Annotated in this window: 56 protein-coding genes (1 of these 56 only partly in view); 24 read left to right on the top strand and 32 right to left on the bottom strand. The window is 63.9% G+C overall.

Translation table 11 applies throughout. The features are described 5' to 3' along the window. Positions 1-276, top strand: a 276-nt coding sequence (locus tag AC04SF_RS32435) for a hypothetical protein (RefSeq protein WP_488481106.1), incomplete at its 5' end; no start/stop codon positions are given. A 106-nt stretch (positions 277-382) separates the two neighbouring features. Here the strand turns inward: AC04SF_RS32435 and AC04SF_RS32440 are convergent. After that, a complete protein-coding gene (locus tag AC04SF_RS32440) occupies positions 383-1,300 on the bottom strand; it encodes a LysR family transcriptional regulator (RefSeq protein ID WP_488481107.1) in 918 nt (305 codons plus the stop codon). Positions 1,301-1,441: 141 nt separating this feature from the next. Between AC04SF_RS32440 and AC04SF_RS32445 the strand changes: the two genes are divergently transcribed. Further along, positions 1,442-2,080 carry a DsbA family protein gene (locus AC04SF_RS32445; RefSeq protein ID WP_488481108.1) on the top strand — a complete coding sequence of 213 codons (639 nt, stop codon included), beginning with the start codon at positions 1,442-1,444 and terminating at the stop codon, positions 2,078-2,080. A 38-nt stretch (positions 2,081-2,118) separates the two neighbouring features. Continuing rightward, the gene (locus AC04SF_RS32450; protein WP_488481109.1) at positions 2,119-2,730 is read left to right on the top strand and encodes an NAD(P)-dependent oxidoreductase; all 612 of its coding nucleotides are present in this window, start codon (positions 2,119-2,121) and stop codon (positions 2,728-2,730) included. Here the strand turns inward: AC04SF_RS32450 and AC04SF_RS32455 are convergent, their stop codons facing one another. Next, a complete protein-coding gene (locus AC04SF_RS32455; RefSeq protein ID WP_488481110.1) occupies positions 2,731-3,534 on the bottom strand; it encodes a hypothetical protein in 804 nt (267 codons plus the stop codon). It lies immediately after the preceding gene. Between the two features lie 180 nt (positions 3,535-3,714). Here AC04SF_RS32455 and AC04SF_RS32460 point away from each other — a divergent pair, with 180 nt between their 5' ends. Continuing rightward, on the top strand, positions 3,715-4,497 hold the full coding sequence (locus AC04SF_RS32460; protein WP_488481111.1) for a DeoR/GlpR family DNA-binding transcription regulator: 783 nt from the start codon (positions 3,715-3,717) through the stop codon (positions 4,495-4,497). A gap of 50 nt (positions 4,498-4,547) precedes the next feature. Here AC04SF_RS32460 and AC04SF_RS32465 read toward each other — a convergent pair whose 3' ends face one another. Genes AC04SF_RS32465 through AC04SF_RS32500 form a run of 8 tightly spaced genes read right to left on the bottom strand, consistent with a single transcriptional unit; the run spans position 4,548 to position 13,316 of the window. Beyond that, positions 4,548-5,624, bottom strand: coding sequence for an ABC transporter ATP-binding protein (locus AC04SF_RS32465; RefSeq protein WP_488481112.1), 1,077 nt, complete (start codon positions 5,622-5,624; stop codon positions 4,548-4,550). Continuing rightward, on the bottom strand, positions 5,621-6,421 hold the full coding sequence (locus AC04SF_RS32470; protein WP_488481113.1) for an ABC transporter permease: 801 nt from the start codon (positions 6,419-6,421) through the stop codon (positions 5,621-5,623). The genes AC04SF_RS32465 and AC04SF_RS32470 overlap by 4 nt, the downstream gene beginning before the upstream one ends. 2 nt (positions 6,422-6,423) lie before the next feature. Further along, a complete protein-coding gene (locus AC04SF_RS32475; protein ID WP_488481114.1) occupies positions 6,424-7,284 on the bottom strand; it encodes an ABC transporter permease in 861 nt (286 codons plus the stop codon). A gap of 59 nt (positions 7,285-7,343) precedes the next feature. Beyond that, positions 7,344-8,348 carry an ABC transporter substrate-binding protein gene (locus AC04SF_RS32480; RefSeq protein WP_488481115.1) on the bottom strand — a complete coding sequence of 335 codons (1,005 nt, stop codon included), beginning with the start codon at positions 8,346-8,348 and terminating at the stop codon, positions 7,344-7,346. A gap of 59 nt (positions 8,349-8,407) precedes the next feature. Continuing rightward, on the bottom strand, positions 8,408-9,877 hold the full coding sequence (locus AC04SF_RS32485; RefSeq protein ID WP_488481116.1) for an aldehyde dehydrogenase: 1,470 nt from the start codon (positions 9,875-9,877) through the stop codon (positions 8,408-8,410). Between the two features lie 25 nt (positions 9,878-9,902). Continuing rightward, the gene (locus tag AC04SF_RS32490) at positions 9,903-10,940 is read right to left on the bottom strand and encodes an LLM class flavin-dependent oxidoreductase (protein ID WP_488481117.1); all 1,038 of its coding nucleotides are present in this window, start codon (positions 10,938-10,940) and stop codon (positions 9,903-9,905) included. Beyond that, positions 10,937-12,736 carry an alpha/beta fold hydrolase gene (locus AC04SF_RS32495; protein WP_488481118.1) on the bottom strand — a complete coding sequence of 600 codons (1,800 nt, stop codon included), beginning with the start codon at positions 12,734-12,736 and terminating at the stop codon, positions 10,937-10,939. The genes AC04SF_RS32490 and AC04SF_RS32495 overlap by 4 nt, the downstream gene beginning before the upstream one ends. Beyond that, positions 12,729-13,316, bottom strand: coding sequence for an amino acid synthesis family protein (locus AC04SF_RS32500; protein WP_488481119.1), 588 nt, complete (start codon positions 13,314-13,316; stop codon positions 12,729-12,731). Before AC04SF_RS32500 ends, AC04SF_RS32495 begins: the two co-directional genes overlap by 8 nt. Positions 13,317-13,450: 134 nt before the next feature. Between AC04SF_RS32500 and AC04SF_RS32505 the strand changes: the two genes are divergently transcribed. After that, entirely contained in the window at positions 13,451-14,125 is a 675-nt protein-coding gene (locus AC04SF_RS32505; protein ID WP_488481120.1) for a GntR family transcriptional regulator, read from the top strand. Between the two features lie 5 nt (positions 14,126-14,130). On the opposite strand, the gene AC04SF_RS32510 is transcribed toward AC04SF_RS32505, so the two are convergent. Together AC04SF_RS32510 and AC04SF_RS32515 are read right to left on the bottom strand one after the other, a co-directional pair. Next, positions 14,131-15,552 (bottom strand): ROK family protein, encoded by a 1,422-nt coding sequence (locus AC04SF_RS32510; RefSeq protein ID WP_488481121.1) that lies wholly within the window; start codon positions 15,550-15,552, stop codon positions 14,131-14,133. 85 nt (positions 15,553-15,637) lie between these two features. Continuing rightward, on the bottom strand, positions 15,638-16,546 hold the full coding sequence (locus AC04SF_RS32515; protein WP_488481122.1) for a tagatose-bisphosphate aldolase: 909 nt from the start codon (positions 16,544-16,546) through the stop codon (positions 15,638-15,640). A gap of 273 nt (positions 16,547-16,819) precedes the next feature. Between AC04SF_RS32515 and AC04SF_RS32520 the strand changes: the two genes are divergently transcribed. The 4 genes from AC04SF_RS32520 to AC04SF_RS32535 all read left to right on the top strand — a co-directional run bounded on the left by AC04SF_RS32520 (position 16,820) and on the right by AC04SF_RS32535 (position 21,014). Then, positions 16,820-17,719 carry a sugar-binding transcriptional regulator gene (locus AC04SF_RS32520; protein ID WP_488481123.1) on the top strand — a complete coding sequence of 300 codons (900 nt, stop codon included), beginning with the start codon at positions 16,820-16,822 and terminating at the stop codon, positions 17,717-17,719. 414 nt (positions 17,720-18,133) lie between these two features. Then, positions 18,134-19,111: an ABC transporter substrate-binding protein gene (locus AC04SF_RS32525; RefSeq protein WP_096457947.1), complete on the top strand. Its 978-nt coding sequence runs from the start codon at positions 18,134-18,136 to the stop codon at positions 19,109-19,111. A 93-nt stretch (positions 19,112-19,204) separates the two neighbouring features. Beyond that, on the top strand, positions 19,205-20,266 hold the full coding sequence (locus AC04SF_RS32530; RefSeq protein ID WP_488481124.1) for an ABC transporter permease subunit: 1,062 nt from the start codon (positions 19,205-19,207) through the stop codon (positions 20,264-20,266). Then, positions 20,259-21,014 carry an ATP-binding cassette domain-containing protein gene (locus AC04SF_RS32535; RefSeq protein WP_096450415.1) on the top strand — a complete coding sequence of 252 codons (756 nt, stop codon included), beginning with the start codon at positions 20,259-20,261 and terminating at the stop codon, positions 21,012-21,014. Before AC04SF_RS32530 ends, AC04SF_RS32535 begins: the two co-directional genes overlap by 8 nt. A gap of 21 nt (positions 21,015-21,035) precedes the next feature. On the opposite strand, the gene AC04SF_RS32540 is transcribed toward AC04SF_RS32535, so the two are convergent. The 5 genes from AC04SF_RS32540 to AC04SF_RS32560 all read right to left on the bottom strand — a co-directional run bounded on the left by AC04SF_RS32540 (position 21,036) and on the right by AC04SF_RS32560 (position 26,297). Continuing rightward, complete coding sequence (locus AC04SF_RS32540; RefSeq protein ID WP_488481125.1) at positions 21,036-21,824, bottom strand: ABC transporter ATP-binding protein; 789 nt, start codon at positions 21,822-21,824, stop codon at positions 21,036-21,038. Next, positions 21,821-22,618 (bottom strand): ABC transporter ATP-binding protein, encoded by a 798-nt coding sequence (locus AC04SF_RS32545; protein WP_488481126.1) that lies wholly within the window; start codon positions 22,616-22,618, stop codon positions 21,821-21,823. The genes AC04SF_RS32540 and AC04SF_RS32545 overlap by 4 nt, the downstream gene beginning before the upstream one ends. Then, positions 22,615-23,445 carry an ABC transporter permease gene (locus AC04SF_RS32550; protein ID WP_488481127.1) on the bottom strand — a complete coding sequence of 277 codons (831 nt, stop codon included), beginning with the start codon at positions 23,443-23,445 and terminating at the stop codon, positions 22,615-22,617. Before AC04SF_RS32550 ends, AC04SF_RS32545 begins: the two co-directional genes overlap by 4 nt. Continuing rightward, positions 23,442-24,428, bottom strand: a complete 987-nt coding sequence (locus AC04SF_RS32555) for an ABC transporter permease (protein WP_488481128.1) — start codon at positions 24,426-24,428, stop codon at positions 23,442-23,444. Before AC04SF_RS32555 ends, AC04SF_RS32550 begins: the two co-directional genes overlap by 4 nt. Before the next feature lie 258 nt (positions 24,429-24,686). Next, positions 24,687-26,297: an ABC transporter substrate-binding protein gene (locus AC04SF_RS32560; RefSeq protein WP_488481129.1), complete on the bottom strand. Its 1,611-nt coding sequence runs from the start codon at positions 26,295-26,297 to the stop codon at positions 24,687-24,689. A 369-nt stretch (positions 26,298-26,666) separates the two neighbouring features. On the opposite strand from AC04SF_RS32560, the gene AC04SF_RS32565 reads away from it, so the two are divergent. Together AC04SF_RS32565 and AC04SF_RS32570 are read left to right on the top strand one after the other, a co-directional pair. Next, positions 26,667-27,857 carry a M24 family metallopeptidase gene (locus tag AC04SF_RS32565; protein ID WP_488481130.1) on the top strand — a complete coding sequence of 397 codons (1,191 nt, stop codon included), beginning with the start codon at positions 26,667-26,669 and terminating at the stop codon, positions 27,855-27,857. A gap of 58 nt (positions 27,858-27,915) precedes the next feature. Next, entirely contained in the window at positions 27,916-28,596 is a 681-nt protein-coding gene (locus AC04SF_RS32570) for a hypothetical protein (RefSeq protein WP_488481131.1), read from the top strand. A 9-nt stretch (positions 28,597-28,605) separates the two neighbouring features. On the opposite strand, the gene AC04SF_RS32575 is transcribed toward AC04SF_RS32570, so the two are convergent. From AC04SF_RS32575 to AC04SF_RS32585, 3 genes are read right to left on the bottom strand one after another with little or no spacing between them, the layout of a single operon-like run. Next, positions 28,606-29,019, bottom strand: coding sequence for a cupin domain-containing protein (locus tag AC04SF_RS32575; RefSeq protein ID WP_488481132.1), 414 nt, complete (start codon positions 29,017-29,019; stop codon positions 28,606-28,608). Between the two features lie 4 nt (positions 29,020-29,023). After that, complete coding sequence (locus tag AC04SF_RS32580; protein ID WP_488481133.1) at positions 29,024-29,890, bottom strand: phosphoenolpyruvate hydrolase family protein; 867 nt, start codon at positions 29,888-29,890, stop codon at positions 29,024-29,026. A gap of 10 nt (positions 29,891-29,900) precedes the next feature. After that, positions 29,901-31,097, bottom strand: coding sequence for a Tm-1-like ATP-binding domain-containing protein (locus tag AC04SF_RS32585; RefSeq protein ID WP_488481134.1), 1,197 nt, complete (start codon positions 31,095-31,097; stop codon positions 29,901-29,903). Between the two features lie 51 nt (positions 31,098-31,148). Here AC04SF_RS32585 and AC04SF_RS32590 point away from each other — a divergent pair, with 51 nt between their 5' ends. The 7 genes from AC04SF_RS32590 (at position 31,149) to AC04SF_RS32620 (ending at position 37,861) form a co-directional block, all read left to right on the top strand. Beyond that, positions 31,149-31,844 (top strand): TetR/AcrR family transcriptional regulator, encoded by a 696-nt coding sequence (locus tag AC04SF_RS32590; protein ID WP_488481135.1) that lies wholly within the window; start codon positions 31,149-31,151, stop codon positions 31,842-31,844. A 358-nt stretch (positions 31,845-32,202) separates the two neighbouring features. Further along, positions 32,203-33,519, top strand: coding sequence for an ABC transporter substrate-binding protein (locus tag AC04SF_RS32595; RefSeq protein ID WP_488481136.1), 1,317 nt, complete (start codon positions 32,203-32,205; stop codon positions 33,517-33,519). Positions 33,520-33,588: 69 nt separating this feature from the next. Continuing rightward, positions 33,589-34,494 (top strand): carbohydrate ABC transporter permease, encoded by a 906-nt coding sequence (locus AC04SF_RS32600; RefSeq protein ID WP_143975824.1) that lies wholly within the window; start codon positions 33,589-33,591, stop codon positions 34,492-34,494. Position 34,495: 1 nt separating this feature from the next. Next, entirely contained in the window at positions 34,496-35,455 is a 960-nt protein-coding gene (locus tag AC04SF_RS32605; protein WP_013892904.1) for a carbohydrate ABC transporter permease, read from the top strand. Continuing rightward, positions 35,452-35,676, top strand: a complete 225-nt coding sequence (locus AC04SF_RS32610; protein WP_027043349.1) for a hypothetical protein — start codon at positions 35,452-35,454, stop codon at positions 35,674-35,676. Before AC04SF_RS32605 ends, AC04SF_RS32610 begins: the two co-directional genes overlap by 4 nt. Then, positions 35,673-36,776 carry an ABC transporter ATP-binding protein gene (locus AC04SF_RS32615; protein WP_488481137.1) on the top strand — a complete coding sequence of 368 codons (1,104 nt, stop codon included), beginning with the start codon at positions 35,673-35,675 and terminating at the stop codon, positions 36,774-36,776. The genes AC04SF_RS32610 and AC04SF_RS32615 overlap by 4 nt, the downstream gene beginning before the upstream one ends. After that, on the top strand, positions 36,776-37,861 hold the full coding sequence (locus AC04SF_RS32620) for an ABC transporter ATP-binding protein (protein ID WP_488481138.1): 1,086 nt from the start codon (positions 36,776-36,778) through the stop codon (positions 37,859-37,861). Before AC04SF_RS32615 ends, AC04SF_RS32620 begins: the two co-directional genes overlap by 1 nt. A gap of 48 nt (positions 37,862-37,909) precedes the next feature. Here AC04SF_RS32620 and AC04SF_RS32625 read toward each other — a convergent pair whose 3' ends face one another. Continuing rightward, positions 37,910-38,896, bottom strand: coding sequence for an AraC family transcriptional regulator (locus AC04SF_RS32625; RefSeq protein WP_488481139.1), 987 nt, complete (start codon positions 38,894-38,896; stop codon positions 37,910-37,912). A gap of 183 nt (positions 38,897-39,079) precedes the next feature. On the opposite strand from AC04SF_RS32625, the gene AC04SF_RS32630 reads away from it, so the two are divergent. After that, entirely contained in the window at positions 39,080-40,294 is a 1,215-nt protein-coding gene (locus AC04SF_RS32630; protein ID WP_488481140.1) for an MFS transporter, read from the top strand. Positions 40,295-40,330: 36 nt separating this feature from the next. On the opposite strand, the gene AC04SF_RS32635 is transcribed toward AC04SF_RS32630, so the two are convergent. Continuing rightward, on the bottom strand, positions 40,331-40,906 hold the full coding sequence (locus AC04SF_RS32635) for a TetR/AcrR family transcriptional regulator (RefSeq protein ID WP_488481141.1): 576 nt from the start codon (positions 40,904-40,906) through the stop codon (positions 40,331-40,333). A gap of 98 nt (positions 40,907-41,004) precedes the next feature. Here AC04SF_RS32635 and AC04SF_RS32640 point away from each other — a divergent pair, with 98 nt between their 5' ends. Next, positions 41,005-41,913 carry an SDR family oxidoreductase gene (locus tag AC04SF_RS32640; protein ID WP_488481142.1) on the top strand — a complete coding sequence of 303 codons (909 nt, stop codon included), beginning with the start codon at positions 41,005-41,007 and terminating at the stop codon, positions 41,911-41,913. A 5-nt stretch (positions 41,914-41,918) separates the two neighbouring features. Here the strand turns inward: AC04SF_RS32640 and AC04SF_RS32645 are convergent, their stop codons facing one another. Further along, on the bottom strand, positions 41,919-42,266 hold the full coding sequence (locus AC04SF_RS32645) for a GFA family protein (RefSeq protein WP_488481143.1): 348 nt from the start codon (positions 42,264-42,266) through the stop codon (positions 41,919-41,921). A 115-nt stretch (positions 42,267-42,381) separates the two neighbouring features. On the opposite strand from AC04SF_RS32645, the gene AC04SF_RS32650 reads away from it, so the two are divergent. Further along, positions 42,382-43,680 (top strand): amidase, encoded by a 1,299-nt coding sequence (locus AC04SF_RS32650; RefSeq protein WP_488481144.1) that lies wholly within the window; start codon positions 42,382-42,384, stop codon positions 43,678-43,680. 15 nt (positions 43,681-43,695) lie between these two features. Here AC04SF_RS32650 and AC04SF_RS32655 read toward each other — a convergent pair whose 3' ends face one another. The 5 genes from AC04SF_RS32655 to AC04SF_RS32675 are packed head-to-tail and all read right to left on the bottom strand — an operon-like array spanning position 43,696 to position 47,960. Next, positions 43,696-44,085: a hypothetical protein gene (locus tag AC04SF_RS32655; protein WP_488481145.1), complete on the bottom strand. Its 390-nt coding sequence runs from the start codon at positions 44,083-44,085 to the stop codon at positions 43,696-43,698. Between the two features lie 40 nt (positions 44,086-44,125). Further along, positions 44,126-45,118, bottom strand: coding sequence for a hydroxyacid dehydrogenase (locus AC04SF_RS32660; RefSeq protein WP_488481146.1), 993 nt, complete (start codon positions 45,116-45,118; stop codon positions 44,126-44,128). A 2-nt stretch (positions 45,119-45,120) separates the two neighbouring features. Further along, complete coding sequence (locus AC04SF_RS32665) at positions 45,121-45,840, bottom strand: FadR/GntR family transcriptional regulator (protein ID WP_488481147.1); 720 nt, start codon at positions 45,838-45,840, stop codon at positions 45,121-45,123. 2 nt (positions 45,841-45,842) lie between these two features. Continuing rightward, positions 45,843-47,012 carry a mandelate racemase/muconate lactonizing enzyme family protein gene (locus AC04SF_RS32670; protein WP_488481148.1) on the bottom strand — a complete coding sequence of 390 codons (1,170 nt, stop codon included), beginning with the start codon at positions 47,010-47,012 and terminating at the stop codon, positions 45,843-45,845. Positions 47,013-47,072: 60 nt separating this feature from the next. Beyond that, entirely contained in the window at positions 47,073-47,960 is an 888-nt protein-coding gene (locus AC04SF_RS32675) for a sugar phosphate isomerase/epimerase family protein (protein WP_096450370.1), read from the bottom strand. Between the two features lie 401 nt (positions 47,961-48,361). Between AC04SF_RS32675 and AC04SF_RS32680 the strand changes: the two genes are divergently transcribed. From AC04SF_RS32680 to AC04SF_RS32690, 3 genes are all read left to right on the top strand, one after another. After that, positions 48,362-49,417: a sugar phosphate isomerase/epimerase family protein gene (locus tag AC04SF_RS32680; RefSeq protein ID WP_488481149.1), complete on the top strand. Its 1,056-nt coding sequence runs from the start codon at positions 48,362-48,364 to the stop codon at positions 49,415-49,417. Positions 49,418-49,565: 148 nt separating this feature from the next. Further along, on the top strand, positions 49,566-50,753 hold the full coding sequence (locus AC04SF_RS32685; protein ID WP_096450368.1) for a Gfo/Idh/MocA family protein: 1,188 nt from the start codon (positions 49,566-49,568) through the stop codon (positions 50,751-50,753). 217 nt (positions 50,754-50,970) lie between these two features. After that, the gene (locus tag AC04SF_RS32690; RefSeq protein ID WP_488481150.1) at positions 50,971-51,822 is read left to right on the top strand and encodes a sugar phosphate isomerase/epimerase family protein; all 852 of its coding nucleotides are present in this window, start codon (positions 50,971-50,973) and stop codon (positions 51,820-51,822) included. A gap of 314 nt (positions 51,823-52,136) precedes the next feature. Here the strand turns inward: AC04SF_RS32690 and phnE (AC04SF_RS32695) are convergent, their stop codons facing one another. The 4 genes from phnE (AC04SF_RS32695) to phnC all read right to left on the bottom strand — a co-directional run. Further along, entirely contained in the window at positions 52,137-53,504 is a 1,368-nt protein-coding gene (gene phnE, locus AC04SF_RS32695; RefSeq protein WP_488481151.1) for a phosphonate ABC transporter, permease protein PhnE, read from the bottom strand. A 3-nt stretch (positions 53,505-53,507) separates the two neighbouring features. Beyond that, positions 53,508-54,479, bottom strand: coding sequence for a phosphonate ABC transporter, permease protein PhnE (phnE, locus tag AC04SF_RS32700; protein WP_488481152.1), 972 nt, complete (start codon positions 54,477-54,479; stop codon positions 53,508-53,510). Positions 54,480-54,535: 56 nt separating this feature from the next. Continuing rightward, the gene (gene phnD, locus AC04SF_RS32705; protein WP_488481153.1) at positions 54,536-55,444 is read right to left on the bottom strand and encodes a phosphonate ABC transporter substrate-binding protein; all 909 of its coding nucleotides are present in this window, start codon (positions 55,442-55,444) and stop codon (positions 54,536-54,538) included. Between the two features lie 103 nt (positions 55,445-55,547). Then, a protein-coding gene (gene phnC / locus AC04SF_RS32710) for a phosphonate ABC transporter ATP-binding protein (protein ID WP_488481154.1) crosses the window boundary here: on the bottom strand, positions 55,548-55,653 show its 3' end. 752 nt of this gene lie beyond the right edge of the window; only the last 106 of its 858 coding nucleotides appear in the window; its start codon lies beyond the right edge, outside the window; it ends in the stop codon at positions 55,548-55,550.

The raw sequence follows: 55,653 nt of genomic DNA on the forward strand, positions 1-55,653 counted from the left end.
GCAACCAACATTCAACGGCCCGCCTCAAGCGGGCCGTTTTGCTTTTTGCTGACGCTGGCCGCCGATTCGAACCTGTCATCAGCGGCCCGCAAGCAGGCAAAGCCAAAGCCGCAGGACAGAAAACTCAAAGCCTATCCCAAAACCAACATCACATACCGCCCGCATGGCGCAAACCAAGCGGGCCGTTTTGCTTTCAAGGCTGACCAACATCAGCCCGCACGGCCCGAGTCTGCGGGCTTTCTTGCTTTGCCGGACCCGCCAAGGATATCGGCCTGACATGATCCGGCGGCAGCAATGTAAGCCTTTACTGACGTTTAGGTGATCAAGACCCAGCGCTTTTGCAACGCATTTTGCGATGCAGCAATCGACCCACTGCGCGGCTTCACGCCTTGGCAGCGCCGCGCGCCCGCTTTCTCTCGGCCGCCGCGAGCAATTCAACGAAGGCACGCACCTTGGCGGGCCGGAAGCGGGCCGGCGGAAACACCGCATGGATGCCGCCGATCGGCAAGGTCCACTCGGCGAATATCCGCACAAGCCGACCCCCGATGATATCCTCATCGACCGCATAGTCGGGAAATATACCCAGGCCGATACCTGCGAGCACGCAAGCATAGGCCGCCGGGCTCTTGTCGCAGACGACGACGGGATTGAGTTCGGTCAGCACCGTCTCGCCATCCCTGGAAAACAGCCATTGGCCGACGCCGCGCAGCTGGGCGTTGCCGACCCAGGCCAGCGATCGCGCCTGATGCGGGGTGACGTCGGGCGGCAGGCTTGCGGCGAAAGCCGGGCTCGCCACCACGACCTGCCGTATCGTGCCCAAGCGCCGCGCCTGGTTGGAAGAATCGGTGAGCCAGCCAACGCGGATGCCGAGATCGATCTGCTCGTCGACCAGATTGCTCACCGCATCGTCGAAGATCGCCTCGACCCGCATGTGTGGATAGGTCTTCAGATATGCCGCCATGACCGGCGCCACTATCCTGGTGCCATAGTCGAGCGGCGCGGTCAGCCTCAGCATTCCGCTCGGCTCGGTCGCAGCGCGCGAGATCTCACCATAGGCCGATTCCGCCTCGCGCAGGATGATCATCGCGCGGTCATAAAACAGCCGGCCCTCCTCGGTCGGCGTGACGCGCCGGGTCGTGCGCTGCAGCAGTGTCGCACCCAGCTCCTCTTCGAGCCTGCCGATCTGATGACTGACCACGGCCTTGGCGACGCCGAGCCTGTCAGCTGCCGCGGTGAACGACCCGGTTTCCATCACGGTGGTGAAGTAGACGAGCCGGTTGAGGTTCAGAAGGTCGGCCAAGGTGAGTGCATTTTGTCTGATCTGATCAGACAGTTTGTATTATTGAGTGGCATTTATCGCAAGACTGCCGCCTGCCACATGTGGGCCAAGACATTCGACTGGCCCCGCGGCCGGTATCCCGCAGCAAGGATGGCAGCGATCGTGAGCAATCCAGACGTAACTTACCTGTTCGATCCGCTCTGCGGTTGGTGCTATGGCGCCACGCCGATGCTGGACAGGTTGTCGGCCAGCGACGTGCGCGTCGAGCTGCTGCCGACCGGCCTCTTCTCCGGTGCCGGTGCGCGGCCGATGGATGAAGGTTTTGCCGCTCATGCCTGGGCGAACGACCAGCGTATCGAGCGTCTGACCGGACAGGCATTCACACAGGCCTATCAGCGCAACGTCCTTGGCATCCGCGGCACCTTGCTCGACTCGCATGCGGCGACCCTCGGCATCAGTGCCGCCGGCCTCGAAGACTCCAGCCGCCGGCTTACCGCACTGAAGGCGATCCAGCGTGCGCGCTATGTCAATGGCCGCGACATCGTGACTGTCGAAGGTGTCGCTGCCGTGCTCGCCGACGCCGGCATGGCGGATGCCGCAGTCATGCTGAGGCAGCCGAGCGAGACATTGCTGGCGGCTTACCGCGAACTGGTTGGGCTCGGCCGCGCGTTGTTCCAGCGCCTGCATGCCAATGGCGTTCCTTCCCTTGCAATTGTCCGCAACGATGCCCCCCGGCTGATCGGCTCCAACGCGCTGTTCGGCAGCTTCGACAATCTCCTCGCCCATATAGCGGCGGTGTGATCTCCCCCACCTGATCTCCAACAAGGACTGGAAAAGACATGGCAAATGTCGCTCTCATCGGCGCATCAGGCGCAGTCGGTTCGCGCCTGCTCAAGGAACTCTCCGACCGTGGCCACACGGTCACCGGTATTGCCCGCAACCCTGAAAAAATCGCCGCGCTGCCCGGTGTGACGGCCAGGAAGGGCGATGTCTTCGACAAGGAAGTTCTCGCCAATCTGATCCGTGGCCATGATGTCGCGATCAGCGCCGTACATTTTCTGGACAGCGACCCCGATACGTTGATCGCCGCGGTACGCGCTTCGGGCGTGAAGCGCTACCTCGTCGTCGGCGGCGCCGGCAGCCTTGAAGTCGCCCCCGGCAAAAGGCTGGTCGACACCCCAGAATTCCCGGCAATCTACAAGGCCGAGGCGCAGAAGGGCGCCGACTTCCTCGACACGTTGAAGACCGTTGGCGACCTCGACTGGACCTTCCTGTCGCCCTCCGCCATGTTCGTCCCGGGCGAGCGCACCGGCAAATACCGCCTCGGCAAGGACACGCTTCTTGCCTCGGACAAGGGCAGCAGCATCTCCTTCGAGGACTATGCCATCGTCATGGTCGACGAGATCGAGAAGCCTGCCCATGTCAGGCAGCGGTTCACTGTCGGCTATTGATCAAACGGCAACGGCCGTGTCTCGATCGAGGCCGGCCGACGCCAGCCGCATCAGCGCCTCGCGGACACCGACGCGCCGATAGGTTTCGGTGGCGAGGCCGTCCTGTCTCAGCTCCTGGCGGCGGCGTTCGACAAAGGCGCGTTCCTCGGCGGTCAAATCGTGCTCGCGCTTGCGAAGCCAGTCCTGATAGGACGAATCGAGTTCCTTGACTGGCTTGGCCGCCGTCGAAACCGAAGCCGGCCGGCTGTCGGCGTAGCGCGGCCGCAAGGCGCTGTTGGGGTTGTATTCCGTCCGCTTGTCGTTTCCCGAAATGACCAGATCCGGATCCGCGACCCGGCCCGACGGGCTGTAGACGAAGGCCGAGGCGATGCGATCGAGCGCCGCGTCGACCTCCTTGGGCCGATGCACCACCTCGCGCGGCGCACGATCGGGAACGGCAAGCCTTGTGATGCCGCGATCATTGATGGCGTCGAGAACCTCACGATGATCGAGTGAGGTGATGACTTCGCGCCGGGCCGGCCAGAAATCATAGGGCGCATGCGCACCATAACCCTTGCCGATGTGGAAGGCATAGATTTCGGGATAGACCGTCAGCTCAGTGCGACGGCTCGGCTTGATATCGTAGAAGGCGGTGATGGCGATCTGCAGCAGATGGGTGGCGCCGATGCCGCCAAGCGCGTCGTCGATCACCAGGCCGAAGCGGTCATGCGGGTTCCAGTCCGGCAAGGCTTGCGCGATCGAGGCGGGCTTGCCGTCGATCTCGACGTCGAACATATCAGCCTTCAGCAATGTCACGACATGCATTGCGGTCTCCGTCGTCTTGCGCCGATTCGTCAGAACATCATCTGATCACCGGCGCTTGCGCTTGTCAGCCGGCATCCGGATAGAACCGTTCGAATCGAGGCAGGTCGGCCGGGTCTTGCGAGACGCCTTCCCCATCAGCGTCGGCATGGTTAATAGTGTCGACTTCGCGGAGGATCGATCATGGAGCAAAGCCGGCTATCGAAGAAGGAGCGGCATGCACTCATCCTGTCGGAAGTGCGTCGCTCGGCCTCGATCCGTATCTCCAGGCTCGCTTTGCGCCTGGGTGTCGCCGGCGAAACGATCCGCCGCGACCTGATCGAGCTTGGCGATGCGGGGTTGCTCAACCGTACCTATGGCGGCGCGACGATCTCGCTGGTGACATCCGAGCCGGTGATCGCCGAGCGCAGCCAGACCATGATCGAGGAGCGTGCCCGGATCGGGCGTGGCGCGGCGGGATTGGTCGAGAAAGGCCAGATCGTGATGATCGATGGCGGCTCGACGACCTACGAGGTGGCGCGCAGTCTCTCGCAGCTGAAGCGCGAGCTGACCATCATCACCAACTCCATCGGCGTGGCCTCGGTAACTGGGGCCAATCCGACGTTCCGGGTCATCCTGTGCCCCGGCACCTATGACAGCCGCGAAGCCAGTGTGGTCGGCGAGGATACGGTGGAATTCGTCAAGCGCTACAATGCCGACATTGCCATCATTGGCGCCTCGAGCCTGTCCGCGGACGGGCCTAGCGACATGATCTCGGGGGCGGCCGCGGTCAAGCGGGCGATGATTGCGCGCGCGCTGTCGACAGCGCTTGTGGTGACCAATGACAAGTTCGGCCGCAACAGCCTCGAACGCGTCTGCGGGCTCGGTGAGCTTTCCGACATCGTCACCGATCGTGAGCCGCAACCGGCGCTGCGCGCTGTCATTGAGGCGGCTGGAACGGAACTTCATGTCTTCAACGCCGGCTGAGCGACCGCTGCGGGAGGATCAGTCCGGCCCCAGCCGGAAGATTGCAGCCATCAGGCCGGGAACAGGAATGCTGCAGCGGGATCGAAAAAGATACGCTGACCTGATGCGATGATGCTACTTGCCCCCTCAGCGTCGGAGGTTGGCCTGACGTCGATCTCATCTCCGCCGGCTGTGCGCGCCACGACGCGCCGGCGGTCACCGAAGAAGGCGGTGTCGACGATCTCGACGGCCAATGCCGCGCTCGCAGGCCCCGACGTGAGGCGGAAGGCTTCCGGGCGCACCATCAGCCGGACCTTCTGGCCTTGACCGAAGGGTATTGTCGCCTTGACACCGGTCACGATCGAGCCGTCGCCGAGGCGGATCGTTGACGTACCGTCCGTTGTTTGCAGATGCTCGGCCGGCAGGAAATTCGAGTTGCCGATGAAACCGGCTACGAACTCGCTTGCCGGCCGGAGATAGAGATCCTCACCGGTTCCAATCTGTTCGATGCGGCCTTCCCTGAATAGGGCGATGCGATCCGAAAGATGCAGCGCCTCCTCCTGGTCGTGCGTGACATAGAGGATGGTGACGCCGGTCTCGCGATGGATGCGGCGGATCTCGGCCTGGATCTCCTGGCGCAGCTTCTTGTCGAGCGCCGACAGCGGCTCGTCCATTAACAGGATCGGCGGGTCGTAGGCGAGCGCGCGGGCAAGCGCCACGCGCTGCTGCTGGCCGCCAGACAGCGCGCCCGGATGGCGGTCGGCGAAGTTTTCGAGGCGCACCAGCGCCAGCATGTCGGCGACCTTGCGCCTGATCTCGCCGTCCGGCCGGCGGCGAACGCGAAGCGGAAAGGCGACATTCTCGGCGACGCTCAGATGCGGAAACAGCGTGTAGCGCTGGAAAACCATGCCGATGTTACGCTTGTGCGACGGCACCGAAAGCAGCGACCTGTCCTCCAGGAGCACATCGCCCGAGCTCGGATCCTGGAAACCGGCGATGGCGTAGAGCGTCGTCGACTTGCCGGAGCCAGACGGGCCGAGGAACGTCAGGAACTCCCCCTTGGGCACATCGATGGTGACGTCATGGACGGCGACGAAGGCGCCGAACGTCTTTCTTACCGCGCGTATGGACAGGAACGGTCGGGTCATCTGGACAATTTTCTGCGAAGGAGTGCGGTCACGATCATCAGGCAGAGCGTCAGGCCGACGAGCAGGCTGGAGGCGGCGGCAACGACCGGGCTGAGGTCGGCGCGCAGGCTGCCCCAGATCTTCACGGGCAAGGTCTGCAAGGTCGGGCTTGCCATGAAGATCGCCACCACGACCTCGTCCCATGAGGCCAGGAAGGAGAAGATCGCCGCCGAGAAGATGCCGATCCTGATCGACGGCAAGGTGATTCTCAGCCGCGCCTGCAGCGGGCTCGCGCCGCAGACGATGGCCGCGTCCTCGATGGATTTGTCAAAACCCTCGAGCGCGGCAGTGATCGGGATAATGGCGAAAGGCAACGCCAGGATTGTGTGGGCGATGACGAAGCCGACCGTGGTGCCGGCAAGGCCGATGCGCAGGAAGAAGGCGTAGATGGCGATGGCGAAAACGACCACCGGCAGCACCATCGGCGTCAACAACAGCCCGCGCAGGAACTGCCGTCCGCGAAATTCGCCCCGGACCAGGCTGAAGGAAGCGAACAGGCCGATGATGACGGCGAGGATTGCCGCCATGGCGGCAATCCGGGCGCTGGTCAGCGCGGCATCGATCCACGTCGGGTCGGCCAGCAACTGCTGGTACCATTTCAGCGTCCAGCCGGATGGCGGGAACGCCAGCCAGCGCGACGAGCCGAATGACAGGAGCACGATGAAGACCACCGGCAGCAACAGGAAAGCCGCGACTGCCGCGGTGAAGCCGACAAGCGCCACGCGCAGCCATCCGAGCCGGTCATAGTCGAGCAGCATGCTCAGATCCCTCCGCCGGTGCGCCTGGCGCCGACCAGGCGAAGCTGGATCGCGTAGAGCGCCATGGTGACGACGAGCAGGACGAAGGCGGCAGCACTGCCGAGCCCCCAGTTGAGCAGCGACTGCACCGTCTGGGCGATCATCTCGGCCAGCATCATGTTGGACGTGCCGCCGAGCAGGGCAGGCGTGACGAAGTAGCCAAGCGACATGACGAAGACCATCAGGCCGCCGGCGGCGATGCCGGGAAGCGACAGCGGCAAGAGGATGCGGCGAAAGGCCTCGAATGGGCTCGCGCCGCAAAGGGCGGCGGCGCGCAGCGTCATCGGGTCGATGGCGCGCAAAGTGCCGACCAGCGGCAGGATCATGAAGGGCAGCATGATGTAGACCATGCCGATGGTGACGCCGGCCAGATTGTTGATGAGGGGCAGCGGCTCCTGGATGATGCCGAGCCCCATCAGCGCCCGGTTGATGACGCCAGTGCGCTGCAACAACACCATCCACGCATAGGTGCGGGTGAGAAGGTTCGTCCACATCGACAGGATGATGATGCCGAAGACGATCGAGCTGATGGCCGGCGGCATAATCGCCAGCGTCCAGGCGACGGGGAAAGCCACCACGATAGTGACGGCGGTGACGACACCGGCGACCAGGAAGGTGTTGAGGAACACCCGCACATAGGTGCCGCTGCCGAACAGCGCCGCGTAGTTCTGCAAGCCCGGTTCAGGATCGGTGACGCTGCGCAACAGCAAAGCGACCACCGGTACGATGAAGAACAGGCCGACCAGGAGAAGGGCCGGCAAGGCGCTGCCGCTGCCGGCCGGCAGGCCGGCAATGGAAGAGCGTCTGAAAGAGCTTCCCTGCATCGAGCGATCCTGTCTCGAAACGGGGCGCGCAAGCCGCGCCCCGTCAACCTGCACCGGCGTTACTTGGTCTGCCAGGCATACCAGCGCGTGGCGATCTCGTCGCGATGCGCGGCCCAGTAGTTCATGTCGAGGTTGATCTGGCCATCGACATGGGCATCGGGCAGAGCCTTGACGGCATCGGCGGGCATTTCCGCCTTGGCCTTGGTGTTGATGGGCGCATAGCCGCTTGCCTCGGCGAATTTCGCCTGGCCGGCCGGGCTGGTCGCTGCGGCGAGGAACTTCATCGCGCTGCCCTTGTTCTTCGCGCCCTTCGGCACGACGAGCACGTCGGCGGCGGTGAGGTTCTGATTCCAGGCGACGCCGACGTCGGTGCCATCCTGCTGCAGGGCGAAGACGCGCCCGTTCCACAGCTGGCCGAAGGCGGCCTCGCCGGAGGCGATCAGCTGCTGCGACTCGGCACCGCCGCCCCACCAGACGATATCGGACTTGATGGTGTCGAGTTTCTTGAAGGCACGGTCGAGATCGAGCGGATAGAGCTTGTCCGCCGGCACACCGTCGGCCAGCAAAGCGATTTCGATGACGCCCGGCGCCGACCATTTGTAGAAGGTCCGTTTGCCGGGAAACTTCTTGGTGTCGAACATGTCGGCCCAGCCGGCCGGTTCGCCCGGGACGGCGCCCTTGTTCCAGGCGAGCACGAAGGAATAATAGAAGCTGCCGACGGCATGATCATTGCTGAAGCGCGGGTCGAGATCGGCCTTGGGCACGACCGCATAGTCGATCGGCTCCAGCAGTCCGTCCTTGGCGGCCTTTATGGCGAAGTCCATTTCCACGTCGACGACATCCCAGGTGACATTGCCGGCGTCGACCATGGCCTTGAGCTTGCCGTAGTCGGTCGGCCCGTCCTGCAGGACCTTGATACCGGAGTTGGCCTCGAAGGGGGCTGCCCAGGATTTGGTCTGCGCCTCCTGCGTGGTGCCGCCCCAGCTGGTGAACGCCATTTCATCGGCCTTGGCGGCGGACGCCGCGAGCAGTCCGGCCAGCAGGCCGGTCAAAATCAGTTTCATGTCATTCTCCTCTGTTGGTCTGTTCTTGTTTTTCTCAGTGCACCTGCGTCCCGCGCTGCTCAGCGCATGACGAAGGGATCGGGGATCGGCTCGTCCGAGGTCTTGATCCAGACGGATTTCGAGCGCGTGTAATCTCTGATGGCGTCGAGCCCGCCTTCGCGGCCGAGGCCCGACAGGCCGTAACCGCCGAAGGGAACCAGCGGCGATACCGCGCGATAGGTGTTGACCCAGACCACGCCGGCATGGATGTCGCGCGCCATGCGATGGGCCTTGCCGAGATTGCTGGTGAACACGCCGGAAGCCAGGCCGAAGGGCGTGTCGTTGGCGAGTGCCAGCGCTTGCCCCTCGCTGTCGAAGGCAAGCACGCTGAGCACCGGTCCGAACAGCTCTTCGCGCACACAAGGCAGGTCGCTGTCGCCGGCGTCGATGATGGTCGGCGTGTAATAGAATCCGCTGCCGGCTGGCCGCGTGCCGCCGGTAACAAGCGTGCCGCCCGCGGCAAGGCTCTCCGCGACCACCTTCTCGATCCAGTCTCGTTGGCGCAGCGTGGCGAGCGGACCCATTTCGGTCGCCGGGTCCTGCGGATCGCCGATGCGGATCGCTTCGGCCTTGCGTTTCAGCCTGCCAAGGAATTCATCCTTCACCGAACGCTCGACCAGCAGCCGCGATCCAGCGACGCAGCTCTGGCCGGTCGCGGCGAAAATGCCGGCGACCACCGCATTGGCGGCGCTGTCGAGGTCGGCATCGGCAAAGACGATGACCGGGCTTTTGCCGCCCAGTTCCAGAGTGGTGTGGGCAAGGTTCTCTGCTGTGTTCCTGACGATGGCGCGCGCCGTCGACGGACCGCCGGTGAAGGCGACGCGCGAAACCAGTCTGTGGCTGGTCAGGCGCTGGCCGCACTCATGGCCGAAGCCGGTGAGGATGTTGACGACGCCTGAGGGAAAGCCGGCCTCCTGGACGAGTTCGGCAAAGGCGAGCAGCGGCGCCGGGCCATCCTCGGAGGCCTTGAGCACGATGGTGCAGCCGGCGGCGAGCGCCGGACCGAGCTTGACGGCCGAGAGGAAGAGCTGCGAATTCCACGGCACCACCGCCGCTACGACGCCGATCGGTTCGCGGCGGATGGTAACGTCGAGATCGGGCTTGTCGATCGGCACATACGCGCCTTCGTGCTTGTCGGCGAGGCCGCCATAGTAGCGGTAGTAGTCGCCGACATAGGCGATCTGGGCACGGGTCTCACGGATGATCTTGCCGGTGTCGCGCGTCTCGAGTTCGGCCAGGCGTCCGGCATTGGCGGCGACGAGGTCACCGAGCTTGACCAGCAGTTTTCCACGCGCTGTCGCTGTCATCCTTCGCCATGGGTCTGAGTGTAGCGCGCGGTGCGCCGCCTCGACGGCACGGTCGACATCGGCTTCGCTCGCCGCCGGCATTTTCGCCCAGGCCGCCCCGGTCGACGGGTCGACACTGTCGAAAGTGACGGATGGCTCGTCGAAGCGGCTGTCGATGAAGTTCCTGAAAAGAGCGTCGGTCATTGGCTGGTCAGTCAAGGGCTCGCGATCAGAGGAAGGCCGGCATCACCCGGTCGATGAACAGTTGCAGCGATTTCATCTTGCGCTCGTGCGAAAGGCCGCTGTCGATCCAGATCGAATACTGGTCGTAGCCGAGCGCCTCGTGGGCCTTCAGCCGGGCGATGACTTCGTCGGGTTCGCCGATCACCAGATTCTGCCTGATCTTGTCCGGCGCGTATTGCGGCATGGCCGCGATCTCGTCCGCCGTCAGCGGTTCCAATATGCCTTGATGCACCGGCTTCTTGTTCTGGAACCAGGCGCCGAACTGGCAGTAGAAATTCGACAGATCCTGCGTCAGGCGATCGGCGTCGGCCGCGTCCTCGGCGACGAAGGTGTGCATCAAAAGCATGATTTCGGGCCGTTCGATCCCGGGATGCGTGGCGCAGGCGGTGTTGAAGCGCTGCATCAGGCTCGCTACTTCTTCATCGCCGGACGCCAGCGGCGTCACCTGGACCTTGCAGCCATTGGCGACGGCGAAATCGTGCGAGTTCGGGTCGCGCGCGGCCACCCAGATCGGCGGGTAGGGTTTCTGCAGCGGCTTGGGCGAGGAAGTGGTGGCAGGGAACTGCCAGAACTCGCCGGAGAGCTCGAAGTCGCCGTCCCAGAGGCCGCGGATCGCCGGTATGATCTCGCGCATGCGCTGGCCGGCCCCCCAGGCGTCGAGCCCCGGGAAGACGCGCTGGTATTCATAGCTGTAGGCGCCGCGCGCGATGCCGATGTCAAGCCGGCCGCCGCTGATGACGTCGGCCATCGCCGCTTCGCCGGCAAGCTTGATCGGATGCCAGAAGGGTGCGATCACGGTTCCGGTGCCGAGGCGAATGCGGCTGGTCTTGGCCGCGAGATAGGCGATGTTGATGAAAGGATTGGGCGAGATGGTGAATTCCATGCCGTGATGCTCGCCGATCCAGGCCGTCTCGAAGCCTGCCTGTTCGGCCATCAGGACCAGTTCCTCGAGCTCGGTCAGAAGCTCGGAATGCGGCTTGGCCAGATCCGACCGTTCCATGTGCACGAAGAGCGAGAATTTCATCGCTGGTCACCTGTGTTGACGGCGGAAGCGCCTGCCCTGGCGAGCGGGCGGACCTCACCTTCGACGTCGTTGCCGACATAGACGCCGAATGCGTCCACCGAGCATTCCCTGATATAGCGCGCGAGCATCGAGCGGATCGCAGGATCGGCGATCTTCAATCCTTCGATCGCGTCGATCTCGATCAGCCGGATGCCGCGATTGCTGGAAGCGGGCACGTCGAACGTGCCGCGATAGTAGACATGGGTGCGTGAAACAGCTCCGGCGTCATCCCAAACGGCGAACAGGAAGCCGAGCTGGGCCTCGATGGCCTTCGCCGCAAGCAGTCCTCGCAGGCTTTTGCCATCGCCGGCCGAGCCCAAGCCTCGGCCGCGCGGCAGTTCGAAACCGTCCGCCGTTTCCAGGAACAGGATCCGGCCACCATTTTCGAGGATGGCGCCGACATCGGTGCCGGGCTGGGTGGCGGCGAGCGCATCCTGGCTGAGGCCGGGTGCGACATAGGCGCCGCGGCAATAGCCGAGCGGCTGCGCGGAATTATGCTCGAAATCGCGGACACGGCCGATGAGGATCGAATGATCGCCGGCCTCGACCAGCCGCTCCATGTCGCAGTCGAAGGATGCGACGGAGCCGTCCAGCACGGGGCTGCCGGTCCGTCCCGGCCGCCAGGCCACGGATGCGAATTTGTCGGCCGCTTTCGAAGCGAAGATGCTGGACGCAGCCTTCTGACCCTCGTTGAGGACGTTGATGGCGAAGCTCTTCGAAGCCGCGAAGACGGGATGGCCTAGCGCCTTGTGGGCGATGCAGACCAGCACCAGCGGTGGATCGAGCGACACCGAGGTGAAGGAGTTGGCGGTGAAGCCGCGCGGCTCGCCTTCGGGGCCGATCGTGGTGACGATGGTGACGCCGGTGAGGAAGGAGCCAAGGGCGCGGCGGAACTCGCCGCTGTCGAACCCGGCGTTCGTCTTCGCAGCGCCGTCTTGTTCGGCCGCTTCGTCCTCTGCGAGGAAGTCGACGATATGGCGCGTGGTGAGGTCGGGCGCCGCGACCGCCATCATGTGCTTCTCGCCCCGCAGCACCGTGCAGCGGCCGTGCGGCGCCAGGCGTGCCATCGCGGCCGACATCGCCGGCGACGAGTTCCTGTCCTCGGAGCCGGTCATGAACAGGGCCGGCACGGCCAGCGTTGGCAGGCGGTCGGCATGATCGCCGTCGGCACGAGCGAACAGGCGATAGGTGCGAGCATAGCCTTCCGGGTCGGCCGCGCTCAGTGCGGATGACGTCTTCTGCGCTGTCGCCTCCAACTCGGCCGGCACCGGATCTCCGAACCAGCGGGCAATGGTCTGTGCCGTGCCGGCCGTATCGCTGCAGCCGTTGAGGGCCGCCGCTCGCTCTTGGACGGCCTTGGCCAATTCAGGCGGGCGGCGGAACACGGCGTTGAGCGAGACGATGCGGCGGACGCGCTCCGGTGCGCGCAGCGCGAGTTCCTGGGCAACGAGCGCGCCCATCGAATGGCCGACGACGGACACCTGGTCGAGGCCGAGATGGTCGAGTAGGCGAATGGCCTGATCCGCATAGTCTGCCAGCTCCGAGTGCTGCGGCGGCAATGGCGACTGGCCGTGGCCGAGCATGTCGATGGCGATGACGTCGAAGCTGTCGGCCATGCGCTCGATCTGCGGCTGCCAGATCGCGGCGTTCATGCCGACGCCGTGGATGAACAGAACCGGCGTGCCCGCGCCGGCACGGATGAAGCCGGTGCCGTCGGGCGCCGTGCCCTGTCGAGCCCATGCCAAAGCGTCAGCCATGCACGTCCCCAAGCTCCTTGAGGTCCTGGTAGCGATCGCCGATGCGGTGGTGTGGGCGGCCGCCGATCGACGCGCCAAGCGCCACCACCAACTCGTCCGGCGCCGGCGCATCGCCGATCTGGAAATGCACGGTCAGGTAATGCGAGCGTCGCCCCTCGTCATTCTTGTCCATCAGCGGGATCATGATCGGCGTGTTCGGCCCGCCGCGCAGATTGGTGAAGGCGAGATATGTCTTGGCGCCGACGGCACGGCGATAATGGTTGCCGAAATGCAGCGTGTGAATCAGCGCCGAGGCATGCTCGATCTCGCCTGACGTGCCGCAGATGGCCGCCTTGCCGTAGCCCTCGATCGCCTCGCCGGAGCCGGCGACGGCAATGATCTCGCGGGTCAGGATTTCTCCCAGCACCGGCGCACAGGCGCGGATCTCTGGGGAAAGATCGGCGGTGAAACCGCGCCCGGCCCAGGGGTTGGTCAGCACCGCGGCGACGCCGATCAGGCGTAGCGGCCTGGACGCGACCTTGCCGCCTTCGATCAGCGTGTTCTCGGTGTAGGTCACGATCTTGCGGATGGCAGGCTGCATGGAATCCTCGGGTCGGCGATGCCAAGGGATCATGCGATCCCTGTATCATCTTATGGTATACCATGCTATGGAGCGCCAAGTACCTTGTCAACCGGGTATGGAATCTGTTTTCGTGGCGGCGCAGGAGGCAAGACATGCCAGACGACACGCTTCGCATCGACCGTAGCGCCAAGACTTTGAGAACGCTGGCGCTGGAGCGCATGCGCGAGGCGATCATGGATTTCCATTTTCAGCCCGGCGAAAGGCTGGTCGAGCGGCCGCTGTGCGATCAGCTTGGCGTCAGCCGTTCCGTCGTGCGCGAGGTTTTGCGCCAGCTGGAAGCCGAGGGACTCGTGCAGATGATCCCAGGGCATGGGCCGGCGGTGGCCAGGCCCGACCTTGGCCGCACCGACGAGATCTATGAGCTCAGGGCGCTGCTTGAAGGCATTGCCGCCCGCGCCTGCGCCCTGTCGGCGACCAGCGAACAGGTGGCGACGCTGGAGCGCGCCCTGGCGGACCTGTTCGAGGCGTGGGCATCGGGGACGCCGCCGGCGGTGATGCGGGCGACGACGAAATTCTACGAGGCGCTGTTCGAGGCCGCCGACAAGCGCGTCGCCTGGGAAATCGTCAGCGGGCTGAATGTCCGCATCAACCAGCTTCGTTCGATGACCATTGTCTCCGCCAACCGGCGCGAAGCGGCGATCGCCGAGATGAACGAGATCATGTCTGCGATCCGGGCACGCAAGCCGGAAGAGGCGGAAGCCGCGGCGCGGCGGCATGTCGAATCGGCCTGGCAGATCGCCCGCACTGCGTTGCAGCCGCCGGCATAGACTGCCTACGCGCCGCCGGCCATGACGGCTCGCAGCCAGGCCGTGATGGCATCGAAGTCGATCGATTTCGTTGTGTCGACGTCGAAGAGCGGTCCGCGCCGCAGCGGCTCGGCGCGCTTGGCAAGCTCGATCAGTTCGGGGATATAGGCCGCACCGGGATGGCCCGCCGGGCGCTGGTCGAGCCGGGCGCCGTAGCGCTCGGCAAGCACCTCGCCGGGCGCGTGGCACCAGATTTCGAAAGTCTGTTCGACGCCGGCCTTTCGCAGATGATCCTCCAGAACCTCGCGCGGCTGGAAGCCGAACCAGGCATCGACGACCGCGGTGGTGCCGGGCGGGGCTTCGCCGACAACCGACCAGATCGCCTGGTAGCTGGCGCGGCCGAGCGTGCGATTGAACAGGCGGTCGCCGCCGCCGAGCACTTCGAGGAACGGGTTCTTGATCGTGTCGAGCGCCAGCAGCGGCCAGCCCATGCGATCGGCGATGCCGCGCGAGACCGTGCTCTTGCCACTGGCGGGAATGCCGTTGACGAGCACGGCGCGCCGGGTGCGATTGTGCTGGGCTGATGGCTCCGCCAGTGCCTGCAGGCCAGCGCCGATCACGCCGGCGTCGTCACCGAGTTGTGCGGCTTCGACCTGGCATTGGTACCAGGGTGCTAGCGCCGGCGCGCGGCCGAGTGCTGCATGGGCGGCCCGGCCAAGGCCGCCGCCAAGCAGCACGAGATCGGGAGCGAGCATGGCAACGGCGGTGTCGATGGCGGCACGCAATGGTTTCGCCCAGGCATCCAGTATGCCGCGCGCCTGGATGTCGCCGGCGGCATCGCGGGCAAAGAGCTGGTCGACCGAAATGTCTGGGCCGAGCCCGGCGCGTGCAATGTGACGGCCGAGCGCCGTGCCCGAACTGGTGGTTTCGACGCAGCCGCGCCGGCCGCAGGCGCAGACCTCGCCATTGACGTCGACAGTGATGTGGCCAAGCTGACCCGCCGTTGCCGAGCCACGCGTGATCCGCCGATCTTGAGCGACAGCGCCGCCAATGCCGGTGCCGATGGTGAACATGACGATGTTGCCATGGCCACGTGCAGCGCCGAGCGCCATCTCGGCGGCCAGCGCCATGTTGCAGTCATTGTCGATGACGACAGGCTTGCCTGTCATATCTTCCAGGCGCTGTGCCAGCGCAACCGAGGCCAGGTTGACATAGCCGCCCGACAGCACCGCGCCGCGCCGCGCATCGACGCGGCCAGGAACACCGACGCCGATGGCCTTCACATCCGGCGTGTCGAGAAGGCGCACCATGTCGGCGATGCGGCCGAGCACCAGCTCCGGGTCGGGCGCGCTCTTTTCGGAAACGCGCTTGAGGATTTCACCGGTGCCGGAAATGCGGGCGGCACGCAGATTGGTGCCGCCAATGTCGATTCCTATGCTGAGAGGCATGGCGTCCTGCATTTGTCTTCACGCAATTCCGGACGCAAAGCCGCTTCACACTTTTGCTGGAATAGCTCTCGTCCAACGCAGATTATCAGGCAGCGGCTTTCTGCCGGTAGTGCCCGATCACCGCCTGGATCTCACGCAAGCGCGGCACCGCGATGGTCTTAAGCCTTTCGCGCTGGATGTCACGGTCGAGCGAAATGCAGTCCTTCCACAGCGAGCGGCCGGCAATGACGCCAGAGGCGCCGTTCTGCATGGCGATCTCGACCTGGCCAAGGAAGGTGGCGTGGTTGACGCCGGCCGAAAGCACCGCCCAAGGCACGTCGCCGGCCATTTTGGTGATGTTGGCGCAGGCTTGCGGCGTTCCGGGGTAGGGGAGCTTCAACACCTTGGCGCCGCACTCCAGCGAAATCCTGGTGCCTTCTTCGACAAGCCATGGCGTCTTGGCCGCATAGTCCTCCGGGCTTTCCCCGTCGAGCTGGTAGGTCAGGAATTCGACGACCAGCAGCAGGTCCTCCTGTCCGAAATCGGCGATGCACTGGCGCAGGATGGCGATGTTGTGCTCATTGGCTTCAGGCTTGTCGGCTCTGAGATAGACCATGATCTTGCCGCCGGTGCCGCCCAGCGCGCGGACGCGGCGCGCGTCGATGCCGGGAACCAGGCGCGACAGGCGGTAGCCCTCGGGCGAGAGGTCGAAACCGGAAGCGTCGAGGCCGATGAGCAGCGCCGTATCGCGGTTCAAGACGCCCTCGTCGACAATGCGCGGCACCGCGCAAAGCGGGTCGAGCAACACGCAGGACGCGGCACTGGCGAGGTAGCGCGTAATGTCGGCCTTGGTGTCGCCGAGCATGTCGTTGGTGATCTTGGCCTGTTCCGCTGGGTCCGACGCCAGCAAGGTCCGCATGCCGCCGCGCTGGTCGCAGGCAATGGCCACCATGGCCCCGTCCTTGCCGCATATCTGCTGATAGCCGCGCAGCTCCGCGGTGGTCATCTTGGTCATGGTCTCATCCGATGTTGGCGCTCTCTCGCGGAGGGCGCGGATCCCGTGGAAACAACAATGTTCAGTCCTGCCCGCCCTGCCGGCGGGAAGCCGTGACGCGCCATCGCCCTCGAGGAAAGCGCTTCGCCGACCCTGCGGCCTGGAAGCCACCACATTGCGAGTTGGCTGGATTTGCGCGATAACTCCCGTCGGCGTATACGTGTGTAACACGTTGCTGAAAGGAATTGCAAGCTGTCTGTTTCCCCCATCCAGGATGCGACCGCATCGCGGACGATGCTGCACACGGTGGCCAAGCTGCATTATGTGGAGGAGATGTCGCAGGTCGATATCGCGCGCCGGCTCGGTGTCTCAACCGCGACGATTTCGCGTCTGCTGCAGCGGGCGCGGGCCGAGGGCATCGTCCGCATCGAGGTTCTCGACCTGGCAACGCCGGAGGACATCACCCGGCAGTTGATATATGGCTTGAAATTGCGGGATGCCGCTGTGGTCGAGACGCCGGCGGCGGGCACGCTGGCGGCGCTGGCGGCACCGCTTGGCGGGCTGCTCAGGCAGGCACAGCTGGTGGCTGGCTCCGTCGTCGCCATCGGTTGGGGGCGCGCCGTGCGCGAGGTGATCCGGGCCGGCCTGCCGCGCATGCCGGGCGTGCTGACCGTGGCCGCCACCGGCGGCATGCAGCAGCAGGCGGCGCATTTTCAGGTCAACGAATTCGTGCGGCTCGCCGCCGAGGAGTTCGGCGGCACGCCGCATTTCATCCACGCGCCCTATCTGCCCTCCACCGAATTGCGCGAGGTCTTCCTCCGCGACGCCGCCATCCGCGATGCCGTCGCTTTGTGGGAGAGGACCGATATCGCGATCGTCGGCATCGGCCTGCCGCATGCCATCAATGCCCCCGAGGCAAGTGCCGCCACGCCGAGCGAACAGGCATTGGTTCATGCCGCCGGCGACGTGCTTCGCCATTACTTCGATGCCGAGGGGGCGCTGATCGCCTGGGAAGGGGAGAGCCGGATGATCGCCATGTCGCCGGCGCAGCTGCGCGCCGTGCCGCTGGTTATCGGCCTTGCCGCTTCGCCGGAAAAGGCGACGGCAATCATTGCCGCCGTTCGCGCCGGCCTGATCAACACGCTGGTGACGGATACCAAGACGGCACAGGCCATCCTCGCGGCGCTCGCGTAGCCATGGAGCGGGCAGGGCGCTGCCACGAAAACCAGTTGTGCCGCTGAAAGCCCCGGGCGATAGTTGACTGGGGGGCTCTGCGGAGCAGTCGGATGTTGCACGGTGTGAAAAGCCCGACACTGTCAGCTCGGAAAAACCGGGTTGCAATTTATTTCTGCAAAGTGTTACAAGTTCGAGCGCCCGCCGGCAAGGCGAGGCGTCGGGCACAGTTTGCCGGCCCTCGCGGAGGCGGAGGAACGGGGTTGTGGCCAGGTGCGCCGGTCGGCTGACCGGCTGACATATCGACTGGAGGGCGCTTGGGAGGAGCTGCCCGCGAAAGGCAAACAGGCGTTCCCGGCCGTCACCATCCGCACGGATGGCGGCCATTCCAATGTCACTTGCAACGGCAGATCTGCCAACAATGAGGAGGATGTCATGAAGAAGATTGTTGCCGCGCTCGCGGCGCTTGCCGTCAGTGCGACGGTGCTGATGGCGCCCGCGCAGGCGCAGGACAAGAAATACACCATTGCGCTCATTCCGGGGCTGACCACCGACGGCTTCTACATCACCATGCGCAAGGGCGCCCAGGCGGCCGCCGACGCGCTCGGCGTGAACCTGGTTTTCCAGGGCGCGCCGGACTTCAACCCGGTCACCCAGGTGCCGGTGCTTGACGCGGTCATCGCCAAGAAGCCTGACGCGATCCTGATCGCGCCGACCGACAAGGTTCAGCTGGTCGAGCCGCTGCGCAAGGCCAATGACGCCGGCATCCCGGTCATCACCGTCGACACTTTCATCGGCAGCGGCGTCTACCAGACCGGTGCCGGCGATGCCGATTTCCCGCTGGCCTATATCGCGTCGGACAATGTGCTTGGCGGCGAGATCGCCGCGCGCGCTCTTGCCACCGCCATTGGCGACAAGGGCAAGGTCTATGTGTCGAACGTCAAGCCCGGCATCTCGACCACCGACCAGCGTGAAGAGGGCTTCAAGAAGGAGATGGCCAAGCATACGGGCATCACCGTGCTGGAGACCCAGTTCAATGACGACGACGCCAACAAGGCGGCCTCGCAGCTGCAGGCGGTGTTCGCCCGCAATCCCGACCTGGTCGGCGTCTTCGGCGCCAATCTGTTCTCGGCGCTGGGTGCGGCCAACGGCGTCAAGCAGGCCGGACAGACGGGCACCGTCAAGGTTGTCGCCTTCGATGCTCCGACCAGCATCGTCGACAACATCAACACCGGGCTGGTCGACGTGGCGATCGCCCAGCATCCGGCCGAGATCGGCTATTACGGCGTCGTCTCAGCCTATGCCCACCTGACCGGCCATTCGATCCCGGTCACCATCGGCACCGGCTTCACGATCATGGACAAGTCCAACATCGCGGATCCGAACATCTCGAAGTATCTCTACTCCGAGTAAGTCCAGACCTGCTTTGCTCCTCCCGGTCCGCCGGGAGGAGCTGCACTAGGTCCTCGCCAGTCGAGACCTGTTTGAAGGCGCCGCGGAGTATCCATGACCTCGACATCACCAGCCCAGCCTGCCGAGAAGCATGTCGCCCCTCAGGCCGATCATGGCGATCCGGCCAGGAGCCTGGTCGCACGCATCGCCGAAGGGCGCGCCTGGCTGTTCCTGGCCGGCCTGCTCATCTGTTTCGAGATCTGGTCGCGGCTCGCCTTCGGCGCGACCTTCGTGCTCAACCCGTTCAACCTGCAGTCCATCGCGATCTTCGCCGTGGCGCCGCTGCTGCTGGCGACCGGTCAGACCTTCGTCATCATTTCGGGCGGCATTGATCTCTCGCTCGGCTTTATCATGGGCCTTGCCGCCGTCATTGCAGCGCATGCCACCAACATGGCGGGCGCCGCCATTCCCCTGCCGCTGGCCATGCTGGCCGGCATCCTCGCCTCGGTGATCGTTGCCGGCGTGCCTGGCGTCATCAACGGCCTGCTGATCTCGCGGCTCAAGGTGCCGCCCTTCATCGGCACGCTCGGTATGTTTGGCGTCGCGCGCGGCGCCGCCTTCCTGCTCGCCGGCGGCACCACCGTGCCGGTGCAGAATTCCTGGTTCGCGCTGCTCGGCAACGGCAAGTTCTATGGCGTGCCCTATCTGGTGCTGATCACCGCGGTCTTCGTCATCGTGATGCACTATCTGCTCAGCCAGACCCGGTTCGGCCAGCACAATTATGCCATCGGCGCCAATGTGCAGGCGGCGCGGCGCGCCGGCATCGACATCAGGGGCCACATATTGCGGCTCTATGTGCTGTCGGCGATGTGCGCGGGCCTTGGCGGCGCGCTCTATGCCGCGCGCTTTACCGCGGGTGCGGCGCAGGCCGGCGAGCCCTTGCTGCTCGACAGCGTCGCGGCGGTGGTGATCGGCGGCGCCAGCCTGTTCGGCGGCTCCGGCACTATTTTCGGCACGGTCGCCGGCGCGCTGGTGATCGCGGTCATCCAGTACGGGCTGGTCTTCGTCAATGTCGAACCGTTCTGGCAGTTCATCGCCGTCGGCGTCGTCATCATCATTTCCGTCCTTATCGACCAGGCGCAGCGCCGGTTCAGTGGAGCCCGTCAGGATGAATAGCACCAACCAGAACGGCCCCTTGCTGGAAGTCCGCAATCTGTCGAAGCACTTCGGCGCCGTGCGTGCGCTCAACGACTTCTCCATGGCCGTGCGGCCGGGTGAAGTGGTGGCGCTGGCCGGTGACAACGGCGCCGGCAAGACGACGCTGATCAAGGCGATATCAGGCGTGTTCCAGCCGACGGGTGGCGAAATCCTGCTGCGAGGTCAGCCGGTGACATTCGCGACGCCGCAGGAGGCCCGCGAGAAAGGCATCGAAACGATCTACCAGGATCTCGCGCTCGCCGACAATCTGTCGATCGGCGCCAACATCTTCCTTGGCCGCGAACCGATGCGCAAGGCGTTCGGCTTCCTGCCGGTGCTGGACCGTAAGGCCATGGCGGAGGCCGCCAAGGCGACGATGGGCCGGCTGGACTTCCATGTCAGCCGGCTCGAGGCCCCGGTCAGCAATTTCTCCGGTGGTCAGCGCCAGGCCGTCGCTATCGGCCGCGCCGTCTATTGGGATGCGCAGATCCTGATCATGGACGAGCCGACCGCCGCCCTTGGTGTGCCGGAGCAGCGCAAGGTGATCTCGCTGATCCACCAGCTCAAGGCGCAGGGGCGCGGCGTGATCTTCATCTCGCACAATCTGCAGGACATCTTTGCGGTATCCGACCGCATCGTCGTGCTGCGGCGCGGCGTCCAGGCCGGCGAGCGCAAGATTTCCGAAACCAATCATGACGAGGTCGTCAAGCTGATGGTCGGCGGCTAAGGCGCTGCTTTCGATCCACGGTTACGGCTGGCGAAGCGGTCTGGTTCGGATCAATCTCGGCGCTGCCGCCACCAGCGCTCTGCCGATGGCCGATTGTGGGGCGTCGATGACGGTGCGGGCATCGCCGCTTTCGGTAATCCGCCCGGCGTCGAGAAGGATGACGCGGTGGGCGACGGCACGCACCACGCCGAGATCATGCGAAATGAAGAGATAGGCGATCCGCTCCTGCCTTTGCAGGTCGAGCAACAGGTCGAGGATCTGTCCGCGCACCGAGACGTCGAGCGCCGATACGGCCTCGTCAAGCACGATCAGAGACGGCTTCGTTGCGATGGCGCGGGCGATGGCCACACGCTGCCGCTGACCGCCGGAGATTTCATGGATGGCGCGCGGTGCGAGATCGGCCGTCAGGCCGACGCGCTCGAGCAAGGCAGCGATGCGGCGCGGGCGCTCGGCGCGGGAGGCGATACCATGGATGCGCAAGGGGTCGTCAAGCAGGCGCGCCACCGTGGCGCGCGGATTGAAGGCGGCCAGCGGATCCTGGAACACCATTTGCAGGTGCGCGCGGCGAGCGCGCAGGGCAGCGCCACGCAAGGCCAGGAAATCATCATCTTCGAAGTCGATGCGGCCAGCGTCCGGCTCGATGAGGCGCAGCACCAGCCGCGCGATCGTCGATTTGCCGCTGCCGGAGGGGCCGGCCAGCGCCAGTGTTTCACCGGGCTCTATGTGAAAAGAGACATCGTCGACGGCGACGACAGTATTACCGCCGCGACGGTAGCGCTTGGTGAGGTAGGACACGGCAAGCAGGCTCATGCGTGCAACCCGGCCCGGTTCAGCAATGGTTCAGCGCAGAGGCTGATATGGGCGTCGAGCAGCGCGCGTGTGTAGGGTTGGCTTGGGGCGCGCACAATCTGTGCCGTCGTGCCAAGCTCGACCAGCTGGCCATGACGGAAGACAGCGATGCGCTCGCCAAGCTCGGCCGCCAGCGCGATATCGTGGCTGATGAACAGCAGCGTCATGCCGTCGTCGACCACGAGCCGTCGGATCAGGGCGACGATCTCTGCCTGCACGATGGTGTCGAGCGCGCTGGTTGCCTCGTCGGCGATCAGCAGTTTCGGCCCAGCCGCGATGGCCGCGGCAATCGCCACGCGCTGCTTCTGGCCGCCGGAGAGCTGGTGTGGGAAGGCATGCAGGGCCGAGTCAGGGTCGGGCAGGCGGACGCGTTCTAGGAGGGTTTTCGCCTTGGCGTATGCCTCTGGCCAGCCGAGGCCGAGATGCGTGCGCGCGACTTCGGCGATTTGTTTGCCGATGGTCATGACGGGATCAAGGCTGGCCGAGGGGTCCTGGAAGACGAAGCCGATGTCGCGGCCGCCGAGGGGTGTGCGGCTAAGGCTGGGCCATTCAATTCTTCCGCCAACCTTGGCAGAAGCCGGCAACAACCCGGCAATCGCCAGTGCCAGCGTGCTCTTGCCCGAGCCGCTTTCGCCGATGATGGCCAGACGCTCACCGGCCACAATATCGACGCTTAGGTTCCTCAGCGCCGCCACCACGTTGCCATCGCGGCGGTAGGTCACCGTCAGGTCGCGGATCGATGCCAGCACGGTCACGACAGACCTCTCTTGACCGCCGTCGTCTCGACGATGCCTTCACCGGCGAGATAGACGCCGAGCACGGTCAGCACCAGCGCTATGCCTGGGACGATGGACAGGAAGGGCGCGGTGCGCAACACCGCGCGTCCTTCGGCGATCATGCCGCCCCAGGTGACTCGGTTGGGGTCGCCGAGGCCAAGGAAGGACAGGGCGGCTTCGGTGAGGATGGCGGCGGCGACGATCACCGACGACATTGCCAGCACCGGCGGCAAGGCGTTGGGCAGCACCTCGCGAAAGGCGATCTCGAGCGGATGCATGCCGATGGCACGCGCGCTGGCGACATAGTCGCGTTCGCGGATGGAGAGCACTTCGGCGCGGGCAATTCGCGCCGGCCCGGTCCAGGTGCCGAGCGCGATAGCGATCACGACGATGCCGAGTGATGGGCCGACGACGCTGACGAAGGCCAGCGCCAGCAGGAAGCTCGGCACGGTCTGAAAGGCATCGGTGATGCGCATCAGCACCTCGTCGACGAGGCCGCCGGCAAAGCCGGCCAGCGTGCCGACCACCGAGCCGATGGCAAGTGCAGCCGCCGCTGCCGCCAGCCCGACGGCAAGCGAGGTACGAGCGCCATGGAACAGCTCGGCCAGCACGTCACGGCCGAGCCTGTCGGTGCCGAGCGGCAGCGACCAGCTTTGGAAGGGCAGCAAAAGCGCCGGTCCAGCAATGGCTTGCGGGTCGCCTGGAAACAGCAGCGGTGCGATGAACGCCATCGTAACCAGTGCGGCCAGAAGGACGGCACCGGCGACCGCTTCGGGCATGCGCAGAAAGCGGCGCAGCGGGTTCATGCGCCGACCTCGCTGGCGCCGACGCGCGGATCGAGGAAGGCATAGGCGATGTCGACGAGAAGATTGATGACGACGACCAGGACGGCGCTGGTGAGGATGATGCCGAGTAGCAGCGGAGTGTCGCGCGAAGCCACCGCTTCCTGCGCCAGCCGGCCGAGGCCCGGCACGGAAAAGACGCTCTCGATAACGACGCTGCCGCCGAGCATCTGCGCCGACTGCAGGCCGAGCATGGTGACCAGCGGCAGCAGCGCATTGCGGGCGACGTGGGCCAGTACGATGCGGCGGCGCGACAGACCCCTGGCGCGAGTGGCGAGCATAAAATCCTGGCGCCAGACCTCGGCCATGCCGGCGCGCATCATGCGCAGATAGAGCGCGAGGTAGATGAAGCCGAGGGCGGACACCGGCAAGACCAAATGGATGGCGATGTCGGCGGCGCGGTCGAGGCCGGTCTTGTCCGAGGCCAGCGTCTCGATACCGCCGATCGGCAGCCAGCGCAGGTCGACGGCAAAGACGACGATCAGCACCAGGCCGAGCCAGAAACCGGGCACGGCATAGAGCGCTAGCGAACCGATCGACAGGAAGCGGTCGCGAAAGCTGCCGGGCTTGGCGCCGGCATAGATGCCGAGCGCCGAGCCCAGCCCGAAGGAGAGCGCGGTCGCGCTGACCATCAGCAGCAGCGTGTTGGGCAGGCGTTCGAGGATCACATCGCGGATCGGCCTGGAGAAGGTCACCGACTGGCCGAGGTCGAGATGCAGCAGCGCCCAGAGATAGTTGGCGAGCCGCGTCAGTTCGGACTGGTCGAGACCCCAGCGGTGGCGCAGCAATTCGATCATGCCGGCGTCGCCGCCGGTCGAGACGATATAGGCGTCGACGGCATCGCCGGGGGCGGCTTCGAGCAGCAGGAACGTGCCGACGACAACGATCAAAAGCACGAAGACGCTGCCGAGGAGACGGCGGCGGAGGAGGGTGAGGGCGCGGGTCATGGGGGCGACGGCGGTGCGCGACGACTAAAGGAAATGTCGCGCGTGAGTGCCCCCCTCTGTCCTGCCGGACATCTCCCCCTCAAGGGGGGAGATTGGCTGTCATTTTTGGCTTCGCCAATGTTCAACGTTGAAGAATTCGCGGGACAGACACGCTGCTGATCTCCCCCCTTGAGGGGGAGATGTCCGGTAGGACAGAGGGGGGCCTCGTAGAACGCAACGTCTACGATGATTTCGCGAACGGTCATCCGCGCAAATGTGTCACGATTCCAGATACGTGTCCGCCCAGTTCGACACGGCCCAGCGCGGATTGTTGGCGATGTTGCCGACCGTGTTGCGCGCGACGCTGATGAAACTCCATTCGGCGACGTTGATCAGCGGCAGGTCGGTGGCCACCTCTTTCTGGAACGCCTTATAGAGGTCGGTGCGGGCAGCGGTGTCGAGCGTCTCGGACGCCTTGGCGATCAGCGCATCTAGCGCGTCGTTCTTGTAGCCGCCCTGGTTGGAGAACGGTACGCCGTCCGGAATGCCGCTCTGCACCAGGATGGTGGTCGAAATCGCCGGGTCGCCGCGGAACACCGGCGGGCCGACGGCGAGGTCGAAGGCGTGGTCGGTGTAGACGGCCTTGATGTGCGCTGCCGAGTCGTTGTTGACCAACTCTGCGTCGATGCCGATTGCGGCGAGCGCCTGGCGCAAATAGTCGCCGAACTGCTTGGTCTCGTTGAAATAGGGCGCCGGCAGAAGTTTCAGCGTAAAGCGCTTGCCGTCCGGGCCTTTCTTGTAGCCGGCCTCGTCGAGCAGCGCGTTGGCCTTGGCGACGTCGAATGCATAGGTCGGCACATCGGCCGTATAGAATTGCGGATCGTTTTTCGGCACCGGGCCGGTGGCGGTGGCGGCATAGCCGAGGAACACCGTCTTGACGACGAAGTCCTTGTCGATAGCGTGCGCGATCGCCTGGCGCACCTTCAGATCGGCCAGTTCCTTGCGGCGATGGTTGATCTCGACGACGAGCTGATAGGTCAGCCCCTCATAGCCCTTGGTGATCACCTTCAGGCCTGGCACCTTGGAGATGCGGTCGAGGTCGGCCAGCGGCACGGCGGAGAAGGCGGCGAGCTGGATTTCCTCGGCTTCCAGCGCGCTGGCGGCCGAGGTGCGGTCGGGCAGCACCTGGTAGATGATCTCGTCGAGATAAGGCTCGTCCTTGCCCCAGTAGTCGGTGTTTTTCGTCAGCCGGTAATACTGGCCGGCCTTGTACTCGCCGAACTTGAACGGACCGGTGCCGATTGGCGCGGTGTTGGCCGGGTTGTCCTCGATCTTGCCGACCTCATAGATGTGCTTCGGTACGACGCTCGACAGCGCCGGCAGCGCGTTGCGGATCAGCTGGAACGGCGTCGGCTTGGCGAATTTGAACACGGCCGTGAGTTCGTCAGGCGTCTCGACGCTGGCCAGATCCTTGAACACGGTGCGGCCGAGATTCTGCAGCGGCTTCCATATCTGCAGCGCCGAGAAGGCGACGTCAGCCGAGGTGAACGGCTTGCCGTCATGCCATTTGACGCCTTCGCGAAGCTTGAAGGTCACCGAGAGCCCGTCGGCGGCACCTTCCCAGCTCAGCGCCAGCCGTGGTGCCAGCCCATCCTTGCCGTCGAAGGAGGCTTCGGCCAGCGTCTCGACGATCTTGCTGGAGATGAAGAAGACGCCGTTGGAGGCGACGATCGCCGGGTTGAGGTTGCGCGGCTCGGAATCGGCGGCGAGCACCAGCCGGCCGCCCTTCTTCGGTGTCTGCGCCCAACCCAATGTCGGCATGGCGGTGGAGGCGAGCAGCATCGCCGAGCCGGCAAGCATTTTGCGTCTGGAAATCGTGAAACCTGACATGATCGAACTCCGTCCTCTCCGCGACCCGATAGGCGCGACAACACCCCTCGAATGCCGGCATCGGCATTCTTGCGGTGGCGATTATGAGCCTTGCCGAGGGTTTCGCCAGAGACGGAATTGGCGCATCCTGGCTTGGCTTTGAAATTTTAGTCCGCTGGACCAGTTTAAGAGAGCGGGTTCAATTTCGCCAATCTGGTAGGACCAGATTTGGCGGATAGTCGACGGTTGACGACTTAGTGACCGTCAAGCCGCGCCATTGGCGCATTTCTGGCTAGACCAGAGCGGGCAAAATGGTGCAGATTTGATCCACAGCCAAGGGTTCCCTGCGAAACAGCAACGATCCCGGGCAAATTCAGGAGAGAGAGAGAGATGAACATTGCGCCGGGCAAGAATGCCGTCAGCAATATCCCGTTCGACCAGGCAAGGGTCGACCGGCTGATGGAGGAGGCCGGCATCGATGTGCTGCTCGCCACCTCCAAGCACAACACGCAATATCTGCTGGGCGGCTACAAATTCATCTTCTTCGCCGCCATGGATGCGATCGGCCACAGCCGGTACCTGCCGATCGTCGTCTACGAAAAAGGCGGACCCGATCATGCCGCCTATATCGGCAACCGCATGGAGGGCGGCGAGCACCAGAACCATCCATTCTGGACGCCGACGCTGCACGCCGCCTGCTGGGGCACGCTCGATGCCGCGAACCTTGCTGTCGAGCATCTGCAGAAGATTGGCAAGGCCGGCGCGCGCATCGGCATCGAGCCCGGCTTCCTGCCGTCGGATGCCTATACGCTGATCCGCAAGGCGCTGCCGGACGCCAAGCTGTTAGACGCGACCGACATGCTGGAGCGCATGCGGGCCATCAAGACCGACGCCGAACTGGAGAAGCTGCGCACCGCCTCCGAACTGATCACCGATTCCATGCTGGCGACCATTGCCTGGGCGCGCGAAGGAACGACCAAGGCCGAGATGATCGAGCAACTGCGGCGCGAGGAGACCAACCGCGGCGCACATTTCGAATATTGCCTGCTGACGCTCGGCTCCAGCCACAACCGCGCCGCTTCACCGCAGGCGTGGAAGAAGGGCGAGGTGCTGTCGATCGATTCCGGTGGCAATTACCACGGCTATATCGGCGATCTCTGCCGCATGGGCATTCTCGGCGAACCGGATGCCGAGCTGGAGGATCTGCTGGCCGAGGTCGAGACGGTGCAGCAGGCGGCGTTCTCGAAGGTCAAAGCGGGCACGCTCGGCGGCGACATGATTTCGCACGCCGAGGGCGTGCTGAAGCAATCCAAGGTCGCGCCCTATACCGATTTCTTCGCGCACGGCATGGGCCTGATCACGCATGAGGCGCCGTTCCTGATGACCAACCATCCGGTGGCCTATGAAGGCACCTATGCGGCCAAGCCGCTGGAAAAGAACATGGTGCTGTCGGTCGAGACGACCATGCTTCACCCGACGCGGGGGTTTATCAAGCTGGAGGACACGCTGGCGGTGACCGAGAGCGGCTATGTGATGTTTGGAGACCGGGGTCGGGGATGGAATAGGGGTGGGATGGCTTAGGTGCAGGCGCTCTGCCTACGTTGTCTAAACGGATAATTGCGGAGCACCATTCACGGACATGGAACACGAACCGCCCAAGCAGGTCTTTCTCGACGGTTGCCAGCAGATTTCCATGCAGCTTGAGCCAATCGGGTTCCGCTTTGCGAAAAGCGGCCCTCACGCGAGTCGCCGCGCGGGCGACTGGACATTCAAAATAGCGTTTCAGTCAAACTATTTGAATGTCGGGGGCGAGTATGTGGAACTCGTAGTGCATGCGTCAATACACAGCAAGGCGATCGAGGGGTGGGACAAGCGCAGCGGTTGGTCCGGTAACGCCAGAGATTGGGTCGCCGGTGGACAACTTGGCAATCTGCGTAACCCACATCAATGGCTGACATGGAACATCGCGAACCCGCTTACCCGTCAGGCTGAAATCGCGAACGTCGTTGCCAACATCCAAACGACAGTCCTGCCGCTTTTCGAACGGTTCGGCGCTCCGCGCAAATTGGCCGAACAGGTTGCTTACTCTGAAAGCCCAGGCTTCATGCTTCCTGAAAATGCTGTTCGATTTGTGCTCTGGCAGCTTGGGCGCGACGAAGCCGAACAATGTTTGCGCTTTTGGGTCCAGCATTTCGACGATTGGGAAGGGTTTCGCCATGACCGAGACGCCCTTGTTCCTCCCCGCCGTATAGGCGGTGATACAGGTGTTCAACGCCTGGGGAAATTGGCTCGCGCAATGAAGCTTGGATTGGATCTTTGACTACCGGACTTATTGCGCTGGAATCAGCCTGAAATCCGGCAGCTCCCGCAGCACTAGCTCCGGTCCTGCCGGCGAATAGACGACGAAGAGCTGCATCGGCTCGTGGCCGGTATTCAGTGTCGAGTGAAACCGGCTCTCCGGCACATAGATGGTGCAGCCGGGGCCGACCTTGGCGACCACCGGATTGCCTTGCTCGTCCTCGACCATCTGCTCGCCATGGCCTGAGATGACGAAGATGATTTCCTCGGCACCCGGATGGTTGTGGCGGGTGTGGCCCTGGCCGGAGGGCAGGTCGACGACGCCGCCGGAAAAGCGTGCAGCGCCATTCACTTCGGGCGCCACGGTTAGCGCCAGTCTGCCCCAGTCGAAGCCGAAGGCGCTGACGTCCTTCGGATAGACAAACACCTTGCTCTTGTCGGTCATGGTCTCATCCCTTCTTTTTCTTCGGCTTGGTCTTTTCGCCACCGAGCGTCACCGCCTTGAAATCGGCCGTCTGCCTGGCGATCGCCGCCTCCGCTGGCAACCGTTCCATCGAGCTTGCACCATAGAAACCATGCAGGCCTTTGCAGCGGTCGAGTATGTAGCGGGCGTCGTCAGGCATCGAGATCGGGCCGCCATGGCAAAGCAGGATGACGTCCTTGCGCACCGAACGCGCAGCCTCGGCGATGGCGTCGATCGCGACAACGCAGTCGTCGAGCGACTTGGCCGAGGTCGCGCCGATCGAGCCGCCCGTGGTCACGCCCATATGGGCGACGACGATGTCGGCGCCGGCTGTTGTCATGGCGCGGGCCTCGTCGGGATTGAAGACATAAGGGGTCGTGAGCAGATCGAGCTTGCGCGCTTCGGCGATCATGTCGACCTCGAGCCCGAAGCCCATGCCGGTCTCCTCGAAACTCTGCCGCATGCTGCCGTCGAACAGGCCGATGGTCGGAAAATTCTGCACGCCGGAAAAGCCCATCGTCTTCAGTTCGGCCAGAAGCAGCGGCATGATGACGAACGGGTCGGTGCCGTTGACGCCGGCCAGCACCGGCGTGTGTCTGACCACCGGCAGCACTTCATAGGCCATTTCCTTGACGATCTCGTTGGCATTGCCATAGGCGAGCAGGCCGGCGGCGGAGCCGCGCCCGGCCATGCGATAGCGGCCGGAATTGTAGATGATGATGAGATCGATGCCGCCGGCCTCCTCGGCCTTGGCCGACAGGCCGGTGCCTGCGCCGCCGCCAACGATCGGCACGCCCTTGTCGATCATTCCCCTGAATTTCTTCAGTATGTCCTTGCGCGGTATGGCGGGCATGTCTGGGATCTCACTGTCTGGCGATGTCGAGAAAAGCCGCGACAGCGGCCCTGGCGAATTCGGGATCGTTGATGTGCAGCGGCAGGCGCGTGACGCGACGATTGGCACTGGGCTTGATGGTGCGCTCGATGGCCTCGAACAAGACGGCGTCGGCCTCTTGATCGAAGAAGGCGCCGCCTTCGATGTCGAGCGCGGAGACGCCTTTCTCCGGAATGAGAAAATGCACCGGCCCTTCGCAGAGGGCGAGCCTGGTGCCGATCCATTCGCCGATCGCGCGGCATTCCTGCGCCGTCGTGCGCATGAGCGTAACGTTCGGATTGTGCTCGTGGAACAGTCTTCCTCGATACTGTTCCGGAATGGTCGAAGGCGCCCAGAAATTGACCATGTCGAGCGCGCCGACCGAGCCGACATAGGGCAATTGGCTGCGGGCAATCGCGCCGAAGCGATCCTCCGTTGCCGGCAGCACGCCGCCGAACAGCAGGTCGCAGACCTCGGTCGTGGTGATGTCGATGGCGCCGGACAGCAGGCCGCTGTCGGCCAGTTTTTCCATGCTGCGGCCGCCTGTGCCGGTGGCGTGGAAGACCATGCAGTCGTAGGTCAAGCGAAGCTGGTCGGCGATGGCCGTCACACAAGGCGTGGTGACGCCGAACATGGTCAGCCCGATCGACGGCTTGCCATCGGGCGGCGGTGCCGGTCTTGCCGCCATGCCCGATATCGCCTGGGCGGCATTGTGCAGCACGACACGGGAGAGCCGGTTCAGCCCGGCCATGTCGGTCACCGATGGCATCATGATGATGTCGGAGACATCGACATAAGGCGCCGTGTCGCCCGAGGCGAGCGTCGAGACCATGATTTTCGGCAGGCCGAGCGGCAAAGCGCGCATGCCCGATGTGATGATCGATGTGCCGCCGCCACCGCCAATGCCGATCATGGCGGCGATATCGTTCCGCGATTGTGCGAAGCGGGTGAAGGCGACGCCCATGGCGGCAACCGCGGCGCCACGGTCATCGCCGCCGAGCACGGCTGTGCCGCCGTCCGGATGATGGCTGGCGATTTCCTCCGCGGTAACATCGACGGGTATGGTTGCATCGCGCGTGCCGACATCGACGCGGGAAACGGCGGCGCCGGTGGCGGCAATCGCATCGGCCAGGAAGGCGAGTTCCTCGCCCTTGGTGTCCGCTGTGCCCACGACGTAAATGCGCTTCATGGGCGGTTCCCAGGTCATTGCAAATTTTTGAGACGCGCGTATCATATTGACATGGATGTCTCACGTCAACGATCCACTGCAAGCGGCGACACCGAGCGGGGAAGCGGCGAGGCCGCCGAGCGCGGACCCCGGGCGCGGACGAAAAGACTGATGCTCGAGACGGCGACACGGCTGATGCAGGCCGGCGTCACGCCGTCGGTCAGCGAGGTTGCTGAAGCCGCGCAAGTTTCCCGCGCCACCGCCTATCGCTATTTCCCCAGCCAGGCGGCGCTGGTGCAGGCTGTCGTCGACGAAGGGCTCGGACCGATCCTGACCTGGAAATCGACCTCGGCGGACGCCGAGCGCCGGGTCGCGGAGCTGTTCGACACGGCCATGCCGCGCATCGAGGCTTTCGAGGCGACGTTCAAGGCGGCGCTGAAGTTGTCGCTCGATCAATGGGCACGACGTCAGGCTGGCACGCTGGGCGGCGAGCCGGCCTTCACGCGCGGTCATCGCGTCGATCTGCTGCAAGAAGCGATCGCGCCGCTCAAGGGTCAGTTGCCGCCGCGCGATTTCAAGCGCCTGGCGCAGGCGCTGTCGCTGATCTTCGGCGTCGAGGTGCTGATCGTGCTCAAGGATATATGGGGCCTGGACAGCCGCAAGACGCGGTCCGTGGCGCAATGGGCGGCAGGCGCCCTGGTGCGCGCTGCGATGGCGGAATCGATCGATGAAGGAGGCGGTGACGATTCAAGGGTAGCCGCTGGGTGAGACCAATCTGGTTCGACCAGATTTGCATGCCGACTATCAATATTACCCCTGACGCAGGGGGCTGTACAACGCCTCAGCGTATCACTGAGTAGGAAAAACATTGGAAAACAGGCAGATAAAGCTTGAATTCCGCAGGAATGACCAGGTCCTTCTTCCAAGAAAGGGCTTGACGTCGATGCAAAATTGGTAATACCAGATTAGCAAAGAAAAGTGGATCAGAAGTGAGGGCTGCGATCCATTTCCGGCAGGGCGAGGAGGCCCGAAACCGGAAAGGTGCGATCACGGGAGGAACTACCGGAGCCGGCCCCTTTGCCGGTTCGCATGACAGGGTAGAATGCGCACAAGGGAGGAAATCATTATGCGCAAGTTAGTGACCAGCGTGCTTGCTGGTATCGGCTTAACGCTTGCCTGCGGAACGTCCGTATACGCGCAGGAAAAGTCGCTCACCATCTTCTGGGCGGAATGGGATCCGGCCAATTATCTGCAGGAACTCGGCAACGAGTACGAGAAGGAAACCGGCGTCAAGATCACGGTCGAAACCACACCCTGGTCCGACTTCCAGACGAAGGCCTTCACCGAGTTCAACGCCCATGGCGACGCCTATGATCTGGTCGTTGGCGACTCGCAGTGGCTGGGCGCCGGCTCGACCGGTGGCCACTATGTCGACCTCACGGACTTCTTCAAGAAGCATGACCTCGGCAATGTCATGGCGCCGGCTACGGTGAAATACTACGCCGAGTATCCCGGCAACAGCGGCAAGTACTGGGCCATACCGCTCGAAGGCGACGCGGTCGGCTGGTCCTACCGCAAGGACTGGTTCGAGGATCCCAAGGAGAAGGAAGCCTTCAAGGCCAAATATGGCTACGACCTCGACGTGCCGAAGGATTTCAAGGCGCTGCGCGACATCGCCGAGTTCTTCTATCGGCCGGACCAGAAGCGCTACGGCATCGCCATCTACACCGACAATTCCTATGATGCGATGGCAATGGGCTTCGAGAACGCGCTGTTCTCCTATGGCGGCGAGCTGGGTGACTATTCGACTTACAAGGTCGATGGCCACATCAACTCCGACAAGGCTGTCGCCGCGCTCGACGCCTACAAGGAACTCTATAAGTTCACGCCTCCCGGCTGGGCCAAATCGTTCTTCGTCGAGGACAACCAGGCGATCACCGAGAACCTGGCTGCGATGAGCATGAACTTCTTCGCGTTCTTCCCCTCGCTGATCAACGAGGCGTCGAACCCGAACGCCAAGAACACCGGCTTCTTCGCCAACCCGCCGGGTCCGAACGGCGACCAGTTCGCCGCTCTCGGCGGTCAGGGCATTTCCATCGTCTCCTACTCGAAGAAGCAGGAAGAGGCGACGAAGTTCCTTGAATGGTTCATCAAGGACGAGACCCAGAAGAAGTGGGCGGCGCTTGGCGGTTACACCTGCAGCGCGGCGGTGCTCAAATCGCCGGAATTCCAGAGTGCCACGCCTTACAACAAGGCCTTCTATGAGACCATGTTCAAGGTGAAGGACTTCTGGGCCGTGCCGGAATACGCCGAACTGCTGCAGCAGCTCAACCAGCGCGTCTATCCCTACATGATCGGCGGCGAAGGCACCGCCAAGGAAACGCTGGACGCCCTGGCTGCCGACTGGAACGCGACGTTCAAGAAGTACGGCCGCGTTCAGTAACAACCATGCATCACGGAGGGGGCGTTGGTGCCTCCTCCGTTTCTTTTTCTGCAAACGGGAGCAGAGGTCTTGGCGACCACGATGATCACAACACTGGAGAGGTCCTCGCGGGCGGCCGCGCGCGGCCTGAGCGACATTTCGATCCGTAACCTCTTCATTATTCCGACGGTCCTGTTCCTGATCGTCTTCAACATCTTTCCGCTGATCTATTCGCTTGGCTATTCCTTCACCGACTTCCGCGCTTCGACCAACGCGCCGGCGAATTTCGTCGGGCTGCAGAACTATCGCGACCTGCTCAACGATCCCTATGTCTGGTCCAATTTCGCCATCACCGCGAAATACGTCATCATCTCCGTCGCCGGACAGTTGCTTGTCGGCTTCGGCGTGGCGATGCTGCTCAACCGGGATATCCCGCTCAAGGGCCTTATCACCACGCTGCTCTTGCTGCCGATGATGCTGTCGATGGCTGTTGTCGGACTGTTCTGGAAGCTGCTCTACGACCCGTCATGGGGCGTCATCAACTATGCGCTCGGGCTCGGCAATTTCGAGTGGCTGGCCGATCCCAAGATGGCGCTCTACGCCGTCGCGCTGACCGACATCTGGATGTGGTCGCCCTTCGTCATGCTGTTGTCGCTGGCAGGGCTCTCGGCGGTGCCGAAACATCTCTATGAGGCCGCCGCGATCGACCGCGCCGGGCCGTTTTATACCTTCTTCCGCATCACGCTGCCGCTGGTGGCGCCGATCCTGATGATCGCGGTCATCTTCCGCACCATGGAAGCGTTCAAGACCTTCGACCTCGCCTACATCCTGACCAGCCAGCCGACGGCCGAACTGATCTCGATCCGGCTCTACAAGATGGCGTTCCAGGAATGGCAGACCGGGCGCTCCTGCGCGATGGCCTACATCGTGCTGATCATGGTGCTGGCCATCACCAACATCTACGTCAAATATCTCAACAAGGTGAAGGAGCGCTGAGATGGCGGCCGTCCGCACTTCTTCCGAAATCGGCTTCAACCGCGTCGCCATCGTCGCCGTGCTGTTGGTGACGATCATCTTCCTCGCCCCGATCTACTGGATCGCCTCGACGGCATTCAAGCCGCGCAACCTGGCCACCACGATCCCGCCGACGGTCGTCTTCCAGCCGGAAATTTCGCCTTTCGTGAAGCTGTTCACCAAGCGCTCGCAGTTGCGCAGCCCGCCGACGCCGGAAGAATACGCGGCGGCGCCGTGGTGGGAGCGCGTCGTTTTCGACGGCGGCGAGAAGATCGTGCGCGACGGCAAGGGCCAGGTGCAGTGGTCGGGATATCCAAGCCGCTTCCTGAACTCGCTGATCATCGCCATCACCTCGACGGTGCTGGCGGTCGGCATGGGCACGTTCACCGCCTACGGCTTCTCGCGCTTCAAGGTGAAGGGGGAGGCGGACCTGCTCTTCTTCATCCTGTCGACACGCATGCTGCCGCCGGTGGTGGTGGCGATCCCGATGTTCCTGATGTACCGCGCGGTCGGCCTCAACGACACCCATGTCGGCCTGATCATCCTCTACACCGCCTTCAACCTGTCCTTCTCGGTTTGGCTGATGAAGGGTTTCATGGACGAAATCCCGAAGGAGTATGAGGAAGCGGCGCTCGTCGACGGCTATACGCGGATGGAGGCCTTCTTCAAGATCGTGCTGCCGGAGGCCGCCACCGGCATCGCCGCCACCGCCGTGTTCTGCTTTATCACCGCGTGGAACGAGTATGCTTTCGCGCTGATCATGACCAATCGCCGCGCCCAGACCGCACCGCCCTTCATCCCCAGCCAGGTCGGCTCCGGCCTGCCGGACTGGACGGTGATCGCCGCCGGAACCTTCCTGTTCCTGCTGCCGGTCGCGATCTTCACCTTCCTGCTCCGCAATCATCTGTTGCGCGGCATGTCCTTCGGAGCGATCCGCAAATGAGCTTTCGTGCCATCAATCAGAAGTATCTGGAGCCCGGTTCGCAAGTGCTCATGGTGCTCGGCATCGTGGCGCTCTGCCAGCCCTGGAACATGCTGCTGCACACTTACGGCCTGACCATCATCCTGATCGGGCTGATCGGCTTCAACATCACCTCGAAGATCGCGCCTGAGGAGGAGGCCGGCACCGGCCATGCCGCGCGAAATCCGGGAGCACAGCATTGACCCAGATAGAGCTTCGCGGCGTCCAGAAATTCTTCGGCGCCGTCCAGGTCATCAAGGACCTCAATCTGAAGATCGCCGACAATGAGTTCATCGTGCTGCTCGGCCAATCGGGCTGCGGCAAGACGACGACGTTGCGCGCCATCGCCGGGCTGGAAACGATCGACGAGGGCGACATCCTCATCGACGGCAAGCCCGTTCAGCATCTGAAGGCGGCCGACCGCGACATCGCCATGGTGTTCCAGTCGTTCTCGCTCTACCCGCATATGAGCGTCTACGAGAACATCGCCTTCCCCTTGCGCGCCACGCGCAAGAGCAAGCCGGAGATCGACAGCGAAGTGCGCTCGGTCGCCAAGACGCTGCAGATAACGGATCTGCTTGGCAAGAAGCCGTCGGCGCTGTCGGGCGGCGACATGCAGCGCGTCGCTATCGGCCGGGCGCTGGTCCGGCGGCCAAAGGCGATGCTGATGGACGAGCCGATCGGCGCGCTCGATGCCAAGCTGCGCGAGGAGATGCGCGCCGAGATCAAGCGGCTGCACATCAAGCAGGGCTCGACCACCATCTATGTCACGCATGACCAGATCGAGGCGATGAGCCTCGCCGATCGGATCGTCATCATGCATGAGGGCGTCCTGCAGCAGGTGGGTTCGCCCGACGAGGTCTATTCGCGCCCGGCCAATCTGTTCGTGGCGCAATTCGTCGGCAGCCCGGTGATGAATGTCGCCGACGCGGCGGTGGCCGAGAAAGCCTCGTCCGCATCGGTGACCGTCGGCGACGCGGCCACCGGCTTCGAGTTTCCGCGTGCGCTGCTGTCGAAACTCAACGGTCATGCAGGCGGCCAGCTGGCGCTCGGCATCCGGCCGGAAGGCGTGCTCATTCGCCGTGAGGCGGCGGAGGGTTTCATGGCCGTCGAGACGCAGATCGTCGAACCGCTGGGCTCGTTCGACATTGTCGACCTGAAGGTCGGCTCCAACATGCTGCGGGCTCGCACCAAGAGCGGCTTCATCTCCGGGCCCGGCGAGAAGGTCTTTGCCCGGATCGATCCCACCCAGGCGCATTTCTTCGACAAGGCAAGCGGCAAGTCGCTTGAGGTGAGGCTCTGATGGCCCATATCCAGCTCAAGAATATCTCCAAGAGTTTCGGTAATCACACGGCCCTGACCGGGCTCGATCTCGACATCGCCGATGGCGAGTTCTTCGTGCTGCTGGGCGAGACGGGCGCCGGCAAGACGACGACGCTGCGGCTGATCGCCGGGCTCGAAAAACCCAGCGAAGGGCAGGTCCTCATCGATGGCGTCGACGTCGCCGATTGGGGGGCGGCTGAGCGCGATGTGGCGCTGGTGCTGCAGCAGTACTCGCTCTATCCACGCTACACGGTGCGCGAAAATCTCGAATTCCCGCTGAAGCCGAAAATCCGCAGGCTGCCCGATGCCGAGATCAAGGATCGCGTCGACCGCGCCGCCCGCACGCTGCGGATCGAGCATCTGCTCGACCGCAAGACCGACCGCCTCTCAGGCGGCGAGATGCAGCGCGTCTCGATCGGCCGCGCCATCGTGCGCAAGCCGCGCGTGTTCCTGATGGACGAGCCGCTGTCGGCGCTCGACGCCAAGCTGCGCGAGGCGCTGCGCACGGAACTGAAGAACCTGCAGATACAGCTCGGCGCCACCTTCCTGTTCGTTACCCACGACCAGATCGAGGCGATGTCGATGGGCGACAAGGTCGGCGTGTTGAACCACGGCCGCATCGTGCAGACCGGCACGCCGCACGAGATCTACAACAATCCGCGCGACACCTATGTGGCGAGCTTCGTCGGCTCGCCGCCGATGAACCTCATCGACGGCAAGCTGGTGAATGGCCGCGCGGTGATGGCGCCGCTGAATTTCGAACTGCCCTTTTCAGGGGGAGCCAAGGCGAGTGGAGCGACCGACGGTCGCCCGCTCGTCTTCGGCATCCGTCCGGAAGACGTCTATCTCGAGAGCGGCGCGCCGGTCGAGGCGCGCGTCCATGATGTCGAGAACCATGGCGTCGAAAAGATCCTGACGCTGCGGGTCGGCGACACAACACTGCGCGCCACGGTGCCGGCCAGGACCGATGTCGCGATCGAACAGCCGGTGCGTTTTGCCTGGAACCCCGACAAGGTGGTGCTGTTCGACAAGGGTAGCGGTGTCAGCTTGCGCCACGCCGGGTGAAGCGCTGTTTTCGGCTCAGCCGGGTAGCCTGCAACGAAGGATATTGTCTCAACTGGCCTGGCGGATTTCAGCCTGTTCCTCGGCGCGCAGATGGCTGGGCGCCGAACCGACGACGCGCTTGAAGGCACGGCTGAAGGCGGCGTCCGATTCATAACCGAGGCGTGCGGCAACGACGGATATTTTCATCCGGTCGCGGACCAGCCACTGCCGTGCCTGATGCATCCTGACCTGGGTGACATATCTTGCCGGCGTTTCGCCGACGATGGTGGCGAAGCGCTCGGCAAAGCCCGAGCGCGAAGCGCCCATCATCCGGGCGAGCGACTCGACCGTCCAGTCATGGTCGGGTTCGAGATGGATGGCGGCCAGCACGCGGCCGATGTCGCGATCCCGGACCGCGGCGATCCAGCCGGAAGAATCGCCGCAGCCGCGTTCGACCCATGAGCGGATGACGGTGGCGGCCAGCACATCGGCCAGCCGCGCCAGGATGCCGCCGGAACCGACGCGCTCCATCGTCACTTCGCGCGCCATGGCCTCCAGCAGATGCGGAATGCCCGGCTCATAGGCTTCCGGCTCATGCGAGCGCATCACGTCCGGCATCATGCCGAGCAGCGGATGCAGGCCATCGAGGTTGAAGTACATCGCGGCGCAGAACAGCAGCGTTCCCGGCTGGCAATTCTTGTCGCACATCTCGGCGTTCGACGTGCAATAGACGTCCTTGCAGACTTCCTCGAGCTCATAGCCATGGATCGGCCAGGCCTTCGCACCGGGTTCGCTGGCGAGCACATGGGCTTCGCCGCGCGGTAAGAGCACCGCATCGCCGGCATTGAGTTCAACCCACTCGCCGGAGGGCTGCTTCAGCCAGCAGCCCTTGCGGCCGATGAAATGGAACCGCGCCCCGGGCTGAGCCGGAAACTGGATGCCCCAGGGCTCCTTCATTTCGCAACGGCCGTATTCGACGCCATCGAGGCGCAGCCCGCGCAATATGTCCGTCAACGGGTCACCCGTGATCGGAATTTTGGACGAATGGCTAGACATAATGGGGTTTCTAGCATGGAAACTCCAAGTGGTCACTCCCTATGTTGCACTGCAGCCAAATGTTGCGCCGCAAACAAATCGCAGACCGGCCCAAAGCCAGGCCCTGACCGCACGGCATGGAACGGGTGGAAGCCTCGGGCGGTCATTCCCTATGTGGCGCTGCAAACAGATCGGAGACTGACCATGGCCGAACCCGCGACTGATGTCATCGACGCCGCACTTCTGAACCCCGCAGACAATGATGAACGAACAGAACCGGCATGGGGCGCGGTGGTTTCACTGGCGCTTGGCGTTTTCGGTCTCGTCACCGCCGAATTCCTGCCCGCCAGCCTGCTGACGCCGATGGCGTGTGACCTCGGCGTCACCGAAGGTGTCGCGGGGCAAGCGGTGACCGCAACCGCCATCGTCGGCGCCATTGCCGCGCCCACCATGGCCATCATCACAAGGCGCATGGACCGCAGGCTGGTGATGTGGATGCTGACGGCGTTCCTCATCCTGTCCAACCTTCTCGCCACCTTTGCCGCATCGCTGCCCGTGCTTCTGCTGGCCCGCGTCGTGCTCGGCGTGGCGCTGGGCGGCTTCTGGGCGATGTCGGCGGCCATGGCGCTGCGGCTGGTGCCGATGCGGCTGATGCCGCGCGCCATGTCGATCATCCTGACCGGTGTTTCGCTGGCCACGGTCACCGCCGCCCCGGTCGGTGCCTATGTCGGCGACATCTGGGGATGGCGCACGGCGTTCATGATCGCGACCATCGTCGGCGCCCTGGCGCTGCTTGTGCAATTGGCCACCATTCCGAAGCTGCCGCCGGTGGGTGTCGCGAGCTTCCGCACCTTGCTCGAGGTGCTGGAGCGGCCGTCGATCCGGGTCGCCTTGCTGGTCGTGCTGCTGGTTGCATCCGGGCACTTTGCCGGCTTCACCTATGTACGCCCCTTCCTCGAAAAAGTACCGGTGCTGCACATCGAGACGATCTCGCTGGTGCTGCTTGCCTATGGCATTGGCGGTTTCTTCGGCAATATCGCTGGCGGCTTCCTGGCGGAGCGCAACCTCAAGATAGCCGTGGCGCTGGCGCCCCTGCTGATCGCCCTGGCAGCTGCGTCGATGCTGATCCTTGGCGCCTCGCCGACGATCGCCGCGGCCGCCGTTGCCGCCTGGGGCTTTGCCTTCGGCGCGGTGCCGGTCGGGCTGCAGAGCTGGCTGGTGCGGGCAGCGCCTGACCAGGCCGAAAGCGCCGGCGGACTGATGGTGGCGACCTTCCAGGTGGCGATTGCGCTGGGCGCCGTCTTCGGCGGCCTGCTGGTCGACCATGCCGGCGTGGCCAGCGCCTTCGCCTATTGCGGCGTCGCAACGCTGCTGGCGGCCATCGTGGTGTTCCTACGCGGCCCGAAGCAGGCCGAATAGTCCCTTATCCCAACCTATCCAGCGGCCCGGGAACCATCATGGTTTTCGGGCCGCTGTCGTGATGGTGGCAACGAAGCGGTTGAGACTGTCTTCGACATAGACGGCGACTTCGATCGTCGGATCGAAACTCCACCACAGCAAAGACCCCTGCCAATGCGACGCCATCAGCAGGCCGATATCCTGCGGCGGGCCGGGCGTTCCGGTAAAGCAAGCCGCGAGTGCATTGCACAGGGCTGTCTTCCAGGCCGCACCGCGCGTCCTGAGCATGGGGTCACGCAAATCCTCGCGCAAGACGAGGAGGCCCTCGGCATAGGATTCGATGCCGCCATAGCCTTGCGACAGTGCCACCAGCAATTCGATCGCGCCGGCCGGAGTTTTGGGAATGGTGGCCGCCAGCGTCCCGGTCTTTTCGTCAAGACCATCCCAGGCATGCAGCAAGGTGCGCTGCTTCAACCGCGCCTTGTTCCCAAAGCGCTGCACCAGGGTCGCACCGGAGAGACCACAGGCTTTGGCCAGGCGCTCGAAGGTGAGCGCTTCCGGGCCATGCTCGTGGATCAATCGCAATGCGGCTTCCAGCACCTGCTCGTCGGATTGGGTTTTGGGCCGGGTCATCTTGACATCCTGATATAACTGAATGATCATTTATATATGATGTGAGAGGCGCAGGCCAGCTCGGGTTTCATCGATGGTGCCGTTCTTGGGAGAGTTCAATGACGTTGCAAGGAAAAGTTGCCCTGGTCGCCGGCGGCACGCGAGGTGCCGGACGCGGCATAGCGGTCGAGCTCGGCGCCGCCGGCGCCACGGTCTATGTCACGGGACGGAGCACGCGTGCCCAGCAATCCGAATATGCGCGGCCCGAAACAACAGAGGAGACGGCGGAACTGGTCAACGCGAACGGCGGCAAGGGCATCGCCGTGCAGGTCGATCATCTTGTGGCCGAGGATGTGCGCAGGCTGGTCGAGCGCATCCGCACCGAACAGGGCCGTCTCGACATACTGGTCAACGACATCTGGGGCGGTGAAACGCTGTTCGAATGGGACAAGCCAGTCTGGGAGCACAATCTGGACAATGGCTTGCGCATGCTGCGCCTAGCCATCGACACGCATCTGATCACCGCCCACCATGCGCTGCCCCTCATGATCGAGCGGCCGGGCGGACTGCTGGTGGAAGTCACCGACGGCACGGCCGAATACAATGCCGGGCACTACCGCCTGTCGCCGTTCTACGACCTTGCCAAGGTCGCGGTGAACCGTATGGCCTGGGCTCATGCCAAGGATCTCGCGAAACACGGTGCTACCTCCGTCTCTTTGACGCCAGGTTGGCTGCGGTCGGAGATGATGCTGGAGGCCTTTGGAGTACGCGAGGAGAATTGGCGCGATGCCACGGCAAAAGTGCCGCATTTCATTATTTCGGAGACGCCGCGCTTTATCGGCCGTGCCGTTACCGCTTTGGCTGCCGATCCGGATCGTTCGCGCTGGAACGGGCAGTCGCTGTCCAGCGGCGGGCTGGCACAGGTCTATGGCTTTACCGATCTCGACGGTTCGCGGCCCGATGCCTGGCGCTATGTGCCGGAGGTCCAGGACGCCGGCAAGCCCGCCGACGCAACGGGTTACCGGTAAGGCAATCAGACCGAGCGCCCGTCGAAATCGAAGACCGACAGGGTGGACGGGTCGAGATCGGCGACGCAGTTGAGGTTGATATAGGCGCTGCGTTCGCCGCCTTCGCGGACATCCTCGGCGAAAGGGTGGATGCCGCAGGTGCGGCAGAAGCGGTGCGCCATCGCGTGATTGCCGAATGAATAGGTGCCCAGATCATCGCCCCAGGCTAGGACCGTCAGGTCCTTATGCGGGATGGCACACAAGAGCGCGCCCTTGCGCGAACAGATCGAACAATTGCACCGGATGGCGCCGGCCAGTTCCGCCTTGAATTGGAAGGCGACCTTGCCGCAGTGGCAGCTGCCTTTGTACAGCATCAGCATCTTCCTATCGCTGGCAGGTGCAAAGGCACGCTGGCCGGGTTATCCCTTCCGCAAGCCAAACGGCTGCTTGCCTTAAAGACGCTCTACTTTGGCGGAGTCCGACATCGATATGCAATCAGTCCGCGATTATCTCGAAATCATCCTGTCACGCCTTGCCAATCGTGCGGCCGACGAGAAGGTCTTCACCAAGCTCTATGCCGAGGCCGCGCGGGCCGCGGCTGACGCCAGTGACGCCCGCAGCCGAGCCGGCGTGACGCTTGGACCACTCGACGGCACCATCGTCTCGATCAAGGATCTGTTCGATGTCGCCGGCGAGGCGACCGCGGCAGGCTCGCTGATGCGCAGGACAGCGGCACCCGCGTTGCGCGATGCGGCCATCGTCAGCCGGCTGCGGCAGGCCGGAGCGGTCATCATCGGCAAGACCAACATGACCGAATTCGCCTTCACCGCGATCGGCGACAACATGCATTACGGCACGCCAGGTAACGCCGTCGATGCCAGCCGTATCCCCGGCGGTTCGTCCTCGGGCGCCGGCGTCTCCGTCGGCGAGGGGACGAGCGACATATCGATCGGATCCGATACTGGTGGCTCGATCCGCATTCCGGCGGCGCTCAATGGTGTCGTCGGCTTCAAGCCCACGGCGCGGCGCGTGCCGCTGACCGGCGCCTACCCATTGTCCGCGACGCTGGATTCGATCGGGCCGCTGGGTCTGAGCGTTGCGGCGTGTGCGGTTGCCGATGCCGTCATGGCCGGCGAAGAACCGCCGCCGCTGCATCTGCCGCTCCCGCTTGCCGGGCTTCGTGTTGGTGTTCCGCGCGGCCTTCTTTTCGAAGACACCGAAAGCGACGTCGGCGTGGCCCTCGATCGCAGCCTTGCCGGGATCGAGCGGAAAGGGGCGCGGTTGGTGGACATATCGATCGACGACTTCATTGCCGACATGCGCGCAGCCACCAAGCGTGGCTCGATCGCTGCCATGGAAGGCGCCGAGATGCATGCCGACTGGCTGGCGACCGGGGCATCTGTGCCGGTCGACCCGCATGTCAGCGGGCCTTTGTCGCGGGCGGCGATGCTGCCGGCGCCGGTCTATATCAGGGCCTTGCGCCGCCGCGGGGCGCTCGTCGCCGCCATGGACGAACGGCTGACATCGGTTGATGTGCTGGCGCTGCCGACCACGCCGGTGACGGCGCCGACCATTGGTTCGATGGCCGAGGATGCCGAACTGCGCGATCATGTCGAAGGTCTGCTGCTGCGCAACACGCAGGTTGCCAACCAGTTCGACCTCTGCGCGATCTCGCTGCCGATGCCCGGCATGCTGCTCCCGGCCGGGCTGATGCTGGTGGCGCGCAATGGGCATGACCGGCATCTGCTGCGGATTGCCGCCGAGGTGGAGAGGCTGCTGGCCGGCTGATCGGCGATTGGCGGATCAGGGCGACGAACAGTGCTTGCGTTCGCTGTCCTTGGCGGTGCGCACGATGCGGGTCGCGACCAGCCAGGGCAGGCTGTAATCCTTGCCGGTGATGGTCTGGGTGCGCTGCTCGATCGAACCCCTGACGACAATTTTCCCGCTGTACAGCACGTCGGACTGATCCGTTATCGCCTTGTCGGCCTGCGGCAGCCCGCTGGCGTCGATCGACACACCCTTGATGATCGCGCCGGTGGCAAGATCGAGCGCGCTGTTTGACGGGCAGGGTGCCTTGAAGCAGCGCAGCCCATTGTCGCAATAGACATAGCTGCTCTCGGCCGCGGCGAATGCCGGCAATGTGCAGATGGACGAGGCTGCGGCAATCAAAAATGCGAGGCGAAGACCGGACATGGCCGCACCGTCGCGGAGAATTGGGGCGAAACCGCGATTGTTATAGGTCGAGCGGAAACCGTCGCCGATAGTGATCGACCACTTCTGGATTGCGCAGATTGACCGGCAGCTTGCCCGCCAGCACCAGCAAGGCTTCGCCCGCCGCGCCGACGCCCATGCGCATCATCGATTCCTCGGTAATGCCTGCCATGTGCGGGGTGACGATGACGTTGTCGAAGCTGAAATAGGGATGATTGGACGGCAGCGGCTGCGTCGAAAACACGTCGAGTGCTGCACCGCCGATGCGGCGTTCCCGCAAGGCCTCGATCAGGGCGTCGTCATCGACCACCGGCCCGCGCGACACGTTGATCAAAAGCGCAGTGGGTTTCATGCGGGCGATGCGCTCGCGGCTGATCAGGCCGCGCGTCTCCGGCGTCAGCGGGCAGCAGAGCACGATGATGTCGCTCTGCTCGACCAGCGCGTCGATGGAGAGGAAACCGACTTTTTCGGGCGCCGGCTGCATGCTGCGCGTTGTCGCCACCACTTTCAGGTCGAAGCCATGCGCCGCTATATGGCCGACGGCCTGGCCGACGGCGCCGAGGCCGACAATGCCGATGGTTTTGCCGGCAAGCTCGATGTTGGAATTGGCGTGTTCGCGGCCGGCGAGCCAGCCTTTGGCGCGCAGGTCGCGGTCGACCCTGCGGAATTGCCGCAGCAGCGCAAGTGCGGTGAACATGACATGTTCCGCCACCGAGCGCGCATTGACCGCCGGCACGTTGGCTACCAGCACGCCGGCGGCGGCGGCCGCATCCATCGGGATCATGTCGAGCCCTGCGCCATGGCGGATGGCGGCTCTCAGCTTCCAGGCGCCCTCGAACAGGGCCGGCGGCAGTGGCGCGCGCACGATGACGATGTCGGCGTCCTTGGCCTCCTTAGCCAAAGTGGCGGGATCGAGCGCCGAAGCGATCACAAGCTGGCCGGCGCCGGCGAGCCTGGCCGAAGCACGTGGGTGCAGCGGATGGGTCGACAGGATCTTGGGCACGGTCTGGGCCACGCTCAGGCCTTTTCGAGTACGGCGCTCGCGGGCGCAACCGCCTTGCCGCCCTCGATCAGGCCCTTCCAGTAGCTCTCCGCGCCTTGCAAATGGGCGCTCATCAACGCTTGGGCGAGATTGCCATCACGGCGCAGCAGCGCCTCGTAGATCTGCACATGCTCGGCATGCGAACGCACGCTGCGTTCAGGGTCGTTGAAGTAGATCGGCAGGCGCTGTTCGCCCATCAGATAGTAGACGCTGCAGATGTTGTGGAAGACGCTGTTCTTGGTGGCGCGCACGATCTCCAGGTGGAATTCGCGGTCCTCCTTGGCCAGACCTTCGCCGGCGGCGATGCGCTCCTCGGAAGCCTTGAGGATTTCGCGCAGCCGTTCGAAATTCTCCTCGGTGGCACGCGAGCAGGCAAGCTCGGCGGCCTTGATCTCGTGGATCTTGCGCAATTCGACCGTCTCGTAAATCTGCAAGGGATCGAGCGGCAGGCCGGCGCGCGCGAACAGCGCCAGCGCCTCGACGCTCGCCTGCTTGGTGTCGATGTAAATGCCGGACTTGGCGCGGCGCTCGACGATGCGCATCGCTTCCAGGATGGCCAGCGCCTCGCGGATCTGGCCGCGGCTGACAGCGAAATGCTCCGCCAGTTCACGCTCCGACGGCGTGCGGCCGGTCTCGCTGTCCGAGTGGGAGAACAGATAGGCTGCGAGTTCCGCGAGAAGGTTCTTTTCTTTCATCGTCAATTGCGTTGCGCGTGCGCCTCCAGGAATCGCTCTGAAACGGTGAACCCCAATCCGGGCTTTTCCGGGATCGCTATCATACCGTCCCTAGCTTCGACAGTCTCTTCGATCAGATCGTGGATCATCGGGTTGGCGCCAAGCGAATATTCGACGGTGAAACTCGATGGCGAGGCGGCGCAGACATGCAAGCCGGCGAAGAAGCAGGGGGCGCCGGCCCACAGATGCGGCGCGAAGCGCAGGTTGAAGGCACTGGCGATGGTGCCGATCTTCATCGCCTCGCTGATGCCGCCGCAAAAGGCGGGATCGGGCTGGAAGATGTCGGCGGCCTTGAGCATTGCGAGGTCGCGGAAAGCATAGCGCGTCGCCTCGCTTTCGCCGGTGGCGATCGGCACCGCACCGGAGGCGCGCACTTCCGCCATGCCCGGCTTGTCGTCGGCGATCACGGGTTCCTCGAACCAGGCGAGATCGAGGTCGTTGACGAGATGGATGAAGCGTTTGGCTTCGGCAACCGTATAGGTGCCGTGAGCGTCGACCATCAGCTCGACATCGGGGCCGAGCGCCTGGCGCGCGGCACGGACACGGGCAGCGGAAATGTGTGCTGCGCCATCCATGGCGCCGACCCGCATCTTCAGCGCCTTGAAGCCGCCCCGGGCGATGTAGGATTTCAACTGCTCGCCGATGGCATCGGCGGAGGCCCAGCCGCCCGAGGCATAGGCCTGCATGCGATCGACCTTGCGGCCGCCGAGCAGTCGCCAGACCGGCTGGCCGAGCGACTTGCCGAGGATATCCCAGAGCGCGATGTCGACAGCGCTGATGGCGGCGATGCTCATGCCCCGCCGCGCCAGTTGCGGCATGGCGTGGCCGGCGCGCGCGGCGCTGTCGTGGCGCACGCCATTGTAGAGCATCTCCCAAATGATGCCGATATCGGCCGGATCACGGCCGATCAACTGCGGCCCGACCTCATGGTTCAGCATATGGACAAGGGCGCCGTAGCTGCCGGCGCTGCCGGCGGCGTTCTTGCCTTCGCCCCAGCCGATGAGCCCGTCATCGGTTTCGATGCGCAGGATGGCGGCGTCGAAGGTCGTCACCTGGCCGAAGTCGCTGCGGTGCTGCCGCGCGGCTTCGATCGGGATGCGGACCCACCAGGCTTGGACGGTCTTGATGCGCATATTCTTCCCCGGCCCTGCCGCCGGTCAGGGCGGAAAGGCGAATTTCCCAACAGACGTCGACTACTTGATCAGCGGCAGCAGCGTTTCGGCGGTGATGCGCATCTGGTCGGTGTAGAATTTTTCGGTGAGCACACTGGAGCCGTGGTCCTGGATGAACTTCAGCTGCTCAGGCGAGATATCGACCGGATGGCGCTCGACCATGTCGGGATAGGGCGCTGCCGGCGTGCGGTCGACCGGGGCGACGAACTCGTTGGTCAATGCACCGTCGTAGCCGACTTCCTTCAAGGTGGCGACGATCCTGGGCCAGTCGATCTGGCCGAGGCCGGCGGCGAAGCGGTTGTTGTCGGCGACATGGAAGTCGAACAGGCGCTTTCCGACCTGACGGATGGCGTCATGGACGTTAAATTCCTCCATATGGATGTGGTAGGCGTCGAGGCAGACGCCGCATTCGGGGCTGACCGCGTCGGCCAGCGCCAGCGCCTGGGCGCCGCGATTGAACAGGTAGGTTTCGAAGCGGTTGAGCGGCTCGACGGCGATCTTGACGCCGACCTTCTTGGCGTGGGTGAAGCACTCGCGGGTCGCGTCGACCACCCACTTCCATTCCTCCTCCTCGGTACCGTCCGGCACCACCTTGCCGACGGTCGCGGGGACAAGCGTGATGATCTCGCCGTCAAGCTCGCTGACCATGGTCAGCACGTCCTTGACGTACTGCACCGAGCGCTCGCGCTGGCCCTGGTTCTTGGCGGCAAGGTTGCGTTCGCCCAGCATCAAGGTCACCGCGCCCCAGCAACGGATGCCATGCTCCTTCAAGAGTGCCCGCGTCTCCTTGGTCTTGTACTGGTCGGGCTCACCGGAAATCTCGATCGACTCATAGCCGAACTTCTTGATGCGCTTGAGCGTCGTCTCCAACGGCTCCGCACGCATCCAGTTGTGCGTCGAAAGATGCATGGTCTGTCCTTCCCAAATTCGTCCGTATGGTTTGCCTGCGACATGCATCGCCGAAAGGCGACGCAAGGGTTCCTCCCCAAGGCATCCCCAGCCTTTTCTTGCAAACTGGTTCGACCAATTGGGCCCGAAGCGAGGTCTACAGCAAATTGCCTGGAACGGCAAGAAGCGCGGAGGCGCAACTTTTTGTGCGAATTACTCCATTGATTGTATTGCGATATATGCCGATACTTCAGATGTGCCGAGGGCTTTGCCGGTGCATTGTCAGACTTGACCAAATTTCGCTATTTGGTATTACCAGAATGGCAGTGCCTGCAAAGCGCCCGGTGCGAAAAGACCAAAATGGCTGGCCCTGCTTCCAATCGGCGCTATGCTTGGTCGCGACACAATGAGGGAGGATGCCGATGCCGACGACAATGAAGGGCCCTGGACTGTTTCTGGCGCAGTTCGCGGGTGACGCAGCGCCATTCAATTCGCTGGCCTCGATCACCAAATGGGCCGCCGGTCTCGGCTACAAAGGCGTGCAGATCCCGACCTGGGACGCGCGCCTGTTCGATCTCAAGAAAGCGGCCTCTTCCAAGGCCTATTGCGACGAGGTGAAGGGCATCTGTGCCGATGCCGGCGTCGAGATCACTGAATTGTCGACGCATCTGCAGGGGCAGTTGGTGGCGGTGCACCCGGCCTATGACGCCCAGATGGACGGTTTCGCGCCGCCCTCGGTCCACAACAATCCGAAGGCGCGGCAGAAATGGGCGGTCGAACAGATGAAGTTCGGCGCCAAGGCATCGCGCAATCTCGGACTGAACGCTTCGGTGTCGTTCACCGGCTCGCTGGCTTTCCCTTACCTCTATCCCTTCCCGCAGCGGCCGGCCGGACTGATCGAGGAGGCCTTTGGCGAACTCGGCAAACGCTGGAAGCCGATCCTCGATGTCTATGAGGACAATGGCGTCGATGTCGGCTACGAAATTCACCCCTCCGAGGACGTGTTCGACGGCGCGACCTTCGAGATGTTCCTTGATGCAGTCGGCCGCCACAAGCGCTGCAACATCAACTACGACCCGTCGCACTTCCTGCTGCAGCAGCTCGACTATCTCGAATTCATCGACATCTATCACGAGCGCATCAAGGCGTTCCACGTCAAGGACGCCGAGTTCAATCCGACCGGTCGGCAAGGCGTCTATTCCGGCTATCAGAGCTGGACCAACCGCGCCGGCCGCTTCCGCTCGCTCGGCGACGGGCAGGTGGATTTCGGCGGCATCTTCTCCAAGCTGACGCAGTACAATTATGATTCCTGGGCGGTGCTGGAATGGGAGTGCTGCCTGAAGCATCCCGAAGACGGCGCGGCCGAAGGCGCGCCTTTCATCCAGCATCACATCATCCGCGTGACGGAAAGGGCATTCGACGATTTTGCCAGCGGCACCACGGACAAGAAGCTGCTGCGCGCCATGATGGGTATCTAGCGCTACTTTCCCTCCCCCTTGAGGGGAGGGTGGCCCGAAGGGCCGGGTGAGTCGGTTCAGGCCGAGCTCCACCTCTACGACCCCACCCGATCCGCTGCGCGGATCGACCTCCTTCAAAGGGAGGTGAGCAACAGCCAGGAGAAAAAACATGGTCGGCGCATCGAAGTCGGAAACGGGAGGCGGCCCGATCCGCTATGGCATGGTCGGCGGCGGGCAAGGCGCCTTCATCGGTGCGGTGCACCGCATCGCGGCGCGTCTGGACAATGAGTTCGTGCTGGTGGCTGGTGCGCTATCGGCGAACCCCGAGCGCGCCAAGGCCTCGGCCGCCGAACTCGGGCTCGATCCGGACCGCAGCTACGCTTCTTATGCCGAGATGGCCAAGGCCGAAGCTAAGCGCCCTGACGGCATCGAGGCGGTGGCCATCGTCACGCCCAACAATGTCCACGTGCCGGCTGCCAAGGCCTTCCTCGAGGCCGGCATCCACGTGATCTGCGACAAACCGTTGGCAACGACACTGGCCGAGGCGAAAAGGCTCGCCGCGGTCGTCGAGAAAACCGGCAAGGTGTTCGTGCTCACCCACAATTACACCGCCTATCCGATGGTGCGGCAGGCGCGCGAAATGGTGGCCAAGGGCGTGCTCGGCGACATCCGCATCGTGCAATCGGAATATCCGCAGGACTGGCTGACCGAGGATCTCGCCGCCACCGGCCAGAAGCAGGCCTCATGGCGCGGCGATCCCAAGCAGGCGGGCGCCGGCGGCGCGCTGGGCGACATCGGCACCCATGCCTACAATCTCGCCCGCTTCGTTTCGGGGCTGGAGCTGGATTCGCTGTCGGCCGACCTCGATGCCTTCGTGCCGGGCCGGCTGCTCGACGACAATGTCAACGTCATGCTGCGCTTCAAGCCCACCGGCAAGACGCATCCGGCCAAGGGCATGATCTGGGCCAGCCAGGTGGCGCCCGGGCATGAGAACGGGCTGAAGCTGCGCATCTATGGCTCGAAGGGCGGGCTGGAATGGGTGCAGGCTGATCCGAACTATCTCTGGTACACGCCGTTCGGCCAACCCAAGCAGCTGATCACCCGCAACGGCGCCGGGGCGTTGCCGGTGGCGGGCCGCGTCAGCCGCGTGCCATCTGGCCACCCGGAAGGCTATCTCGAAGGTTTCGCCAACATCTACCAGGAGGCTGCACGCGCCATCCGCGCGGCGCGCAAGAAGGGTGGCAAGCCGGCAAAGGATGTCGTCTTCCCGACCATCCACGACGGCGTCGAAGGCATGGCCTTCATTGAGGCCTGCGTGAAGTCGTCGAAGAAGAATGGAGCGTGGACGAAACTGTAGTTGCGCGCGCCTCCCCCTCACCCGGATTGCCAGCCGAATTGCAAAGGGCAATTCGGGGCAATCCGACCTCTCCCCGAGGGGAGGAGGTGCCGGCGCCGACGCTAAATCTCTTCTCCCCTCGGGGAGAAGGTGGCCGCGGAGCGGCTGGATGAGGGGGAGTTTGCGCGAAGCTGGCGGGGACAGCCAGAACGCGCCATCAAATGGGGGAGGGGCGTCGATGAAAATCGGCATGTGCATGTTCTTGTGGACCACCAGCGTCTCGAAAAAACACGAGCCGCTGCTTCGCGACATCAAGGCGACGGGTTTCGACGGCGTCGAAATACCGATCTTCGCCGGCACGCCGGATGATTATAAAAAGCTCGGCGGCCTGCTCGACCGCATCGGGCTGGAGCGCACTGCGGTTTCGGCGATGGGCGATCCCTCGATGAACCTGATCTCGCCGGATGCCGCGACCCGCAAGGCGGGTATCGAGTACATGAAATGGGCTGTTGATTGCGCCGATGCGCTTGGCGCCAGGACGCTCAGCGGGCCGCTGCACTCGACGCTCGGCGCCTTCTCCGGCAGCGGACCGACACCCGCCGAGAAGAACCGTTCCCTTGCCTCGCAGCGCGCCATCGGCGACCATGCCGGCAAGCGGAACGTCACGATTGGCCTGGAGGCGCTGAACCGCTTCGAATGTTATCTCTTCAACACGATGGCCGACCTGTCGGAGCACATCGACGCCATCGGCAGGCCGCACATCAAGGCGATGTACGACACCTTTCACGCCAATATCGAGGAGGCCGACCCGATCGGCGCCTATACGAAACACCGCAGGAATGTCGTGCACATCCACATATCGGAGAACGATCGCGGCGTGCCGGGGCGCGGCAACATCCCATGGAAAGAGACGTTCGCGGCGATCCGCAAGAGCGGTTATGACGACTGGCTGACGATCGAGTCGTTTGGCCGGTCGCTGAAGGACCTTGCGGCGGCAACCAAGGTGTGGCGCGATTTCGCGGAAACGCCGGAAGCTGTGTATCGGGATGGGTACAAGCATATCAGGAATGGATGGAGGAAGGCGGCTTAGCGCCCTGGGGTGACGCAAAGAAGACTGCGTCGGCGACCCTTGGCGCGAGGCGAGCCAATGTTGCGCCTTGTCCATTTTCTATTTGCGTTCGCGGCGATTGCCGAGTGGTTCCCCCACTCCGTCTCGGCTTTGCCGAGCCACCTCTCCCCCCTCCGGAGGGAGAGGAAAGGGAGCCTGGTGGCTCGAAGCCTCGGCCTAGAAGGACAGGTGTCGGCTCGGACAGCCTGGCGCCTTTCCTCTCCCCCGTCGATCGGGGGAGAGGGGTCGAACCATGGCGCGGCACTATGCGATGCCCGCGCCTGTGGGTCACAAGGTTAACCGTGCTCGGCCTGCAGCCTGTTGTAGTCGTGGATCGTCCGGCTCAGCCGGCGGCGCAGGAAGTTGGAGATGTTGTCGAAGATGAAGACGACCAGCAGGATCAGCAGCACCATGTAGAAGACGTTGGCCCAGTTGGAGTTGGTGCGCATCGCTTCCCACAATTTCAGGCCGATGCCGCCGGCGCCGACGGCGCCGATGATGGTGGCGCCCCTGGTGTTGGATTCCCACTGGTAGAGCGTCTGGCTGATGAAGACCGGTATCACTTCCGGCATGACGCCGTAACGCTGCACCAGGAGGCCGTTGGCGCCGGTCGACAACACACCTTCGCGCGGCTTGTCGTCGATGTTCTCCAGCGCCTCGGAGTAGGTTTTGCCGAGCGTGCCGATCTCGGTGAAGAAGATCGCGGCACTGCCCGCCAGCGGACCGGGGCCGAAGGCGCGGGTGAAGAACAGCGCCCAGATCAGCATGTCGACCGAGCGCATGAAGTCGAAGAAGCGTTTCAGCACCTGGCTGACCACGCCGCTCGGCGTGATGTTGCGGGCGGCGAAGAAGGCAAGCGGGAAGGCGACGATACCGCCGAGCAGCGTGCCCAGGAACGCCATGACGATGGTCTGCAAAAGCTTCGTCCAGACGTCGCCGTGCTGCCACTGGGCGTTGTTCCAGATGTTGTCGCCGGCCAGCGCCAGGTTCGAGGTGCCCGGCTTCAACTCAGGACCGGACACGATCAGCGAGACCACTTCTCCGGCCGATTTGCCGAAGAAAGGCGAGCGTGTGTCGAAGACGAAATTCGCCCAGCCGAGGAAGCGCTTGCGCACCTTGACGCGGTCGACGGTGACGCGCACCTCGCCGACGAAGCCCATCTTGGCGACCACCTCGTCGTCATGCGCGGTGATCCAGTCCGGCACCGGGCCTGATATCACCGGCTTGCCGCTGGTCAGCGCAACCGGCACGGTCTCGCCATTGGCCACGATCGTTGCCCGCGCCTTGTCGAAGGTGACGGATTTCGCCGGGCCGTCGATCAGCACGGTGAAGGTGCCGTCCGGGTTCTTGATCACCCAGTCGGGGTTGGGGTTTTCGCCAAGCGCGGAAAAGCGCGGGTATTTTGGCGTGATCTCCGGCTGGTCGAGGCGGAACTCGGGCTGTAGATCGTAGCTGATCCATTGTGTGAGGAAGAGCGGCAGACGCTCCCAGTGCGATTCCCGCAGCACTTGCGGCAGGCTGAAGAACCACAGGACATAGATGAGGTACGTCAGGATGCCGACGAACAGGAAGAGCGGCGCGAAGCGCTTGTACAGCGGCCGCCGGAACACCTGGGGGTAACGTTCCTCGATCGACAGTATCTCCTCGGCGGTCATGGTCGCCATGGTTCACGCTCCCATCATAAAGGCCTCCTCGCCGACCAGCTTGCGGCGCAGCCAGGCGGAGAACTGGTCGATGATGAAGATGGTCGTGAACAGGAGCAGCACCAGCGCCAGTGTCTTGGCGCCGAAGCCGCGCGAGATGGAGAGCTTCAACTCCTCGCCGATGCCACCGCCGCCAACGGCGCCGATGATGGTCGAGGCGCGGACATTGATCTCGACGCGCAGCAGTGTGTAGGACATGAAGTTCGGCAGCACCTGCGGCAGGTCGGCGAAGCGCACGCGCTCGAACCAGTTGGCTCCGACCGCGCGCAAGCCTTCCTCGGCACGCATGTCGATGTTTTCGTTGATCTCGTAGAACAGCTTGCCGAGCGCGCCGATCGAGTGCAGGCCGATGGCGATGATGGCGGCGATCGGGCCGATCGAGACGATGGCCGCGAACAGGCCGGCAATGACGATCTCCGGAAAAGCGCGCAGCAGTTCCATGAAGCGCTTGACGATGAGCCGCAGCACCGGGTGCGGCGTCAGGTTGCGCGCCGCGATGAAGGAAAACGGCACCGCGAAGATGAAGCCGATGAAGGTCGACACCAAGGCGACATTGACCGTGGTGATCATCAGCTCGAAATATTCGGGGACGTAGAATCCGCCCCAGACATAGATGCGGCCGATCGGGAAGTTGAATTCCTGCGTGCCGGTGTCATGCGGCGAGGCAACGTCGAACAGCGCCCGCCAGACATCGTTCCAGTCCTTGGGGATGAGCCAGCTCAGGAAATCGAGAATATGCGGCAGCCGGTCGAAGAAGTGGCCGGCATTGGCCTCGTCGGCGAACCACATGCTGGCGAACATCGCGGCGAGCAACAGGCCGACGCCAAGCACTGTGTAGAACCGGCGCAGCGACGTCTGGCGTCGCCAGGCATCGGCCATCTGGTGGGTGGCGCCAGAAGAGGCTGTCAATGAGGGGGCTGTCACGGAAAGGGTCATGATCGGAGATGCAAAAAGGGCGGTGTTTTCAGACACCGCCCTTTCCGATTTCGCCGTTAGCCGCCGATGGCTGCCTTACGGGCTTCGACGATGACGCTGTAGAAGTCCGGCTTCACGGGAACGTAGCCGGTAAAATCGCCACCTTCGACGCCTTCGAAGCAGGCCTTGTCCTTCTTCGACAGCTGCGTGAAGAAGTTGGCAAGCTTGGCGGTCATGTCGTCGCCGAGCGCGGTTCGCACGACCAGCGGGCCGTTCGGAATCAGGCCCGAGCGCCAGACTTCGACGAAGTCGTTGGGGTCGACGGCGCCCTTGGCGACTTCCTTGTGAAAGGTGCCGGAGGTGTAGCCGTTCTTGAAGTCGCCGATGCCGGAGGAATCATCCACCGCGACGTCGACCTTGCCGTCGCGCACGGCCAGGACGTTGTTCTCATGGCCGCCATTGAACTGCGTCGAAGCGAAGAAGGCTTCGTTCGAGGCGCCGGTGGTCTTCGGAATCTGCGTCAGCGGGATCAGGTAGCCGGAGGTCGAATCCGGGTCGGCATAGCCGAGCTTCTTGCCCTTGGCCGACTTGATGTCGGTGATGCCGGAGGATTTGAGCGCCAGGCCGATCGAATAGTAGCCGGTCGCGCCATCGGTCTGCTGGGTGGTGAGGATCGGGGTGACCGCCTTCGGGTCCTTGATGTAGACGCTGGCATAGCCGGAGGCGCCGAGTTCGGCGAAGTCGAGCGTGCCGCCGAGCAAGCCCTGGATGACGCCGTCATAGTCGGCGGCGGGGAACAGCGAGACCTTTTCGAAGCCGAATTCGGCCTTCAGATGGTCGGCCAGGCACTGGTAGTTGCGCAGCCGGTCGGTTTCGTTTTCACCGCCGAGGATGCCGACGCGGAATTCCTTCAGATCGGCGGCGTGGGCCATGCTGGTCGCCATGGCGAGCACCGAAACGGCGCTGAAAACCATCTTCCTGAACATTTGATGTCTCTCCTGTAAGTTCCGGCCCCGCGCCGGCAGCGTTTCTTGATCTTGACAATTGCCCTTGACGCGGGCGGTCGATCCGAGCCGCTCTTTCTTGAACTCAGTAACCCGGGAATGCAGGTTCGAGCGGTCCGGCGGATGCAGCGATCTTTTGCTTGAAGGCAACGCTGGTGGAGGTGATGGCCTCCGATATTTCGCCGCCATTG

This window comes from Mesorhizobium sp. CNPSo 4671, from assembly GCF_057784245.1.

Bases quoted from the DNA above. Each gene is read 5' to 3' on its own strand.
- AC04SF_RS32665 (WP_488481147.1), bottom strand. From the start codon at position 45,840: ATGAAAGAAAAGAACCTTCTCGCGGAACTCGCAGCCTATCTGTTCTCC.
- AC04SF_RS32575 (WP_488481132.1), bottom strand. From the start codon at position 29,019: ATGACCGACAAGAGCAAGGTGTTTGTCTATCCGAAGGACGTCAGCGCC.
- AC04SF_RS32560 (WP_488481129.1), bottom strand. From the start codon at position 26,297: ATGTCAGGTTTCACGATTTCCAGACGCAAAATGCTTGCCGGCTCGGCG.
- AC04SF_RS32535 (WP_096450415.1), top strand. From the start codon at position 20,259: ATGAATAGCACCAACCAGAACGGCCCCTTGCTGGAAGTCCGCAATCTG.
- AC04SF_RS32475 (WP_488481114.1), bottom strand. From the start codon at position 7,284: ATGCAGGGAAGCTCTTTCAGACGCTCTTCCATTGCCGGCCTGCCGGCC.
- phnD (WP_488481153.1), bottom strand. From the start codon at position 55,444: ATGTTCAGGAAGATGGTTTTCAGCGCCGTTTCGGTGCTCGCCATGGCG.
- AC04SF_RS32620 (WP_488481138.1), top strand. From the start codon at position 36,776: ATGGCCCATATCCAGCTCAAGAATATCTCCAAGAGTTTCGGTAATCAC.
- AC04SF_RS32495 (WP_488481118.1), bottom strand. From the start codon at position 12,736: ATGGCTGACGCTTTGGCATGGGCTCGACAGGGCACGGCGCCCGACGGC.
- AC04SF_RS32595 (WP_488481136.1), top strand. From the start codon at position 32,203: ATGCGCAAGTTAGTGACCAGCGTGCTTGCTGGTATCGGCTTAACGCTT.
- AC04SF_RS32675 (WP_096450370.1), bottom strand. From the start codon at position 47,960: ATGCATCTTTCGACGCACAACTGGATGCGTGCGGAGCCGTTGGAGACG.
- AC04SF_RS32585 (WP_488481134.1), bottom strand. From the start codon at position 31,097: ATGAAGCGCATTTACGTCGTGGGCACAGCGGACACCAAGGGCGAGGAA.
- AC04SF_RS32570 (WP_488481131.1), top strand. From the start codon at position 27,916: ATGGAACACGAACCGCCCAAGCAGGTCTTTCTCGACGGTTGCCAGCAG.
- AC04SF_RS32485 (WP_488481116.1), bottom strand. From the start codon at position 9,877: ATGACCGACGCTCTTTTCAGGAACTTCATCGACAGCCGCTTCGACGAG.
- AC04SF_RS32650 (WP_488481144.1), top strand. From the start codon at position 42,382: ATGCAATCAGTCCGCGATTATCTCGAAATCATCCTGTCACGCCTTGCC.
- AC04SF_RS32625 (WP_488481139.1), bottom strand. From the start codon at position 38,896: ATGTCTAGCCATTCGTCCAAAATTCCGATCACGGGTGACCCGTTGACG.
- AC04SF_RS32490 (WP_488481117.1), bottom strand. From the start codon at position 10,940: ATGAAATTCTCGCTCTTCGTGCACATGGAACGGTCGGATCTGGCCAAG.
- AC04SF_RS32630 (WP_488481140.1), top strand. From the start codon at position 39,080: ATGGCCGAACCCGCGACTGATGTCATCGACGCCGCACTTCTGAACCCC.
- AC04SF_RS32520 (WP_488481123.1), top strand. From the start codon at position 16,820: ATGCTGCACACGGTGGCCAAGCTGCATTATGTGGAGGAGATGTCGCAG.
- AC04SF_RS32505 (WP_488481120.1), top strand. From the start codon at position 13,451: ATGCCAGACGACACGCTTCGCATCGACCGTAGCGCCAAGACTTTGAGA.
- AC04SF_RS32685 (WP_096450368.1), top strand. From the start codon at position 49,566: ATGGTCGGCGCATCGAAGTCGGAAACGGGAGGCGGCCCGATCCGCTAT.
- AC04SF_RS32635 (WP_488481141.1), bottom strand. From the start codon at position 40,906: ATGACCCGGCCCAAAACCCAATCCGACGAGCAGGTGCTGGAAGCCGCA.
- AC04SF_RS32580 (WP_488481133.1), bottom strand. From the start codon at position 29,890: ATGCCCGCCATACCGCGCAAGGACATACTGAAGAAATTCAGGGGAATG.
- phnE (WP_488481152.1), bottom strand. From the start codon at position 54,479: ATGACCCTTTCCGTGACAGCCCCCTCATTGACAGCCTCTTCTGGCGCC.
- AC04SF_RS32690 (WP_488481150.1), top strand. From the start codon at position 50,971: ATGAAAATCGGCATGTGCATGTTCTTGTGGACCACCAGCGTCTCGAAA.
- AC04SF_RS32510 (WP_488481121.1), bottom strand. From the start codon at position 15,552: ATGCCTCTCAGCATAGGAATCGACATTGGCGGCACCAATCTGCGTGCC.
- AC04SF_RS32670 (WP_488481148.1), bottom strand. From the start codon at position 47,012: ATGCGCATCAAGACCGTCCAAGCCTGGTGGGTCCGCATCCCGATCGAA.
- AC04SF_RS32645 (WP_488481143.1), bottom strand. From the start codon at position 42,266: ATGCTGTACAAAGGCAGCTGCCACTGCGGCAAGGTCGCCTTCCAATTC.
- AC04SF_RS32610 (WP_027043349.1), top strand. From the start codon at position 35,452: ATGAGCTTTCGTGCCATCAATCAGAAGTATCTGGAGCCCGGTTCGCAA.
- AC04SF_RS32465 (WP_488481112.1), bottom strand. From the start codon at position 5,624: ATGACCCGACCGTTCCTGTCCATACGCGCGGTAAGAAAGACGTTCGGC.
- AC04SF_RS32460 (WP_488481111.1), top strand. From the start codon at position 3,715: ATGGAGCAAAGCCGGCTATCGAAGAAGGAGCGGCATGCACTCATCCTG.
- AC04SF_RS32565 (WP_488481130.1), top strand. From the start codon at position 26,667: ATGAACATTGCGCCGGGCAAGAATGCCGTCAGCAATATCCCGTTCGAC.
- AC04SF_RS32525 (WP_096457947.1), top strand. From the start codon at position 18,134: ATGAAGAAGATTGTTGCCGCGCTCGCGGCGCTTGCCGTCAGTGCGACG.
- AC04SF_RS32555 (WP_488481128.1), bottom strand. From the start codon at position 24,428: ATGACCCGCGCCCTCACCCTCCTCCGCCGCCGTCTCCTCGGCAGCGTC.
- AC04SF_RS32450 (WP_488481109.1), top strand. From the start codon at position 2,119: ATGGCAAATGTCGCTCTCATCGGCGCATCAGGCGCAGTCGGTTCGCGC.
- AC04SF_RS32480 (WP_488481115.1), bottom strand. From the start codon at position 8,348: ATGAAACTGATTTTGACCGGCCTGCTGGCCGGACTGCTCGCGGCGTCC.
- AC04SF_RS32455 (WP_488481110.1), bottom strand. From the start codon at position 3,534: ATGCATGTCGTGACATTGCTGAAGGCTGATATGTTCGACGTCGAGATC.
- AC04SF_RS32470 (WP_488481113.1), bottom strand. From the start codon at position 6,421: ATGCTGCTCGACTATGACCGGCTCGGATGGCTGCGCGTGGCGCTTGTC.
- AC04SF_RS32655 (WP_488481145.1), bottom strand. From the start codon at position 44,085: ATGTCCGGTCTTCGCCTCGCATTTTTGATTGCCGCAGCCTCGTCCATC.
- AC04SF_RS32515 (WP_488481122.1), bottom strand. From the start codon at position 16,546: ATGACCAAGATGACCACCGCGGAGCTGCGCGGCTATCAGCAGATATGC.
- AC04SF_RS32530 (WP_488481124.1), top strand. From the start codon at position 19,205: ATGACCTCGACATCACCAGCCCAGCCTGCCGAGAAGCATGTCGCCCCT.
- AC04SF_RS32640 (WP_488481142.1), top strand. From the start codon at position 41,005: ATGACGTTGCAAGGAAAAGTTGCCCTGGTCGCCGGCGGCACGCGAGGT.
- AC04SF_RS32680 (WP_488481149.1), top strand. From the start codon at position 48,362: ATGCCGACGACAATGAAGGGCCCTGGACTGTTTCTGGCGCAGTTCGCG.
- AC04SF_RS32500 (WP_488481119.1), bottom strand. From the start codon at position 13,316: ATGCAGCCTGCCATCCGCAAGATCGTGACCTACACCGAGAACACGCTG.
- phnE (WP_488481151.1), bottom strand. From the start codon at position 53,504: ATGGCGACCATGACCGCCGAGGAGATACTGTCGATCGAGGAACGTTAC.
- AC04SF_RS32550 (WP_488481127.1), bottom strand. From the start codon at position 23,445: ATGAACCCGCTGCGCCGCTTTCTGCGCATGCCCGAAGCGGTCGCCGGT.
- AC04SF_RS32540 (WP_488481125.1), bottom strand. From the start codon at position 21,824: ATGAGCCTGCTTGCCGTGTCCTACCTCACCAAGCGCTACCGTCGCGGC.
- AC04SF_RS32590 (WP_488481135.1), top strand. From the start codon at position 31,149: ATGGATGTCTCACGTCAACGATCCACTGCAAGCGGCGACACCGAGCGG.
- AC04SF_RS32605 (WP_013892904.1), top strand. From the start codon at position 34,496: ATGGCGGCCGTCCGCACTTCTTCCGAAATCGGCTTCAACCGCGTCGCC.